Below are 54,290 nucleotides of genomic sequence, written 5' to 3'. Positions count from 1 at the left end.
TGAGATTGACGTCGAGCACCTTTATGAAGGTCTCGATCTCGAATTCCTTGTCGCGCGCGAGAATACCGGCGCAGTTGATCAGCGCGTCGACGCGCTTGTGTTTCCGGGCGAAGGACGTGACGGCCTCGTCATCGGTGACATCGAGCGTCGCGAGCGTGAGACCCGCGCGCGGTTTGAGGAGGGTGCGGGCAAGATCGGCCTCGTTCGCACCCGTTGCTGTCACTGTCGCACCCAGATCGCAGAATTGATTGCTGATGGCGGCGCCAATGTCACCGGCGCCGCCGATCACGACGGCATGAAAGCCGGGGGCGAGAGAAAAATTCGGATTCATCGGGAATGTCTCACTTCAGGGATTTCGGAGGCGCAGCCGTCGACTCGCGGACGACCAGCGAGAAGTCGATCTCGCGATGCATGATGGTCTGCTCGCCGGCGAGGCTGCGCACCAGATATTCGCCGGCGCGCTGCCAGGTTTCTCCGGTCGGTACGTGGATCGTGGTCAGGCTCGGCCGCAAATGCCGGCTCCAGTCGAGGTCGTCGAAGCCGACCACCGATAGGTCACGCGGCACCGAAAAACCGCTGCGCTCGGCTTCGAGCAGCACGCCATAGGCGATGACGTCGTTGCCGCAGACAACGGCTGTCGGACGGTCCTCGAGGCCCAGGAGATAGCGCGCCGCCTCGCGCGCGTCGTCCAGCGTATAGGGCACCTCGACATGCCATTGCGAAGGCAATTCGAGCCCGTTCTCCGTCAGCGCGCGGCGAAAACCGGCGACGCGCGCGCTGGCGCGGTCGTTGTTGCGCTGGAGCGCCGAGACGATCCCGATGCGGCGATGGCCGAGCTCGATGACATGCGCGGCGGCGCGATGGGCGGCGGCTTCGTTGTCGGTGCCGACGCAAGGATAGGGCCGGTCGGGCTGGTAGATGCCGACATTGATGAACGGTACGGCATTGTCCGCCAGCAGCTTGCGCAATCCGTCGTGATGGCAATCGCCGCGCAGCACGAGGCCGTCGACACCGCGGCTGATCAGATTGCGCGCCTGCTGCAATTCGACGTCGAGATCGTAGCCGCTCGTGGTGAGAAACAGCATGTATCCGACCGACGACAGATATTGCTGCAGCGAGGCGATGCCGCGCGCGAACATCGTGTTGTCGATCGTTGGAACGATTGCGCCAAGCGTGCGCGAGCGGCGTGACGACAGGATGCGCGCCGGCGCATGCGGGATGTAGCCGAGCGCGTCGATGGCCTGCTCGATACGCGCCCGCAAGGAAGGGCTCACCGCGTCGGGGTTGTTGAGGGCGCGCGAGACCGATGCCGTCGAGACGCCGGCGCGGGCCGCCACGGCGCGGATGCCCTGTTTCACAGACTTGGCGTTGGTCAGTCTCATGAATGTAACGTTACATCGGGCGTAGCGAACCGCATGGTAGCGGCAATGTCGCAAATCTGCCGCAGATTGTGCGGCTTGTCCATCGCTTGACACGGCGAATGCGAGGTCTATTTTGTAACCGTTTTCAAGCGCTGCTCAAACGTTTTCAAAATGGTCCGCCAGCTTAAGGCGGCCAGCCGGGAGGAGAGTTCGATGAAGGCCAGGATGCTCGCGACCCACGTCGCGTTGCCCGTTCTCGCGATTGCTGCGGCGACCGCGCAGGCGCACGCCGCCGATTTCGACTGGATGAAGTTCAAGGGCAAGACCGTCACCTTTCTCGCCAACAACAATCCGGTGTCGCAGGCGCTGCTGACCTACAAGGCCGATTTCGAGAAGCTGACCGGCATGACCCTCAAGGTCGACGGCTATCAGGAGCAGCAGATGCGCCAGCGTCTGGTGACCGTCATGAATGCGAACAGCGACGAGGTGGACGTGTTCATGACGCTGCCCTCGCGCGAGGGCGAGCAGTTCGCCGCCGCCGGCTGGTACGGCGATCTCACCGCGATGGCCAAGAACGAGGTGGCCAAGGAATACGACCCCAACGGATTGAGCCAGGCCCTGCTGAAGGCCGCGACCTTCGGCGGCAAGCTGACCAGCATGCCTATGAACATCGAAGGCCCGATCTTCTATTACCGCACCGACATCTTCAAAAAGTGCGGCCTCGAGGCGCCGAAGACGATCAAGGACGTCGAGGCCGCTGCCGAGAAGATCAAGAGCTGCGACAGCACGGTGACGCCGTTCGTCTCGCGCGGCCTCAAGCCCGCGATCGCCTATACCTTCAGCAACATGCTGCACAATGTCGGCGGCAGCTATGTCGCAAACGGCAAGTCGAACCTCTGCTCAGCCAAGGGCAAGGAAGCGCTCGACACCTATAGCCGGCTGCTGCGCGATTTCGGACCGCCTGGCGTCGTCAACTACAGCTTCCAGCAGATTTCGGCGCTCTACCGCGGCGGCCGCGCCGCGATGGCGTTTGAGTCGTCGAATGAATTGCGCACGGTGATGGAAGGCGGCGCGCGCCTGAAGGACACCGGCCTGCTGCCGTTCCCGGCGGGCGATGCCGGCCAGGTGCCGACCACGATCGGCTGGGGCATGGCAGTGTCCTCGCACAGCAAGCAGCCGGATGCGGCCTGGTACTTCGTGCAGTGGGCGACCAGCCCCGAGGTGCAGAAGAAGATGGCGCTTCAGGGCATTGCCCCGCCGCGTCCGTCGGTCGCCAAGGATCCTGAATATCGCAAGTGGATCGACGAGGAGCCGGTGCGGAAGGAATGGCAGGCCGCGCTCGACGTGCTCGCCACCAAGGGCTCCTCCGAGGTCGGCTATCCCATCGTCGCCAATCCGCAATCGCGCGAGTTCATCGGGCAGGCGGTGCAAGATCTGATCCTGAAGCAGAAGACCGTCGATCAGGCTTGCGCGGATGCCGACAAGGCCCTGGATGCGCTAATCGCGCTGAACTAACGGCCTCATGCCGGCAGGCTTGCTGCCTGCCGGCACCCAACTCGATCGAGGATACGAACGCATGTCTGATACGGCTGCGACACTCACGCAGGACCGGCAGAAGCTGGAGATGGCGGCCCTATCGGCGCCGGCCGTGGTCTTCACGGTCGCGATGATCGCGTTTCCGGTCGTCTATACGATCTGGCTCGGCTTCCAGACCTTCTCCTCGACCGGCAAGCAGTCCTTCGCTGGCCTCGCCAATTATTCGAAGCTGATCTCCGATTACGAATTCTGGCACGGGCTGTGGATCACCATTGCGCTATTCGTGCTGTCCTTGGTGCTGCAGCTCGTCTTCGGCGTCTGGTTGGCGCTGGTGCTGTTCCACGCCAAGCGGCTGCCGGGGATCGTGCGCTCGTTGTTCATTTCGCCCTTCATGATGCCGCCGGTGGTGGCGGGCATGATGTGGCTGGTGATCCTCGATCCGTCGCTCGGTGCTGCCAACTATATCCTCCAGTCGTTCGGCCTGCCGCCGTCGGACTGGCTGGCCTCGCCGACCTGGGTCATTCCTACCGTGGCTCTGATCGACAGCTGGCAGTGGACGCCTTATGTCGCCCTGATCGTGCTGGGCGGCCTGCAATCCCTGCCGCCGAGCGTCTACGAGGCGGCGCAGATCGACGGCGCGTCTCCATTCAGGACTTTCCAGCGCATCACGCTGCCGCTGCTGCTGCCGACCATCGTCACCGCGGCGATCCTGCGCAGCGTCGATCTGCTGCGCTTCTTCGACATCATCTACATCACGACCCAGGGCGGCCCGGGCAACGCCTCGAACACGCTCAACATCTACGGCTTCCGGGTCGGCTTCGAATTCTTCAACATCGGCTATGCCAGTGCCCTGATGCTGACGCTGACGGCGATCGTGTTCGGCGCCGTGCTCGCCTTCAATCGCCTCCGCGGCGCGGTGGCCTGGTGATGTCATGAACGATGCCGCCAACACCGACCGCTGGATCCGCTGGCTCAACACGGTGCAGCTCCTGCTCGCCGGCGTGCTCATCATGGCGCCGACGGTCTGGATGGTGCTGTCCTCGTTCAAGCCGTCGTTCGAGGTCACCGCGTATCCGCCGACGCTGAGCTTCTCGCCGACGCTGGAAAACTATGTCGAGCTGACCAGGACCACGCCGTTCCTCAGCTACGCGCTCAACAGTCTCATCGTCACCGTTGGCTCGACCGCGCTCGGTCTGCTGTTTGGAATTCCTGCTGCCTTCGCCGTCTCCTGGACGCGGATTTCGTGGCCGGCCATCCTGACGCTCGCCGCGCGCATGGCGCCCGGCACGTTGTTCCTGCTGCCGTGGTACGTGATGTTCCGGCAGGTCGGCATGATCGGCTCCTACACCGCGCTGATCCTCAGCCACGCCGTCATCACGCTGCCGATCGTGATCTGGGTTTTGCTGCCGTCCTTCGACGGCATTCCGCGCAGCGTGTTCGAGGCGGCGCAGGTGGATGGGTGCAGCGCCACGCGCATCCTCTGGCGCATCGCGCTGCCGCTGGTGGCATCAGGCGTCGCCGTCTCGGCGATCCTGGCCTTCGTGTTTTCGTGGAACTACTTCCTGTTTGCGCTGGTGCTCTCCAACGGCGACACCAAGACGCTGATCGCGGCGGCCTTCAACTTCATCGGCGAAGGCTCGACGCAATGGGGCGCCCTCATGGCGGCTGCAACGCTGATCGCGTTGCCGCCGCTGGTGCTGGCGGCCCTGGTTCAGCGCTGGCTGGTGTCCGGACTGACGCTCGGTGCGGTGAAAGGCTAGGTATCGAAATGAACGTGTCGCCCCGTCCGAATTCGATCATGCAGGCCGCGGTCTTCCACGGCAATGACCGTATCACCATCGAGCGCGTCGCGATGCCCGATGTCGGCCCAGGTGAAGTGCTCGTCCGCGTCTCGCGCACTGCGCTGTGCGGCTCCGACTTCAAGCTCTGGCACAAGGGCGCCGAGTTCACCGCCGGCCACGAGATCTTTGGCGTGGTCGAGCAGCCCGGTCATCGCCTGCACGGCCGCCGCTGCGCCGTCTATATCCCTTTGCACTGCGGTCACTGCGCCGCTTGCAAGCGCGGCGACACCCAGATGTGCCTGGACGTCTCCAGTCTGATCGGCTGGAACAGGCCGGGCGGCTATGCCGAATATGTGCCGGTGCCGGAAAACTGCCTGCTGCCGGTGCCCGATGATATCGAGGACAGCCTTGCGCCGCTGCTGCTCGACACCATCGGCACGTCAGGCCACGCCGTGCGCTTCGTCAGCCGCGTCGTGCCGCCGAATGAGGCGGGGCCGGTCCTCGTGATGGGTGCGGGGCCCGTCGGCCTTGGCGTCGTGCTGGCGCTCCGCGCGCTCGGCTACGACGACATCTACGTCGCCGATCCCAACGCCACACGCCTGAAGATCGCCCAATCCTTCGGCGCGAAGGCGCATCCCGTCGGCGACACTTCGAAGCGCTTTGCCCTCATCATGGAATGCTCCGGCGCCCATGCGGCGCGCAACCTCGGCATCGAGCTGGTCCTGCCGCGCGGTGCGCTGGTGCTGGTCGGCGAGAACGCCGCGCCCTGGACCATCGAGGAAGGCAAGGTCTTCCGCCGCAAGGATTTTTACATGATCCGGACCTTCTACTTCCCGGTCTCGGATTTCGAGCCGAATGTCGAACTGCTGCGCAAGTACAAGGACGAATACCGCGTCCTGGTCGATGGCGAGTTCGGCCTGTCGGCTCTGCCAGAGAATTTCGCCCGCTTCGCCAAGGGCGAGCTGATCAAGCCCGTGCTGGCGCTGGACTGAGCGATCATGGCCTCGATCTCTATCCGCAACCTCACCAAGCGCTACGGCAACTTTACCGTGATCCCCGATCTCAATCTGGAGATCGCGGACCACGAATTCGTCGTCTTCGTCGGCCCGTCCGGCTGCGGCAAGTCGACCTTGTTGCGCATCATCGCCGGCCTCGAGCCGATTTCGTCCGGCGATCTCTACATCGGCGACAGGCGCGTCAACGGCGTCCAGGCTGCGCAACGCGATATCGCGATGGTGTTCCAGGATTACGCGCTCTACCCGCACATGCGGGTCTACGACAACATGTCGTTTGCGCTGGAGCTGCGAGGCACGCCGAAGGCCGAGATCGACGCCCGCGTGAAGCGTGCAGCCGCACTGCTGCACATCGAGCCTTATCTGGATCGCAAGCCGAAGGAGTTGTCCGGCGGCCAGCGCCAGCGCGTCGCCATGGGCCGCGCCATCGTGCGCAATCCCAAGGCCTTTTTGTTCGACGAGCCGCTCTCCAATCTCGATGCGAAGCTGCGCGGGCAGGTGCGGGCGGAGATCAAGGCGCTGTCGCAGGAGCTGAAGACCACCATGGTCTTCGTGACGCATGACCAGATCGAGGCCATGACCATGGCCGACCGGATCGTCGTGCTCCAGAGCGGCACGATCCAGCAATACGATACACCGGAGACGGTTTACGAGCGGCCCGCCAACCAGTTCGTCGCCGGCTTCATCGGCTCGCCCGCGATGAATTTCTTCCCGGTCGAATGGCGTCAGGAGCGCGCGATCCTGTCGCAAGGCGGAACGGTGGTGCCGCTGGACGGCGAGACCGCTGGCTGCCTGAGCAAAGCCGGCAACGCCGTGCTGGGCATTCGCCCCGAACACTTTGCCATCGCCACTGATGCCGCCGATGGCATCGCCATCAACGTCAAGCTGGTCGAGCCGCTCGGCTCGGACACGCTGATCCATTTCGATCTCGCCGGCGGCTCCGCCATCGCGCGGGTCGATCCGGCGCTGCGGCCGAAGGTTGGTGATCGCATCAATCTGCGCCCACAGTCGGGCAAGACGCATTTGTTTGCTGCATCCAACGGACAGGTCCTGCGGTGAGCGCGCCGGCCAATATAGTGGATCTCGCGGACGTTGCGTCCGGCACGAAGCCCGTGCACGTGATCTGCCTCGGGCTATCCGCGCTCGACCAGGTCTGGCGCGTCGATCGGCCATTCGCGGGTGGAAGCGAGAAGATCAAGGCCGTCGAGTACGGTACGCTTGGCGGCGGCATGGCCGCCAATGCGAGCGTCGCGGTAGCGAAGCTCGGCGCGTCCGTCGCGTTCTGGGGACGGGCAGGGAATGACGCCGCCGGCCACGAGATGAAATCGGCCTTCACCGCTGAAGGCGTCGATGTCGAGAATTTCCGGCTGTTCCCCGATGGCCGCTCGTCCGTGTCCGGGGTCATCGTCGACAACTCCGGCGAGCGGCAGATCGTGAATTTCCGTGGCCTTTACCCGGAGACCGCAGACTGGCTTTCGCTCGAAGCTGTCGCGCGCGCATCCTCCGTGCTGGCCGATCCGCGCTGGGTCGAGGGTGCCGCGACGCTGTTTCGGGAAGCGCGATCGCGCAACATCCCGACGGTGCTCGACGGCGACATGGCCGATGCCGAGGTATTCGAGCGGCTGCTGCCCTTGACCGATCACGCCATCTTCTCCGAGCCTGCACTCGCCGCCTTTGCCGGCTCGGCCGAAGATAAATCTCTCGCAGCCCTTGCGCGCTTCGGCTGCCGCGTCGTCGCCGTCACGCGCGGCGAGGGCGGCGTGAGCTGGCACGAGAACGGCCAACTGCACCGGCAGGCCGCCTACGCCGTCGACGTCGTCGACACCACGGGCGCGGGCGACGTCTTCCACGGCGCCTATGCGCTCGCAATCGGCGCCGGCCTCGACGTGCGCGCCGCCATGGCGTTTTCGGCGGCGACGGCCGCCATGAAATGCCGCCACGCCGGCGGCCGTAACGGAATCCCCGAGATCAACGAGTGTCTTGTATTCATGAGGACGAAGCCATGAGAACGATTGGAAAGAACCGCGGCCTGGCACGGCTTGCTGACGCGGATGGCCATTTTCGCATGGTCGCGCTGGATCAGCGGCCGCCATTGTTCGACGCCATTGCAAAGGCGAAGGGGATCACGCGGGATCAGGTCGAATATTCCGACGTCACGGCGGCCAAGCGTCTCCTGGTCGAGAACCTCGCACCGCATTGCAGTTCGATGCTGTTCGACCCGAACTTCGCAGTGCCTGCCGCTATCGACCTGCTGCCGCCGCGCTGCGGCCTGATCATGACGCTGGAAGAGCACCGCGTTGAGGAAACCGCGGGCGGCCGCAAGTCGCGCGCGATCACCAATTGGAGCGTGGAGAAGATCCGCGCGATGGGCGGCGACGCCGTCAAGGTGCTGGCCTGGTACCGGCCGGACGCCGATGCCGCGGTGAACGAGCACCAGAAGCGCTTCGTGCGCGAAATCGGCGAAGACTGCGCCCGTCACGATATCCCTTACGTGCTCGAGTTGCTGGTCTACCCGTTCCTCGGCAGCGCCAATCACACGGCCGATTACGTGGAATCGCCCGGCAAGCTCCCGGGCCTCGTCATCGACAGCGTGCGCGAATTTGCCAAGCCCGAATATGGCGTCGATCTCCTCAAGCTGGAGAGCCCGCTTGCAGCCAACAGCCTGCCGGCGCGTGACGGCAGCGCGGAAGCAAAGGCGTCGCAGAAGGAGTTCGATGCGATCGGCGAAATCTGCCGCGAACGCAGCATCCCCTGGGTGTTGCTGTCGGGCGGCGCTGCGCCTGAAAAGTTCGAGCGCGTGCTCGACTACTCCTATGCCGCAGGCGCAAGCGGTTTCCTGGCGGGCCGCACCATCTGGCTGGATGCCGTCCTGAAGAACTTTCCGGATCGCGCAGCGGTGTCGGCCAGCCTGCGCAAGGATGGCCTTGGGGTGCTGGAACGGCTCAATCAGCTGACCACGGCCAAGGGCACGGCGTGGAAGGCGCGCTTCCCGGTGTTCGCTGATATCAAGCAGGAAGGTGACTTCGCGCGCGCCTACTGAGATGGTAACGGTCCCGCGTGGTCTCACCTCGGTCGCAGGACCTGCAATATGACGACTGACAGCTTCACGATCCGCTCGATCGAGGCGTTCTGCTATCGCTATCCCTTGGCGACGCCGGTGGTGACGTCGTTCGGCAAGATGCTCAACCGACCGGCCGTCTTCGTTCGCGCAGTCGACGAGGACGGTGTCGAGGGATGGGGCGAAGCCTGGTCCAACTTTCCTGCACCGGGCGCCGAGCACCGTGCCCGGCTTGTCAACGAAGTGCTGGCTCCGGGCCTTGTCGGGCGCAGGTTCTACGGCCCCGCCCAGGCTTTCGAGGTCCTGACGAAGGGTACCGAAGTGCTGGCGCTTCAATGCGGCGAGCCCGGTCCGTTCGCGCAGGCGATTTCGGGCATCGATCTCGCGCTGTGGGATCTCTCCGCGCGCCGGCAGCGCTTGCCGCTGTGGCGGCTTCTCGGTGGGCAGTCGCGCAGGATCAAGGTCTATGCCAGCGGCATCAATCCGGGCGGCGCCGCGCAGGCGGCCGAAGCCGCGCTCGCGCGTGGCCATCGCGCGTTGAAGCTGAAGGTCGGCTTCGGTGCCGAGACCGACCTCGCCAATCTGGCCGCGCTGCGCGCGATCGTCGGTGCGGGCATGCTCGCTGCCGATGCCAATCAGGGCTGGTCGGTCGATCAGGCGCTGGAGATGGTGCCGCGGTTGGCCGCGTTCGATCTGCGATGGCTGGAGGAGCCCATCCGCGCCGACCGGCCGCGCGAGGAATGGCGCAGGCTGCGGGCAGCCGCGAAAATGCCGATTGCCGCGGGCGAGAACATTTCGAGCGTCGAGGGATTCAAGGACGTCCTGGCCGAAGACGTGCTCGGCGTCGTTCAGCCCGACATCGCGAAATGGGGCGGGCTGAGCGCATGCGCTGGCGTCGCGCGCGACATTCTGAAGGCGGGCAAGACGTTCTGCCCGCATTATCTCGGCGGCGGCATCGGACTGCTTGCCTCGGCGCATCTGCTTGCGGGCATCGGCGGCGACGGCTGGCTCGAGGTCGACGCCAACGATAATCCGCTGCGCGACCGGTTCTGCGGTGCCGTTGCCAATGTCACTGATGGTACGATCGTCCTCGGCGAGGAACCGGGGCTCGGATTCACGCCAGACCTGTCGGGAATCGCGAACTATCGCAGCCTGTAGACGGCTGCGACACCTGCGTCGTCAGGCGCCGCGCAGGCCAGTTTCCCCTTGCGTTCTATTCCTCGTCGCGGAAAGCTGCCGGCGAGACGGGCAGCCGCCTTCACATTTCATAACGATGGCCGGAGCCATGTCTCGCCGAGCTTGAAAATCAAAGTTCGTTCTGCTCATTAGGGATCTGCAATTGCGCTGCAACATGCGCAAAAAGCCCATCGACTAAAGTCGATAGCCAGCGAGGAAACGAAAAAATGCGCAAGCTCACTTTGGCCATTGCCGTGATCGCCCCGATGCTCGGTCATGCCGCGTCGGCTGAGGACACCCTCAAGATCGGCTACATCGATCCGCTCTCCGGCGGTGGTGCCAGCGTCGGCGAGGGTGGTCTGAAGACATTCCAGTATCTGGCCGACGAGCTCAACGCCAAGGGCGGCATTCTCGGCCACAAGATCGAGATCGTGCCGCTCGACAACAAGACCAATCCGCAGGAAAGCCTGGTGCAGGCCCAGAAGGCGATCGACGCCGGGGTCCACTACATCACGCAAGGCAACGGCTCGTCCGTCGGCGCGGCGCTGTCGGATTTCGTCACCAAGAACAACACGCGCAATCCCGGCAAGGAAGTGCTGTACTTCAACTACGCCGCCGTCGATCCCAGCCTGACCAACGAGAAGTGCAGCTACTGGCATTTCCGCTGGGATGCGAGCTCCGACATCAAGATGGAGGCGCTCACCAACTACATGAAGGACACCGCCTCGATCAAAAAGGTGTACCTGATCAACCAGGACTATTCGTTCGGTCAGTCCGTCCGCTCCGACGCGCGCAAGATGCTCGGCGCCAAGCGGCCCGACATCCAGATCGTCGGCGACGAGCTGCATCCGCTGCTGAAGGTCACCGATTTCTCGCCCTATATCGCCAAGATCAAGGCGTCCGGCGCCGACAGCGTCGTCACCGGCAATTGGGGCCAGGACTTCGCGCTGCTGCTCAAGGCTGCCGCTGACGCCGGCCTGAAGGTCAACTGGTACACCTATTATGCCGGCGGCGCCGGCGGCCCCACTGCCGTCAAGCAGACCGGTCTCGATCATCAGGTCTTCCAGATCACCGAAGGCTTTGCGAATTCCGGCAACAAGACCGCGATGGATTACGAGAAGGCGTTCCGCGCCAAGGTCAATCTGTCGCTCTGGTACCCGCGTGCGGTCAACGAGATGCGCATGTTCAAGGCGGCTGCTGAGAAGGCCAACTCGATCGATCCCGTGAAGGTGGCGGCGGCGCTCGAGGACCTGAAGTTCGAGGTCCTGGACGGCGGCAACGGCATCATGCGCAAGGACGACCACCAGTTCCTTCAGCCGATCTACATTTCCTCCTTCGGCAAGCTGACCGAGAATGAGCCCTTCGACGAGGAAAACACCGGCTGGGGCTGGCACCTCGTCTCCAAGGTCGACACGGCGCAGGCCATGGTCCCCACGACCTGCAAGATGGCGCGGCCGTAATCACGACATCCGTCGTTTTCCCGCGGCCGACATCGGTCGCGGGAAGGCGGTGGCCGGACTATTCTTGATTGGGCGATGTTCACCGGGGCCATCAGGCCCCGGACAGAGACGAGTGCGCTGTGCTTGAACTCATTGTCATTTCGACCCTGAACGGCGTGCTGTTCGGCATGCTGCTCTTCCTGCTGTCGAGCGGGCTGACCGTCATCTTCAGCATGATGGGCGTGCTCAATTTCGCGCATGCCAGCTTCTACATGCTCGGCGCCTTCTTCGGCTTCCAGCTCACCAAGTGGATCGGCTTCTGGCCGGCGCTGGTGCTGGCGCCGCTGCTGGTCGGCGCCATCGGCATGGCGGTGGAGCGCTACGGCCTGCGCAACACCCACAAGCACGGCCATGTCGCGGAACTGCTGCTGACCTTCGGTCTGGCTTTTGCGATCGAAGAGATCGTGTCGATGATCTGGGGCAAGAGCCCGGTCGACTACCGCGTGCCGTCGTTGCTCGACTTCCCGGCCTTCACGATCTTCTCGACCAACTATCCCGCCTACAAGATCTTCATGCTGGCCGTGTCGGTCGTGATCTTCGTGGCGCTGCTGGTCGTGCTCAAGCGCACCCGCGTCGGCCTGATCGTGCAGGCGGCGCTGACGCATCCGCACATGGTCGGGCATCTCGGCCACAATGTCGGGCGGGTGTTCATGGTGGTGTTCGGCGTCGGCAGCGCGCTCGCCGGCATTGCCGGCGTCATCGCCGGTCCGGCCCTGGTCACGCAGTCGGACATGGCCGCGGCGCTCGGGCCCATCCTGTTCGTCGTCATCGTGTTCGGTGGCCTCGGCTCCTTGCCCGGTGCTTTCATCGCCTCGCTCGTCATCGGACTGGTGCAGACCTTTGCGGTGGCGCTGAACGGCTCGCTGGCGAGTGCGTTCGGACCGCTCGATCCGTCGACGGGACCGTCGGTCCTCACCGACATCTGGAACGTCACAATCGCGCAGGTCGCGCCGATCGTTCCCTATATGCTGCTGGTGCTCATTCTGATCGTTCGCCCCATGGGCCTGATGGGGACGCGCGAGTCATGACCGCCAAACCGATTTCGACATCGAAGCCCGCCGGCGACGGCCTGCGCTTCTACGGCGTCTGGCTGATCGGCATTGCCGCGCTGATCGTCCTGCCGCTGATCTTCTCCTCCGGCGGCTCGCTGACGTCCTTCAGCCTGATCGGCATCGCGATCGTCTTCGCGCTCTCCTACAACATCCTGCTCGGCCAGACCGGACTGCTGTCGTTCGGTCACGCCGTTCACTATGGTCTTGGCGGTTTCGCGGCCTGCCACATGATGAATGCGGTGGTGTCGCACGGCTGGCCGATCCCGCTGCCGTTCATTCCGCTGTTCGGCGGGATCGGCGGTCTCGTCTTCGCGATCATCATCGGCTGGGTCATGACCAAGCGCGCCGGCACCGTGTTCGCGATGATCTCACTCGGCATCGGCGAATTGGTGGCGTCGTCCTCGCTGATCCTGCGTTCGGTGTTCGGCGGCGAAGCCGGCATCACCACGGATCGCACGGCGCTGCCCAAGATGTTCGGCTGGTCGTTCGGGCCGCAGGTTCAGGTCTATTACCTCATCGCGTTCTGGCTGGTGCTGTCGGCGATTGCGATGTACGCGCTGACGCGGACGCCGCTGGGGCGGATCAGCAACGCGGTCCGCGACAATCCCGAGCGCGTCCAGTTCATCGGCTACGATCCTCACGTCGTCCGCTATCTCGCCTATTGCTTTGCCGGGTTCTTCGCGGGCGTCGCCGGCGGCCTGACCGCGATCAATTTCGAGATCGCGAACTCCGCGCTGCTCGGTGCGATCCAGTCTGGCCTCGTGCTGTTCTCCACCTTCATCGGCGGCATCGCCTATTTCTTCGGGCCGATCCTCGGCGCGATCCTGGTGACCTATCTCCAGCTCGGGCTGACAGGCCTCACCAGCGTCTGGCAGCTCTATTTCGGCATCATCTTCATCGGCATCGTGATGTTCGCGCCGGGCGGCATCGCCGGCCTGTTGATGATGCACCGGCCGCTGGTTCGCGCCGGAACGCTGTGGACGGTGATCCCGTCCTATCTCGTCGCTGTCGTGCCGACCCTGGCGCTCGCCTGCGGCGTCATCCTCACCATCGAGACGGTCGCGCGCTATTCCGGCGGCGACCCGATCAACCTGTTTGGCATTCCGTTCAATGCGAAATCCCCGGTGACGTGGATTTCCGCAGCAGTTCTCGTCGTCGGCGGTGCGTTCGTCGCGCGGCTGAGCTGGCGGAGGATCGCGGACGCGTGGGACAGGGCTGCGACGGTCGCCCGTGACCGGGGGTATCTGGCATGAGCGGAGCGGTACCCGGAAAAAGCGCAGCCATCGAAGTCCGCGCCGTCGAAAAACGCTTCGGCAATGTCGGCATCATCCGCGACCTTAACCTCAGCGTCGCGAAAGGCGAGCGTCACGCCGTCATCGGTCCGAACGGCGCCGGAAAATCCACGACGTTCAATCTGATCAGCGGCCACATCAAGCCGACCTCGGGCGAGGTGAAGCTGAACGGCGATGTGATCTCCGGCCTGCGGCCGTTCGAGATCAACCGGCGCGGCCTGTCGCGCTCGTTCCAGGTCACCAACGTGTTCGCCCGCATGTCGGTCTGGGAGAACGTCCGCTGTGCCGTGCTGTGGGCGACGGGGCATCGCTACGCCTTCTGGAAGAACGTCGACAGCCTGCCGGAAGTGCGCGAGCGCACGGCCCAGATCCTGGACGACATCCATCTCACGCACCGGCGCGATGTTCCGGCGGGACTTCTGACCTACGCCGAGCAGCGCGAGCTCGAGATCGGCATCACCATCGCGAGCGGGGCCACGGTCGTCATGCTCGACGAGCCGACCGCCGGCATGAGCCACGCCGAAACCGACCGCGCGGTGTCGCTGATCCGGCGGCTGACCGAGGGCAAGACCCTGGTCATCGTCGAGCACGACATGAGCGTCGTGTTCGGCCTTGCCGACCGCATCTCCGTGCTGGTCTACGGCCACATCATCGCCTCGGGCACGCCGGAAGAGATCCGGCGCGATCCGAAGGTCAAGGAAGCCTATCTCGGCGAGGAAGCGCATTGATGCTCGAGGTCAGGGATCTCCACGCCTATTACGGCAAGAGCCACATCCTCCAGGGCGTCGACCTCGATGTCGCCGCAGGCGAGGTCGTGAGCCTGCTCGGCCGCAACGGTGTCGGCCGCTCCACCACGGTCAAGGCGATCATGGGCGAGGTCGCGCCGCAAGGCACGATCCGCTTCAAGGGCAAGGACATCGCCGGCCTTCCCAGCTACAAGATCGCGCACCTCGGCCTCGGTTATGTCCCTGAACATCGCGATATCTTCCCGAGCCTGACGGTTCGCCAGAACCTGCTGCTCGGCGTCAAGGACACGCGCCGCCCCGGCAAATGGCGGCTTGAGGACATGCTCGAGATGTTCCCCAATCTCGCCGCGCGTGCCGATACGGCCGCGGGCGTGCTGTCCGGCGGCGAGAAGCAGATGCTCACGACCTGCCGGACGCTGATGGGCGATCCGGACCTCATTATGATCGACGAGCCGACCGAAGGTCTGGCACCGCTGATCGTGCAGCAGGTCGGCGATCTCATCGCGCGCATCGCGCAGGCCGGTGTCGCCATCCTGCTCGTCGAGCAGAAGCTGTCAATCGCGATGCGGATCTCGAAGCGCGTCTACATCATGGGCCACGGCCGCGTCGTGTTCGAGGGGACGCCGGACGAGCTCAAGGCCAATGCCGCCGTGCGCCAGGAATGGCTTGAGGTCTGACGCTCACATTGTCGTGTGACGCGCGCGTAAAATAGAACGGCTGCAAGCCGCGCATACGCATCTGAATTCTTCGCTACATCTCACGCTTCATAATCAAGGTATCGTCGCACTCGCCGGCATCGCAATCGATGCGGACGATGATAACCAAGAAGAAAGTGGAGGGCGCCGGCGGCAGCTGTGAGCTCGCGCGTCGATGCGTCTTGCCTGGGAAGGAGATGCCGAGCATGCCGGGAAGACAACTGGTCCGCGGAGTCGTTGCTCTGCTTGCGGCGCTGGGCGCCACTTCGGCCGCGATGGCCGGAAACTACGACACCGGCGCGACCGACACGTCGATCAAGCTCGGGCAGACCATGCCCTACTCGGGACCGGCCTCCGCGTATTCCGCGATTGGCCGCGCCGAGATCGCCTATTTCAAGATGCTCAACGACAAGGGCGGCATCAACGGCCGCAAGGTCGAGCTGCTCAGCATGGACGACGGTTATTCCCCGTCGAAGACGGTCGAGCAGGTTCGCCGCCTCGCCGAGGGCGACGAGGTGCTGGCGATGTTCTCAATGCTCGGCACCGGTCCCAACATCGCCGCGCAGAAATACCTCAACGCCAAGAAGATCCCGCAGCTGTTCCCGTCGAGCGGCGCCAGCCGCTGGAACGATCCGCAGCATTTTCCCTGGACCACCGGTTCGCAGCCGACCTACCGGACCGAAGGCCGCATCTATGCCAAGTGGATTCTTGCGAACAAGCCGAATGCCAAAATCGCCGTCATCACGCCGAACGAAGATCCCGGGCGCGACTATCTCGCCGGCTTCAAAGAAGGGTTAGGGGAGCACGTCAACCAGATCGTGTCCGAGGCCACCTACGAGACATCGGATCCGACCGTCGACTCCCAGATCGTCAAGTTCAAGGCCGCCGGCGCCGACGTTGTTTTCAACGAGTGCACGCCGAAATTCGCGGCGCAAGCGATCAAGAAGATCGCCGAGCTCGGCTGGAAGCCGCAGATCATCCTTCCCGCCGTTTCCAACTCCGTCGGCTCCGTGCTGGTGCCGGCCGGGCTCGACAATTCCGTCGGCATCGTCACCGGTGCTTTCCAGAAGGATCCCGGTGATCCGCGCTGGGAGAATGATTCCGGCATGAAAGCCTGGCGCGAGTGGATGAAGACGTACAATTCGAGCGCCGATCCGGCCGACGTCTTCAACGTCACCGGCTACACCATGGCGCAGATCATGGAGCTGGTGCTGCAGCGCGCCGGCAACGACCTCACCCGCGCCAATTTGATGAAGCAGACGCAGTCGTTCAGGGATGTCGAATTGCCGATGCTGCTGCCGGGCATCAAGCTCAACACCTCGGCCGAGCAGGTGACGCCGATCCGGCAGTTGCAGATGGCGCGCTTCAACGGAAAATCCTGGGAGCTGTTCGGCGACGTGATCGGCGAATAGGATCGACGCAATGTGACGGGCGGGCTGGTACCAGCCCGCCCGTCTTGTCCCACAATTGCTTCCTCCAACGACAGTGAAACGACGATGACACCGACCGGCCCCCTCAGCGGTATCCGCGTTCTCGATCTGACGAGCGTGCTGTTCGGCCCCTACGCCGCGCAGATGCTCGGCGACTGGGGCGCCGATGTCATCAAGGTCGAGCCGCCCGCGGGCGACACCTGGCGCTACACCGGCGTGTTCCGGAACCGCGGCATGAGCGGCCAGTTCATGGCCGTCAACCGCAACAAGCGCAGCCTCGCGCTCGACCTGAAGCATCCGGACGGCAAGGCGGCGCTGGCAAAACTGATCCCGACGGTCGATGCGCTCGTCACCAATGTGCGACCCGCGGCGATGGCGCGGCTCGGCTTCGGTTACGCGGCCTGCGCAAAGCTCAATCCGCGGCTGATCTATGCCGCGGCGACCGGCTTCGGCCAGGACGGGCCGTGGGCGGCGCGCCCCGCATTCGACGAGATCATCCAGGCGGCTTCAGGCCTTGCGTCATCGATCGGATCGGACGAGGAGCCGGAATTCGTTCCGAGCCTGATCGGCGACAAGATCTGCGCGATGGCGATGGTCGGCGCGGTGTCCGCGGCCTTGTTCCGGCGCGAGCGCAGCGGGCAGGGCCAGATGGTCGAAGTCCCCATGCTGGAAACCATCGCCGGCTTCAACAGTATCGAGATGCTGGGCGGGCACGCGTTCGATCCGCCGATCGGCCCGACCGGCTACAAGCGGATGAAGAACCGGCGCCCGGTGCAGACCAAGGATGGCTGGCTGACGATGCTGCCTTACTCCGGAGACAATTGGTGCGCGTTCTTCGAGGCTGTCGGCCGCCCCGAGCTGATCGAGGAGCTCGGGGTGCGCGATCCCGTGCTTCGTTCCCAGAACATCGACAAGGTCTATGACCGCATGAGCGAGATCGGGCCGACCCGCACCACGGCGGAATGGGAGGAGCTATTGCTGCGGCTGGACGTGCCGCACACCGCCTTCGCCCGGCTCACCGAGATCGGCGAGCAGCCGCATCTCGCCGCCGTCGCACTGTTTGCGGATATCGATCATCCGACCGAAGGCCGGATCCGGCAGGCGCGGCCCGCGACGAAATTCTCGGAAAGCCCGGCCGGCATCCATCGCATGGCGCCGCGCCTCGGCGAGCATTCGCGCGAGGTGTTGCGCGAGGCGGGCCTGAGCGATGCGGAAATCCAGGCCGCGGTCGACAGCAAGGCGGTCGGGGTCGCGTCTTGAGCCGCGGCGTTCGGGAACCGCATCTCTGTGATGACGGTCACATCCTGCTGTCGCGGGCGGGTCTAGCGTAGGCCTGTTCATCTTCGCCCCGGATGCGGTCATGACCACCAGCGACTTTGCCTTCGTTCTGCGCAGGCTGGGCCTTGCTGCCGCCCTCATCTGCGTCCTCCTGAGCCTTACCGTGTTCGCGGTCCTGCTAATCGTGGAGCACGAACCGGTCGGGCAGGCTGCCGCGCACGCTCTGCCGCTCATGGTGTATGCGCTGTTCGGCCTGTTCGGCGCTGCAATGACCCGGCTGATCGGGCGCCGTACCCACTAACCGGACATTGTGCCGCAGCGATTCGTGACCAGCCCCGGGCCAGCTCCGGCCCCAGCCCACCTTCCGCCCGCGCGAGCCCTCGTATATGAGAGATTTGCCGCCTGATAGGTCCGAATATTGCCGGATACGGAACGCAAGGTGGCTGCGAATTCTTAATTCAAAGATCGCAATCTGATGTGATCGACGTAAGGCGCGGACTGGTACTGGACCGGGGAATGGCATGAAAGACCTGATGACGACGGCGCAATCCACCACGGCGATGCGGCGTTGGCGGCCCCCCGGACTTGTTGCGCTCGCAACGGCCGTTGCCCTGACGGCGCTGAGCGGAAGCGCCGAGGCGGCCAAGCAGGCCCGCCAGCCGGCCGAGGCGGTGGCGCCGCGCGAGGCCGGCGAGCCGATCATGGCGATCGTGTCGATCAAGAGCCAGCAGGTCACTTTCTACGATTCCGACGGCTGGATTCTGCGCGCGCCGGTGTCCACCGGCACCACCGGGCGAGAGACGCCGGCCGGCGTCTTCGCCATCGTCGAGAAGGACAAGGACCACCGTTCGACCATGTATGACGATGCCTGGATGCCCAACATGCAGCGCATCACCTGGAACGGCATCGCGCTGCATGGCGGGCCGCTGCCCGGCTATGCCGCTTCGCACGGCTGCGTGCGCATGCCCTTCAACTTCGCCGAGGGCCTGTTCGACAAGACCAACATCGGCATGCGCGTGATCATCTCGCCGAACGACGCGGCCCCGATCGATTTCACTCATCCCTCGCTGTTCGTGCCGAAGCGCGAGGCCATCGCGGCCGTGCCGAACCGGGCCGACAAGCTCTCCGCTGAAGCCGAGGAGGCGATCCAGGCTGCCGCCGAGGCCAAGAAGGCTGCGGCCGCGGCCGCGAAGGAGGCCGCGTCGCTTCCCGCGTCGCTGCGCAAGCTGGAACAGCAGAAGTCCAAGGCCGACGCCGAGCTCGCCTTCGCCGACAAGAAGATCGCGGCTGCCAAGACCGATCAGGCGCGGGCGCAGGCCGAGGAGCTGAAGCAGAAGGTTGCGACCAAGGCCGCCGACGCTGCGTCGGCGCTCGAGGCCGCCAAGGCCGCCGCGCAGCCGAAGCGCGACGCCGTTGCCGCCACCAAGGAGGCGGCAAAGGTCGCGGCAACCAGGAAGGCCGATGCGGTGACGGCTGCGACCGACGCCAAGCTCGCGCTTGAGCCGGTGTCCGTTTACATCAGCCGCGCGACGCAGAAGCTCTACGTGCGGCGGAACACGCACAAGCCGGCGCCGGACGGCGGCGGCGAGGTGTTCGACACCAGCATCGAGGTGCCCGTCACCATCCGCAATCCCGACCAGCCGCTCGGCACGCATATCTTCACCGCGATGGCGAAGGCCGATACCGGCCTGCGCTGGAGCGTGGTCACGATCGAGAACGGCGACGACGCCAAGGACGCGCTCGATCGCATCACCATTCCGCAGGACGTCTGGGATCGCATCGGGCCGACGGCATTGCCGCGTTCGTCGATCGTGATTTCGGACGAGCCGCTGAGCGCCGAGACCAATTACCGCACCGAGTTCGTCGCGGTGCTGAGCAATCATCCGCAGGGCGGCTTCATCACCCGCAAGCCGACCGCGCCGCCGCCGATGGAAATGGCAAGCGATGACAGCTGGGGCAATGGCGGCAACGGCTTCGGCTTCTTCTTCCAGCAGCAGCCGAACCCGCAGCCCGTCAATCCGCGCCGCCGCGGCCAGTATCAGTATTATCAGCCGGCGCAGCCGATGCAGCGGGGCTTCTGGTAGGACGGCGCGCCGCGCTGGGCCGCGTCATCGCCTGAGCTGAAGATATCTGTCGTCGGCGACCGCAGCGGCGCCGACGACGGGCATACCGGCTGTCTACTGTGGACCCGTCGACATGCCCTGCAACTGCCGAAGCGGATTGAGCGGGCCAAGCGGGATCAGCTCGAAGCTCATGAGATGAGCCTGCCCCAGGGGCAGCTTTTCGAGCATGTCATGAGCGGCCGCGATATCCGTGACGTTCAGGATGAACGCGACGCCGACACGATTTTGCAGCGAGTACCACTGGTCGATTTTGCCATCGAGATAGAGCTTCACCGTCTCGCGCACTTCCATCGGCAGGATGGCGCGCGCAGCGGCGACATCGGCGCCGGGGTTTACGGTGCCGATCGCGAGAATTCGGGTGGTCGGTGTCGGTGGCGTGGGTGACTGCGCGCGTCCGGGGACGGCGGAGGTCAGGCACAGGGCGAATGCCAGGAGACCGGCAGCGAGTGTAAGCTTCATTTGAAATCCTCCATGTTCCGAGGTTTACGCTCTTCATTTAGTCATGCTTCGCCGGCAGCGATTGCCGCACGTTGCATCGCCGCCGTGGAACGGCGGCGATGCGGGCCGGTTCGGAAGGTTGGTGGAAGCGTCGCGTGTCGGTCCGACGCGCGGTCACTTGCCCTGGATGAGCATGCCCAGCGGCGCGAGCGGACCGACTTGCATCAGCTCGTAAGTGGCGAAGCCGTCGGTGACGAGCGGCAGTGCTTCCACGGTCGCCTTGGCCTGTTCGAGGGATTCGACGTTCATCAGGAAGACCACGCCTGGCTTGTCCTGGCGAAACCAGAACTGCTCGATCTTCCCGTCGAGATACAGCTTGAGCGTGGCCGGCACTTCCCTCGGCATGATCTGCTGCCGCTGCTCGGGTGTCGGTGCCTTGCCGATGTTACCGATGGCGATGACTTTCATGTGGGCTCCTTTGGATTGCTGCTTGTCAGTGGACGGCATCGGATCGACCTCCTGCAATGTTGGCAGAAGCGCCATTTTTAGATGCGTTCACGCCATCGATTCCTCGAGCGAACATCTGGAATAGCGTTGTTGGTTCAGATGATTGCCCTTATCTATCGATCGCGATGAAGGCCTTTGTTCCGGTTGCCGTTGCATCGCAAGCTAGGCTTGCTTCCGTCCGAACGGTATTGTCGTAAACGACAACTTTGAGAGCGTTTCCGCCATGCGCATTCAATTGCTCGCCCTAGAGGGATTTTGGGACACCGGGCTGACCGTGACGCTCGATGCGTTCACGATCGCCAACAATTTCGCGGCCGCTCAAACGGGCGGAGCGCCCCATTTCGATGTCTCAATTGTCGGCGTGCGGAAGAAGGTCCGATCCGGGCAGGGCTTTGCGATCCCCGTCAAATCGGTAACATCCGATCTGAAGCCGGACTGGGTCATCGTGCCGGCGTTGAATACGAGCCGGCCGGAACAGCTGATTCCGGCGCTCGACCGGCGCGATGTCAGAGAGGCAGTGAAACAGCTCCAGTCCTGGTACGCCGAGGGCGCGCGCATCGCCGCGTCCTGCATCGGTACCTTCGTGCTGGCGGAGGCGGGGCTGCTCGATAGACGAGACGCGACCACCACGTGGTGGCTGTCACCCTTGTTTCGCCAACGCTACCCCAATGTTCGTCTCGATGAGACACGCATGCTGGTGACGTCAGACCGCGTCGTCACGGCGGGCGCTGCGATGGGGCATCTCGATCTTGCGCTGTGGTTCATACGCCAGGCGAGCCCCGAGCTCGCGGCCGTCGTGTCGCGCTATCTGCTCGCCGACCTGCGCTCCCTGCAGGCGCCCTTCATCATTCCCAATCACCTCGCGCAGGCCGATCCGCTCATCCAGCGTTTCGAGCACTGGGCGCGCGAACATCTCAAGCAAGGGTTTTCGCTGCAGGAGGCCGCCAGTGCGCTCGCGACGAGCGCACGCACCTTGCAGCGCCGGTGCGAGTCGGTGCTGGGTAAGTCTCCGCTCTCCTACTTTCAGGATCTGCGAGTCGAGCGCGCGCAGTCGCTGCTGCATGGCAGCGGTCTCGACGTCGATGCGATCGCCGCCGAGGTCGGCTATGAGGACGGCGCGACGCTCCGGACGCTCTTGCGGGAACGGCTCGGACGCGGCGTGCGCGAGCTTCGCGCAAACCTGCGCTGAGGGTCCGCACCTACGGCCGCGCCTCGATCACGATCGCCTGAATCTTGCCTTCGACCGCTCCGGACCCATGGCGCGATCGGAGCGCCTCGGCGACGAGGTCGGTCGCAGCCTGAAGCTTGCTGGCATCCCTGGCCTCGATCTCGCTGCGCAGCGGCGTGCCCTGGCAGAGCGCGATCGCAACATACTCGGCCGACGGCGCGCGGCTCACCGCAGCAAGCGTTTCGATCGAGATGTGGCGGAAGCCCGCTTGTTCCAGGTCGGCTCTGATAATGGCCTTGTCGTGATAGCCATGCGGCGTCCGCACCATGAAACGGGGCGGATCATCGGGAAACATTTTTCCGAGCGCCGCGGTGGCGTCATCGGCGAACACGTTTTCCTCGATGCGGTCCCAGACGTTGAATACGAACGTGCCTTCCGGCCGCAACACCCGCTTTGCCTCGGCGTAGCCTTTGACGCGGTCGGGAAAGAACATGACGCCGAACTGGCAGCAGACCGCGTCGAACGCGGCTTCGTCAAAGGGCAGGGCGGTGGCATCCGCCTGACGCCATGTCATGCGCGGGTCCTCACCCTGGCGCTGCGCCGCGATCTCGAGCATCGGCTCGTTGAGATCGGTTGCGACGTAACGGATGCCGGGAGGCAGCGCCGCGGTCACGGCCCGCGTAACGGCGCCGGTACCTGCCGCGGTTTCCAGTATCGTCGACGGGGAAAGAGCCGCGATACGCTTCGCGATGTCGGCGGCGTAGTGGGCAAAGATCAGCGGGACGAGATACTCGTCGTAGATTTTCGGAATCGAGCCGGCGAAAACCTTGTCAGTGTTGGACATGCTTGCCTCGCTGAAGGTTCGGACACGAGGTTCATGCTACCATGGATCGCAGTCGTACCGCATCTGCGGCCTCTTCCGGTCGCAATCCGGCGGTCGGATTTTAAGGTTTCGCTCCGCCGACTTCGCGGATCGGCCGCGTCCCGTCCCAGGTCATCGCCGCCTGCTGGACCTTCTCGAAGAACGGCCCCTTGGTGCCGCTGATGTCGGAGATTTCGATGATGGTTCCTGGATGGGCCTGCGTGTCGAAATAGGCAAAGCGTCCCTTGTCTCCGCCGATCTGGCCTTCATGGCCTATCCTGTAGCCGAGCCCGAGTGCCTTGTCGTAGAGCGCCTGATAGTCGTGGCTCCAGTAGGACATGTGCTGGAGGCCCTCGTGGCCGGCGTCGAGGAATTCCTTGTACAGCGAGGGCGCATCGTTGCGCTGCTGGATCAGCTCGATCTGGAGATCGCCGGAATTGGCCAGCGCAATGCTCATCTCGACCGCGGAGTCCTGGCCGCGATGGCGGAACCAGTCGGTCTTGACGCGGTCCATGTAGTACCAGGGGCCGACGCCCATCACCTCGATCCAGTGCTTGATCGCGGCGTGGATGTCCCGCACGACGTATCCGTTCTGGCGCACCGCGCCGAAAATGCGGCTCATGCCCGCGCTCCCTTCTGATCGCTTGCGATCGTCACTTGACCTCGATGCCTGCGTCCCTGGCAACCTGCTTCCAGGCTGCGATGTCGCGGGCGTTGATGTCGCGCTGCTCGTCGCCCGGCACGTATTGCGGCGTGATGCCGAGCCCCAAAAGCTTCTCCTTCACCTCGGCATCGCCCAGCGCGTCCTTCAACGCCGCCGACAATTTCTGTGCGATCGGGGGAGCGAGGCCGGCGGGACCATACATCGCCCAGGACAGGCTGCGGTCGAACGGCACGCCCTGTTCCTTGTAGGTTGCGACGTCAGGCAGGCTCGGCGAGCGCTCGCCGCAGGCGGCCAGCGCCTTGATAGAGCCGTCCTTCACCAGTGGCGTTGCGGTTGCCATGTCCAGCGTTGCAAGCGAGATGTGGCCGCCAAGCAGGTCGCCCGCGAGTTTGGCGATGCCGTTGAACGGCACGTGATCCATCTTGATGCCGGTCTGCTGCATCAGGATTTCCGCGCAGAATTGTCCGGTCGAGCCGACGCCCCAGCTTCCGTACTGGATCGGCTCGCCCTTCTTGGAAAGCGCGATCAGGCCCTTGATGTCATTGGCGGGAAAATCCCTGGTCGCCACCAGCATGATCGAGGACGTCCCGATGCGTCCGATCGTCGTAAAATCCTTGATCGAATCGTAGGGCAGTTTTGGATAGATCGCCGGCGCCAGCACATGCGTGGTCATGCCGCCGACGGTGATGGTGTAGCCGTCGTTCGGCGACGCCGCGACCATCTGCGTGCCGAGTGTGCCGGCAGCACCCGTGTGGTTCTCGATATAGACGCTCTGTCCAAGCGTTTTGCCCATCTTGTCGGCGAGCAAGCGGCCGATCACGTCGCCGCCGCCGCCGGCCGCATAGGGCAGAAGCATTTTGATCTTGTGGGTGGGGTAGGTGGCAGGATCCTCGGCGTGTGCCGGCAGTGCCGCCGACAGCAATGCGAGCAATGACAGGGTGACAGTGCGCAGCTTCATGATAGTTCCCCCTAATCCTCGAAACGAAATCTGTAGGCCTCGCCATGCCGGATCACGTGGCCCGCAGTCGGCGCCGGAAAATGGCCGGTGAGCAGATAGCTCGGCGTGTCCGCAAGTTCTTCCAGCAGCGCCATCCGTGTTGCGACCGCGGCGGCCGGATCGACGTCGGCGGCGTTCGACAGCCACGGCGCCGCGCACTGGATGGGATGGTGGATGACGTCGCCGGACATCACCGCGTGATCGTGGCCGCCATTGAGGTGGATCTGCATGTTGCCGGCGGTATGGCCCGGTGCCGGCGCGAAGCGTAAGCCTGCGTCGCGATCGTTGAACACGCGATGATCGGTCTCGACCAGCTCGGCGAGGCCGGCTGCGACGACCGGCAGCACGGAGTCCTCGAAAGAGCCGTGGTTGACCGGGCGTTTCGGCGCGGCATTGTGCGCGGCCTCGAAGTGGCGGTACTCCTCGCGTCCCATCAGATAACGCGCGTTGGGGAAGGTCGGCACCCAGCGGCCGTCCACGAGGCGCGTGTTCCAGCCGACGTGGTCGACATGCAGATGCGTGCACATCACGAAGTCGACCTCTTCAGGGGCAACGCCCAGCGCCTGCATGTTGTCGAGATAAGGTCGGTTGAGGTTGTCCCACATCGGCACGCGCGGCCGCGGCTTGTGGTTGCCGCAGCAGGTGTCGACGATGGCGGTCCAGCGCGGCGTGCGCACCAGATAGGAGTGGTGGCTGAGGATGAAGCGACCGGTCTCCGGCTCGATATAGCGATGATCGAGCCAGCTCCGGTTCTCCGCGATCACCGCGTCGGTGACGTTGGCGAACAGCCAGGTCTTTTCGAAGGCAAGCGAAGGGATCTCGCTGACGAGATCGATCCGCATGCTGCCGATCCTGACCTGCCGCATGGGCTCAGTTCTTCAGGAGGTCGCCGAACGGCACCCAGCGCGTGCCGTCGAAGCGGATGAGCTGGAGGCTCGTCATCGGCGTGTAGTGCTCGGGCGAATTGTTCACCGCGGTGCCGTTGATCAGCATCGGCAGCTTTACGTCCTTGAGCGTCGTGGCCTGCTTCAGCACATTGGCACGGGTGAGGTCGTTTCCGGACGCCTTCAGCACCGTCACCAGCGTCTGCGCGATGGTGTAGCCGTAGACATTGAGCCAGTCGCTCTTGTTGGCGTCCGGCAGGTACTTGTCCATGAACGCCAGCCATTCCTTATAGCCGGCGTCGTCCCTCGAGGCCGGGTCGGTCGCGTCCTTCAAATACTGGCTGGAGATGACGCCGGTGGAATTGTCCTTGCCGGCCGGCTCCAGCACGCCGCTGATCGAGGCCGAGACATTGGAGATGATGGTGACAGGCTTCCACCCGATCTCGCCGATCTTGCGGATCGCCTGCGCCGCGAATTTTGGCGTTGCCGCCACCAGCACGATTTCTGCGCCTGCGGTCTTGAGCTGCAGGATTTGCGTATCGACCGTCGGCGCCGAGGTCTCGTAAGCCGCGCGCGCAACGATCGCCTCGCCGCTGCCGAGCCCTTCCTCCAACGCCTTCAGATAGTCCTTGCCGAGGTCGTCGTTCTGGTAGAGCACGCCGATCTTCGCATTGGCGTGGCTCGCCTTGATGTACTTCGCGTAGGTGATCGCCTCGTCGCGATAGGTCGGCTGCCAGCCAACGGTCCACGGAAAGTTCTTGGGATCGTCCCACTTCGCGGCGCCAGAGCCGAGGAAGAGCTGCGGCACCTTGCGGTCGTTGAGATATTTGTGCACGGCGCTGTTGGTCGGCGTGCCGACGCCGCCGAAGATCAGCAGCACCTCCTCGCTCTCGACCAGCCGCCGCGTCTGCTCCACCGTCTTGGGCGGGCTGTAGGCATCATCGGCGATGATCATCTGGATGCGCCGGCCGTTGACGCCGCCGTCGTCGTTCACCTTGCGGAAATAGGCCTCCGCCGATTTGGCGATCTGCGCGAAGGCGGACACTGGCCCGCTCAGCGGCGCGGTGGTGCCGATCTTGATGGTCTTGTCGTCGGCGCCGGGATCGTATTTCGCGCTTTGGGCCTGAACGGCACTGGCTGCGAGCAGCGGCAACAGGATGCAGGCCGCACGAAGGCGAAGGCGGGCAAAGCGCGCCATGAGGTCGTCTCCCCAAAATTGCTCTCCGCCTCTCATTGGAGCGGAGTTGAAACGCGAGAACAGCGCCCGAAGCGGACTTGCGGGCCGCGACCGCTGCCGCCAGACTGGCGAAACGAACGATCGTTCGTACGGTTGACTAGCGAACGTTCGTTCGTTAGTCAAGCCACATGGCTGTCCACACCTCCAGCGCGGCGGAAGCGGCTGCGCCCACGACCCGCGAGCGCATCCTCAGCGAAGCGCTCAATCTGTTCGCGCAGAGCGGCTATGGCGGCGCCTCGATGCGCGAGCTTGCGCGCCGCGTCGGCATCCGCGAGAGCAGCCTCTACAACCATTTCTCCGGCAAGGCCGCGATCCTAGAAGCGATCGTGGCCGAGCACGGCCCCGCCAGTTCGGCGAGCCGGTTGGAAGAGCCGCGCTACAAGCAGCTGGCGCGCCAGCCGGCCGCGTTCTGCCGTCAGTTCGCGCTTGATCTCGTCGAGCAATGGTCCGACCCGCGCGAGCACCAATTCCAGAAAGTAATCACCGCCGAACGTAACCGCGTGCCCGGCATCCGCGCCAAATTCGCCGACCATTTTTATGCGCGCGAGCAGAGCATGATGACGGATTACTTTCGCGGTTTTGCGCTCGCCGGCCTGGTCTCGACACCCGATCCGCGCGAGGCCGCGCGGCTGTTCGCGGCCGGCCTGATCTACATCCGCCTCGAGCATTACGTGATGGGCGCGGCACCTTCGCCGCGGCCGAAGGTGATCGAGGCGATCGACCGCTATCTCGCCTTTTTCCTGTCGCTGATCGCGGCAGGCAATGGCGAAGACAACAAGAAACGAAAACCCAAGGGAGAAACGCGTGGCAAGGCTGCCCCTGATTGATCCGGAGACGACGAGCGGCGATATCCGCGCCTCGTTCGACCGCATGCCGGTCAAGCTCAACATCTTCCGCATGATGGCCCATGCCGAGGCCAACATGATCCCGGCGATGCGGCTCGGCAATTCGATCCTGCACAAGCAGAAGCTCTCAGCCGTCAACCGCGAGCTTTTGATCTTGCAGGCCGCCCAGCTCGAGGGCGGCGCCTATGAATGGCGCCAGCACGTGCCGATCGCGATCGGGGTCAGCTGCACGCAAGGACAGATCGATGCGGTGGAGCGGGCTGACTACGATGCCGCCAGCTTCAGCGATGCTGAGCGCGCGTTGCTGAAGTTCGGCCGCGAGGTGGTCGAGAATGTTCGCGTGCCCGAGGCGACCTTCGCTGCCGCGCGAAAACACTTCAGCGATCAGGAGATCGTCGAAGCCATCGTCGCGCTCGGCTTCTATATGATGATGGCGCGCCTGACCGAGGCAACCGAAACCGATCTCGATCCCGCGGCCGGCATGAAGGTCTATGACGGCGGCAAGAAGTAGGGCGGCTGAGATGGCGGAAATCGATAGCAAACCGGAGCGTTACGTCCGTCCACCAAGCGCGGAGTCATTGGGCGAAGCGCCGGGCAGGGGACGCCTGAAGGGACGTCGTATCCTGATCGTCGGCGGCGGCCAGCGCGTGTTCGACGCTGCCACCGATCCGATCGGCAACGGCCGCGCCATGAGCATTTTGTGCGCACGCGAGGGCGCGAAGGTCGCGGTGGCAGATCTCAACCGGACGTCCGCACAGCAGACCGTCAAGCACATCACCGACGAAGGCGGCGAGGGTTTTGCCATCACTGCCGACGTCACGTCGGAGCCTGACGTCCAGCGCATGATCGAGGAGGCGCATCGCGCGATGGGCGGCCTTGACGGCATGGTGCTGAACATCGGCACCTTCGGCAAGACCGGCCTCGATGCCGTCAGCCCCGAGGAATGGAACAGGATCTACGACGTCAACGTCCGCGGTCCCATGCTGTGCTGCCGCGCCGCGATGCCGAAATTGGACAATGGCGGCGCCATCGTCTTCATCTCCTCGATCGCCGCGCTGAAAGCGGGATCGCAGATGGCGGTGTATGACTCGTCGAAAGCCGCGCTCGGCGGCCTGATGCGCAACATCGCCCATCTCGGATCACGCCGCGGCATCCGCGCCAATCTCGTCTATCCCGGCCTCGTCGACACCCCCAACGGCCGCGAAGCCGGCGCCGGCCGCCCCAGCCGCGGCAAGGGCCACGTCCCCTTCGGCCGGCAGGCCACCGCCTGGGAGATCGCCTATGCCGTGCTGTTCTTTCTGTCGGATGAGAGCGTCTACGTCACCGCACAGTCGCTCGCGGTGGATAGCGGCCTGAGCGGAATGTAAGACGCCAGCACAATCCGGCGGCGCGGAATTCGATGCCCCGGCGAGCAGAGTCTCTCTTCATTGCGGCGAGGACGTCGTCGGAGTTTGCGATTCGCTCATCTGCTCAAGTGCTTCCAATACGGCTTCGCAGGCCTTCTCGGCTTCGGCGAAGGTACTGAAGGGGGAGCCGCCAAGCTTGATCGCGGACTTGTTTTCTTCGACCGGTCGCCATGAGGCAACCAGGCCGGGCTTTCCGTGAAGGCCAGGACCGGTGCGGCTTTCGTTACTGATCACGAACGAAAATCCGCCGCTGCACGCCATCCAGATTTCAAGTTCATGCACCGGAGTCTCGACGCGCGTAAAGTGCAGGGTCATGTCTCTCTCCAGAGTTTGCTCCGCAGAATGGGCCACGGGCACAAGCCGTCAGTTGTGCGAATCCCGGATAGCCGCAAGGTCCGAGGTCTCTGATCCCTCGGCTTTCCATGCCGTCAAATCGCCCGGGAGCAGAATGGGATCGCTCTCAACCCGCCTGTTGCGGCTGACCCCTAAGCCAATGAGCCCGCCCAATACCAACGCGGAGCCTGCAATGATCAACCAGTACGGCAAGTCCAACACGGGCATTGCAATTCTCCCACTGAGAGGAGCGCGTTACGCAATTGCCTGGCCGAAGCGCGAGCGGATTACCTTTGGATAAGTGTCTGTATTATGCGGCGCTTCAAGCTTCGTGCAAGGTACCCAAAAGGGGTAGATTTCTGACCTAAATTGCCGCCGGCGGGGGCAAGGGAAGCGATCCGTCCCCCCAAATCTCGTCAAATCCGTCACCGAGAAGATCGGCAAGTTCGACAGCAAGGCTTTTGGTGCGGCCATGAAGGCTGACGGCCAACAATGCTCCCGACAAAGAGTGGAGGGCGCGCAGCCTGATGAAGCGAAGCGTCATCCGGGAGCACAGCCTCATCGCGCGAGTTGCCCCGGCACTGCGTTGCGCTTCATCCGGGCTACGAACTCAGGCGCAAGCTCCGCACAATCGCGCGACGGGATGAAACTGCCGGGCAATTTTTGCAGCGTCGTGCGAATTCCACGCGCTACGGCAAGGAAAGCCGGTAGGAATCAACGGCGCTGTCGCTGGCACATATCTTGCTGAACATTCTCCGCGCTTTGGAATGCACACAGGAATGCGCGTCGTGACCAACGTCAGCTACACCGTCCCGCCGAACTGGACCGCAGGCTCCGACAAGACAGGCGCGAGCAAGAACAGGAATCCGAACGATCCGAACATGCTGACGACGGGCGCCTATGGCAACGCGTTCGAACTGTTGCTCGACAATCGAACCAACAGTGACGGCACCACCACGGAGACGCTGACCTACAAGAGCTACAGCGGCAAGACCAACGGCAGCTTCTCGGCGACGGCCGAGACGGGGACGGGAGCCGATCTCGGCAGTGCCTACCAGGCCTTGCTCGCCACGCTTCAGGCCAATGGCGAGATGGACGACAAGACCGCCGCGCAGCTCAACGACGCCATGGGCAAGCTCGATACCCAATCCGAGAGCGGTGCCAAGGATGCCGAAATGTCCGGCGGCGGCCTGCTGGTGCAGTCCGGCGGCCCGGTCTATTTCAACGGCATCTCGGCCTATCAGAACCAGTTCGTGGATTCGCTCGTCAACGAGCTGAGCACCAGGCTGAACCTCGACGCCAAAGCGTGACGGCAGTTCATCGCCGGTGAAACCGGTTGGCAAAGCCGGCCCAACCCGCGCATGATGCGCGGACGATCTCGGCCACATGCCTTCCCGGATAAATTCAAGACATGAAAACCACGCTGCTGAAGTCCGAAGACTACACCCGCTCGCCCTGGAAGAACGGTGGCGGCATCTTCACCGATATCGCGGATGCCCATCGCGCCGACGCGCCGGCGAAGGATTGGGACAGCCTGCTCTGGCGCTTTGCCTCGACGCCGATCGTGGCGCCCGGGCCCTTCTCCTACATGCCCGGCATCGACCGCCTGCAAATGGTCGTCGGTGGGCGCGGGCTGGTGCTGAAGTCGCCCAGCCAGGACTTCGACGAGCGCGAACCTTTTACGGCGGTGCGCTTCACCGGCGAGATGGAGGTCGTGACCGCGCTCGAGGCGGGTCCCGTCGAGGTCGTCAACCTGATGGCCCGGCGCGGCGCGGCGGAGATCGAGCTGCTGGCACTCAGGGAACCCGGCGAGCGGCCCTTGTCCGCCGGCACGCACCTGGTTTACGCGGTTTCCGGCGATTGCAGCATTCGTCTCAATGGCGAGGATATTGTCATCCCCGACGGCAGCACGCTGAAGGTCGAGCAGACCCAGGCGTCCAGATTGGGACTCGTCTCAGGGCTGGCGGTACTGGGCTCGATTCAGCTCGTCGGCTAGATGGCAATCGCCCGGCGGATGCGCACAATCCATGCACATGGCTAGGTTGACGCCGCGGCGCCGGAACACGATATCTGCCGTGATCATGCGGACCGCCGCGCAAGCCACGATATGAACGGGCAGGATATGACCGCGCCAGACCAAAATCGCCCCACCACGCTATCCGACGGCGTCGTCGACTGGCTGACCAACGGCACGAGCGGCGAGCGCTTCGTCGACAACATCTTTGCCGAGATGTGCATCCGCCTCCAGCAGGCGGGCATTCCGCTCAAGCGGTCGACGATGCACGTCCGGATCCAGCATCCGCAATGGCTCGGCGCCGCCTTCATGTGGTTGGATGGCATGCGCGAGGCGAAGATCTCGCGGGTCGACTTCGATGTGCTCGAGCGATCCGAGTTCATCGGCAGCCCTGTCAGCGAAATGCTGGACGGTGCGAGCGAACTCCGCGAGAACCTCGAAGGCGATCCGTCGCTCGGCCGCAGGCACGCGGTCTATGACGAGATGCGCGCGAAAGGTCTGACCGACTACGTCGCCTGGCCGCTCCACCACACACTCGGCAAGCGCCATCTCGTCACCTTCGCGACCGATCGCCCCGGCGGCTTCGACGACGCGCATCTGGTTGCGCTCAAGAACGTGCTGCCGGTGCTGGCGCTGGTCAGCGAGATCCGCGTCAAGAACCGCCTGGCGCGAACGCTGCTCGAGACCTATGTCGGCTCCCATGCCGGCGAGCTCATCCTGGCCGGGGCCACGCGGCGCGGCACCGGCACGACGGTGCGTGCCGCGATCATGATCTGCGACCTCCGTGACTTCACGAAGATCTCGGACAACTGGCCGCGCGACGACGTCATCGATCTCCTCAACGACTATTTCGACGCGATGTCGGAGCCGATCGCGCGGCACGGCGGCGAAATCCTGAAATTCATCGGCGACGGCCTGCTCGCCATTTTCCCGCTCAGCGGGCCCGGCGCCTGCGCAAACCTGTTGCGCGCCGTGACTGAAGCCCGGCAGGCTATGGCCGCGCTGAACGAACGGAACAACGGGACCGGCCGCGCGCCGCTGAATTACGGCATCGGCGTCCACGTCGGCGACGTCATGTACGGCAATATCGGATCGTCCAGCCGGCTCGACTTCACCGTCATCGGTCCCGCCGTCAACATGGCCTCCCGTCTCGAAGCCCTGACCAAGCAGCTGGGACGACCGGTGCTGCTCTCGCGCGCCTTCGCCGAGCTGGTCGAGCGGGAGTTCGAGCTCGAGCATGTCGGCAAATACGAGGTGCGCGGCTTCAGCGATCCGATCGAGCTGTTTGCGTTTCACGGCTGAGGCGTGATGCTCGCCGCAGCCGTCCGGTTGAAATCTCGCTGACGCAAGATTGCCGATGACCCGCGCGCCGCCGATTGCGCGGCATGGCGGAGAAATCCAGCTCCTCATCGGCAACGCCAGCTTGCCATCGTCCTGCACACCCCGGCATCTCCGAACGACGGTCGCCATCTCCGCTCGTCATGGCCTCGACGCGCTGTGATTGACGGTGCATGCGTGCGTCGCCGTGACGTCGACCCAGTTCCGGAATCGGGCGATCGCGCAAACGCGCAGTTGTCGGGGGTACGTCCCCTGCGCGCGACGGAAGTCGTGCTTATGGGCAATATCGGACGCGTTGTTGAAAGATATGTTCGCGCAGGACGCCTAGGTTGGCTTCACTGGCGGCGTTGCGATTGGTGCCGCAAGATTTGGTCGAGGACAGTCGGTGCGGCTGCCTCGATGCAACAGAAAAGGTGATCGACACATCGGACGCGACCACAAGAGGAGACGACAATGCCAAACTGTTCCCAAGTTTCTGGAAGTCGAACCGCTCGCTGTGCCGCGTGCGACGGCAAGTTTGGCCTGGTCCGCTACTACTCTTGGCGAAAGCCCCTTTGCTCGAAAAAGTGCGTCGAACGTTTGGCGACGCGCCGGCAGGGTGAGCGCGACTGGTTCGGTCGATTTCCGTCGGTTGTCGACATGTTTTCAGAAAACCGCGCGAGGCGCCTATGACCATGCAGATGTCACGACGAGGAAAGGAATATCTCGAGACGGCGCAGAGCCTGCTGCGCGCGGCCCGGACCATGACGGACATCGTGGTCGCGACCCGTCTCGAGATGCTGGCCAATGACTATCAGCGGCGCGCCGAAAAGGCATCAAGCGTCGATGCGGCGAGGTCATCGGCGCGTTCGGCCGGCACGCGATACGAATCGTACCCGTGATTGCGGGTTGCGCGGTGAGCCGGTCGCCCAATCAGGGCCGTCTGGTCAGTTTCCTCTCTTGCCACCCCGTGGAGCCGATATGGGCGAAGTTGTTCGACTGGTCACAAGAGCTGAGCGCGAGCGTGCGCGGCTGATCCGCGAAGCGCGCGCTAACTATGACGCCGTGTTTCCGCGGGCAGATCCCGACGGCGAGCGGCCCGTCGAGCCGCGGTCGACCCCTCGGGCGGCGACGCAGAGCCCGAGTACGTCGAAGGAGCTCTCGTGACATGATCAAGATCATTGCCGTGCTCTGCAGCCTCTCGTCGCCGACAGATTGCCACGAGCAGATCGTCACGACCTCGGATTTCGCTGACGTGACGATGCAGTCCTGTCTGATGGGAGCGCCGCAGCTCGCCGAATGGATGGCGCAGCATCCAGCCGAACGTCTCGCGGCGTGGCGCTGCTCGATCGGCAAGCAGGAGGCTCGCAGGGGAGCATAGGGTGCGAGGAGCCCTGTTGCCAATGCAGGCATGTGCGAATACGTTGGTCCGAGGTCCGCCCACGTTCCTTCGACTGGCCGCGCGTTCATGCCAAAATTCCTTCGCATCGGAGTCCATCAGTCGAACGTATCGGGATACACGTCGAAGGCGTGGTGTGTCAGGCGCGTCGGCTCGGCGGTTTTCCTGAAGTGGGGCGGCGTCGAGGTCCAAGGCACCGGCGCCGGGCGCAAGGTCTACTGGACGCGCTCGCCGCAGGAGAAGACAGTTCGGTGCGGCACGGCGCAGCGTGCCCAGGATTACGCAAAGGCCGCGATCGCGCGGCGCCGTAGCCATCGCTATGAGCCGCTGGTCGGAGCTATCGCGCTCCGGCGCCGCCCCGCCGAGCGCGGCACCGATCTCAAGCGGGCGCTCGCCACCATCCTGATCGTCGATATCGTCGGCTCCACCGCCAAGGCGGCGAAGCTCGGCGATGCGCGCTGGACCAAGGTGATGGGCCATTATTACGCAGCCGTCCGCAAGGAGCTGAAGAGCTCGCGCGGAAAGGAAGTCGTGACGACGGGCGACGGCGTGCTGGCGACGTTCAAGGCGCCGGCGGCCGGGATCAGTTGCGCGACCGCGATCCAGAAGGCGGTGCGCACGCTGGGGCTAGAGATCAGGGTCGGCCTGCATGCGGGCGAGTATACGATCAGCGGCGACGAAATGGTCGGTCTCGCCTTCCACATCGGCACCCGCGTCGCCGCGAAAGCGCGGGCCGGCGAAGTCTTGGTCTCGAGCGCGGTCAAGGATTTGCTGAAGGCACAATCAACCATCAGCTTCAGGGATCACGGCATGCACCAGCTCAAGGGTGTGCCGGAGCGGTGGAGGCTGTATCGGGTGGAGGCGTGAGGCGTCCGGCAAGGGTGGACACCGGACCGCCGTCGCGCCGCGCCGGCACGGCTTCAATGATGCGGCAGAATTTCGCCGAGGAATTTTTTGGTGCGCTCGTGCTGCGGGGCCCTGAAGAAGAGTTCCGGCTCCGCCTCCTCGACGATCCGTCCCTCCGCCATGAAGATCACGCGGTCGGCGACCTGCCGGGCGAAGCCCATTTCATGGGTGACGCAGATCATGGTCATGCCGTCGGTCGCAAGCCCGATCATGGTGTCGAGCACCTCCTTGACCATTTCCGGGTCGAGCGCCGAGGTCGGCTCGTCGAACAGCATCACCTTGGGCTCCATGCACAGCGCCCGCGCGATCGCCGCGCGCTGCTGCTGACCGCCGGACAATTGCGCCGGGTATTTGTCCGCCTGGTTGAGGATTTTGACACGGTCGAGCAGCCGCCGCGCGGTCTCTTCGGCCGCCGGGCGCGGAATGCCGCGAGAGCGGATCGGCGCCAGCGTGCAGTTCTCCAGCACCGTCATGTGCGGGAACAGGTTGAATTGCTGGAACACCATGCCGACCTCGCGGCGCACCGCGTCGATGGCCTTGCCTTGGCTGCCGAGATGGACGCCGTCGACGACGATCTCGCCCTTCTGGTAGTTCTCCAGCGCATTGATGCAGCGGATCAGGGTGGATTTGCCCGATCCGGACGGCCCGCACAGGACGATCTTCTCGCTCGCACGGACCGCCAGGTTGATGTCGGTGAGCACCTGGTAGGTGCCGTACCATTTGTTGACACCGCGCATCGCGATCATCGTGTCCGCCGTGGCTGCGACCGACATGGCTGTGACCGACATGGCACTCTCCCTCAGCTGACGGTGAAGGGGATGCCGGGAATGCTGTCGGGGAAAGCCGGCAGCGGGTTGTTCATCCACTTCGGATAGATCCTGGCCCATTCGCCGCTGGCGATGATCTTGTCGATGAAGCCGTTGACGAAGGCGTTGATCTCCTTCTCGCCGAGCCGCGTGCAGGCGCCGTTATAGAGTTTGGTGAATTCGAGCTTGTTCTCGTAAGTGCCGGGTTTGGATTCGTTGAGGCGCGGAACGTAGAAGATGTTGCCGCCCACCGCCTGCACCTGCCCGGACAGCAGCGCCTGCATGGTCGGCGCATCGCCGTCGAAGCGGCGGATGGTGGTGCCGGGAGGCGCCGCCTTGGTCACGTCGGTGTCCTGCACACTGCCGCGCGCGACACCGATGACATATTTGCCCATGTCGGCCGGCGATTTGATCTCCATCTCCTTCGGCGCGATGAAGGTGATGATGTTGGCACCATAGGGCTTTGAGAATTGCACCGCCTTGGCGCGCTCCGGCAGCATCGCCATGGTCGCGAACAGGATGTCGACGCGTCCCGACGTCAGTGCCGGGATGCGATTGGCGACGGCCAGCGGCGTGAATTCGGCGGCTACGCCGAGCTCTTTTGCAAACAGCTCGGAGAGATCGGCATCGAGGCCCTCCTGCTTGCCCGTGGAATTGACGAACCCCCAGGGCGGATTGTCGCCCTGGATCCCGATCGACACCTTGCCGCGCGCCTTGATCTCCGAAGGCGTCACCGCGTAGGCGGCGCGCGACAGCACGAACGGCGAGGCATCGCGCCGGCGCCGAGCGCCAGCATGTGGCGGCGATTGAACCGGATTGTCTTTTTGGTCATCATTCCCTCCTCTGTGTTGAATTCATCATCGTGCGGCGGTGACGAGCCGCCGCTCCAGCCAGGCGCCATAGAGCGAAAGCGGCCAGCACAGCGCGAAATAGAGCGCGCAGACCAGGCCGAGCACGAGCAGCGGCTTGAAGTTCTGGTTGGACACGATGGTCCCGGCGCGCATCAGCTCGGTGAAGCCGATGATGGCGGCAAGCGAGGTGCCTTTGATCAGCTGCACCAGGAACCCGATCGTCGCGGGCAGCGAGATGCGGATCGCCTGCGGCAGCACGACATCCTTCATCCGGTCGAGATAGCCGAGGCTGAGCGCCTTGGCGGCCTCGACCTGGCCGCGCGGCACGGCTTCGATCGAGCCGCGCCAGATTTCGCCGAGGAAGGCGCCGGCATGCAGGGTGAAGCCGATCGAGACGGAGACCCAGGGATCGAGCTTCAGCCCGGCGAGCGCGAGGCCGTAATAGACGACGAACAGCTGCATCAGCAGCGGCGTGCCCTGGAACAGCGCGATGTAGGCGGCCGCGCCGCGTTCGAGCCAGCGCCGGCCCGAGGTGCGCGCCAGCGCGACGCCGAGGCCGGCGACCGAGCCGAGCGCGAAGCCGATCGCGGACAGCGCCAGCGTCCATTTCAGGCCGCCGAGCAGGAACAGGAACTGGTTCTTGTCCATGCGCCGTCCTCACTTCACGGGATAGAGCAGGAAGCGCGCGTTGATCCGCGCGAACATCTGCATCAGCATCCACGACATCGCGAGATAGAGCAGCGTGACGACGCCATAGACCTCGAAGCTGCGGAACGTATTGGTCTCGATCGCCTGTCCGACCGAGGTCAGCTCATAGGCCGAGATCGCCGATGCGATGCTCGTCGTCAGCGTCAGCATGATGAACTGGCTGGTCAGCGACGGGAAAATCGCGCGCAGCGCCGGCTTCAGCACGATCAGGCGGAAGATCAGGGTCCGGCTCAGGCCGAGCGCCAGTCCGGCCTCGACCTGCCCCTTGTTGATCGACTGCACGCCGCCGCGGATAATCTCGATCGCATAGGCGCCGCCGTTGACGCCGAGCGCGATGATCGCGGTCAGCGTGGGATCGAGGCGGATGCCCACCATCGGCAACGCGAAGAAGACGAAGTAGATCTGGCCGAGAAATGGCGTGTTGCGGATCGTCTCGACGAACGCGATGACGAGCCAGCGCAGCGGCGCGAGCCGGGAATCGCGCAGCAGCACGCCGCCGATCCCGATGATCAGCGCCAGCACCATGCCCGACAGCGCCAGGCCGAGCGTGCCGGCACAGCCCCAGAGCAGCTCCGGCAGGCCCTCGATCACGGGTCCGAAATCGAACTTGTAGTTCACCTCGCTCCTCCCTCCGGGCCGCTCTCTTGGCGTGGCCGGGCCGCCCCCTTGGCGTGGCTTGGCCCGTTCGCGTCTGTCCGACGGCGGTGAAAGCCGTGCTCTAGGTCGTTGCCTGCTCACCTTGCCCGAGCGCCGCGTAGCGCTCGCGCAGGTCGATGCGCCGTCGCGCCGTCGCGGCCTCTGCGATCGCGAGCGTCACCAGCAGGCTTCGCGCGCCGTCCTCGACCGGTTGCAGCGACGGCGTCACACCCCGGACCACGTCGCGGAAATGATCGAGCTGGGCGACGTAAGGATCGATCGACGCCGCATGATTGGCCTGCGCCTGGATCGGCCTGTTCCAGTCCTGCGCGCCGCCTTCCTGCGTCCATTGATCGAGACTTGGAAATTCGATCGCGCCGCGGCGGCCCATCAGGCGGTAGCTGCTCTGGCCGCTGAACGGAAACTCCGGCGCCTCGCCGAGACCCTGTTCCATCGTCCAGGGCGTCACCGCGCAGTCGCTGAGGAAGAACGTGCCGAGCGCGCCGTTCTCGAACTCGAGCAGCGCGGCGGCGGTATCCTCGACCGCGAAGCCGCGCTGCCGGTTCGCGGCGATGGCCTCCACGGCGACGATCTCGCCGACCGCAAAGCGCAGGAAGTCGATCTCGTGGATCAGATTGATCAGGATCGGCCCGCCACCGGCCTGCGACCGCCAGGGCGCCGCCTTGAAATAGTCGGCCGGCTTGTGCGTGGCCCAGATCGCCGAAACGCCGACGACATCGCCGATGCGGCCCTCGCCAAGCAGCGCCTTGAGCGCCTTCACCTGCCTATGATGGCGGCGGTGATGCCCGACCAGCGACCGGATGCCCGCCTTGCGGACCTCCGCGATCAGGCCGGCGGCGGTCTCGAGCGTATCGGTGACCGGCTTTTCGATCAGGATATGGATGCCGGCCCGCGCGCATGCGATGCCGTTCTCGGCGTGGAGCTGATTGGGCGATGCGATGATCACGGCCTCGGGCCGCGCCTCGTCGAGCAGCCTCCGGTAATCCGCGAAGACGCGTGCGCCGGGCTGCTCGGCCGCGACCTGCTCGGCGTTGACGTCGGCGATGCCGGCGAGCTCGTAGTCGCCGTGCTCGGCCAGCTTGCGCAGATGCTTGCGCCCGATCAATCCTGCGCCGATCACGCCAATCCTGATTTTTGTCATCTCGTGCATTCCGTTGGGTTTAGGCCCAGCCGTGGCAGTCGCGGCGTCTGGCGCCGCGGGCCTGGCCTTCGAGCAAGTTCCTGGTCGCGTTGAACGCCGTGGCGATCCGCTCTCTCGCGTCGAGCGCCGGCAACGGCATCTCGACGCTGAGGGCGGTGTCAGCGGGCAGGGCCTCCAGCAGTGCGCCGAGGGGCAGAGCGCCGTCGCCGGGCGGCAGCCGTCCCGCGCGCGCCTCGGCAATGATGGCCGCGTCCGTTGCTGGCGCTTCGGCGACGGCATCACAGAGTTGCGCGGCGCGAAGCCAATGATCGGGAAGCGGGATCAGGTCGCCGGCCCGGCCGCCGGAGCGCGCCAGGTGCAACGCGTCGACCAGGATGGAGCCGTTGGTCTGGCCTGCGTCGCGGATGACCGCCGCGGCCTGCGCCAAATTGCCGATCGCGCGCCAGCGCATGAATTCGAGGTCGACGCGCAGTCCGAACGACGCGGCGAGTTGGCAGAGCTCGGCGAAACGCGCGGTGAGCCGGGACCGATCCGGATCGTCGCCCGAAGCGATGATCGCGGTGGCGCCGAGATCGGCGCCGGCTTCGAGACAGCCTGCGAGCGAGGAGATGTCGATGGCGGGCTTGAGCTGGACCAGCTCGATGTCGCTGACCCGCACGCCCTCGCCGTCAAGCACGCGCTTCAGCGCTCGGTGGGCCTCGGTGCCGACCTGCGTCGGATAGGCCGGCCCGTCGCTGGTTGCCGGGATGAAGCGTAGCGCGACGGCTGCAAACCCGGCTCGCGCCGCCTCGGCAACCAGCGCCGTGGGCGCAAGCTCCAACGCTGTGAGATGGGCGAGGCCGAGCGCGATCATGGCCTGCTCGCCTGCACAGGCAATCCCGGCAGTCGCAGTGGTCGGGAGCTGGCGCGGCGGTGGCCGATCAGGCGCATGTGTCTCCTCCCTCTTAATTAATCTATAGGTTAATTACTAATTACCCAATGGGATAATTGATGTCAAGGGCCCGCGATTGCGCTATGGAGGGAGGGCGATGCCGCGACCGGCCGCCGTGAAGGACCGAAGGGCCAGATGCCAGGTGTGACGAAGCAGCCCCTGCGGGCGGCGAAGCCGGTGCCGATCAAGCGGCGCGACCGCGAGCGGACGCGGCAGGAGATCCTCGACATCGCCTTCGAGGAGTTCGCCGAGAACGGCTTGTCCGGCGGCAACACCGACGCCATCGCCGCCCGCGCCAACATCACCAAGCGGCTGATCTTTTACTACTTCAACTCCAAGGAAGAGCTGTTCACCGCGGTGCTGGAGATGGCCTATGCGGAGATGCGCGCCGCCGAGGAGGATCTTCATCTCGAGGCGCTGGAGCCGGAGGCCGCGATCCGCCGGCTTGCCGAATTCACCTTCGATTTCCACCAGGCCCATCCGCAATTCGTCCGCCTCGTCAGCATCGAGAACATCCATCGCGGACGGCACATGGCCATCAGCCGCAGGCTCAAGGAGATGACGCAGCCGAGCATCAGCCAGATTGCCAAGGTGCTGGAGCGCGGCGCGGCCTGCGGCGCGATCCGGCCCGGCATCGATCCGGTCGAACTGCATATGACGCTGAATGCGCTGAGCTTCTTCGCGGTCGCCAACCGTCACACGTTCGAGGCGCAATTCGCCTTCGACATGTCCTCGTCAAAGGCGAGGGCGCAGCGCCGCGCCGAGATCGCCGATCTGCTGTGGCGTTGTGTGCGGGGGGATTGAACGGCGGCGGTGTGAAGACCTCGCGCGGCCGGAGCGGGCAGGGCCGCCCGGCGCGCCTTCAAAGCTCCCGTCCAATCAAGCCGTCCGCCGAAAATCGCCCGCCGCCCCGAAACGACATGTGCAGGGCAACGAGGCCCATCAGGAACGGGTACTCCATGCCGCGATCGATCCAGGCCCATTTGGGATAATGGATCAGGCAGATCATCGCCATCTGCACGGCGACCATCGGCGCGACGAGGCGGGTGAACAGCCCTGCGGCGAGCATGATGGCCCCGATGGTTTCCAGCAGCATCACGAAATAGCCGAACGCCACCGGGGCCGGAAAATGCAATGAATTGGTGATGAAATTGATGGAGCTCGCGAACGGATTGGCCATGGCGCCGTGGGACTCGCCGAGCAATTTCGGCAAGCCGTGCGTGAACAGGATCAATCCGAAGGCAACGCGCAGAAACGCATAGGAAACGGGATTGGCGATCTCGTAGAAATTTCGCAAGCCAGGCAACAGCAGGGACGCGGGGCTGTGCCGTGGGGCCCCGCCCGTGATCGCATCGCTCATGGTCATGATCTCCAGACGATGCGGCTTCAGATGATGCCGCCATTGGCGCGCAGGATCTGGCCGTTGATCCAGCCGCCGTCGGGCCCGACCAGGAACGAGATCGCGCGCGCGATGTCGTCGGGTTCGCCGAGTCGATGGAGCGGCGTCCGGTCGATGATCGGCGAGATGTCGTGCTGGTTGGCGTTGTGGAACAGCTCGGTGTTGACTGGGCCCGGCGCGATCGCGTTGACCGTGATCCGCCTCACGCCCAGCTCCTTCGAGAGGATGTGGGTGATCGCCTCGATGCCGGCCTTGGTCGCGGCGTAAGCCGCATAGGTCGGCTGATAAAGCCCGACCACGCTGGTCGAGAAATTGACGATCCGGCCGCCCTCGCGCAGCCGCTTCGCCGCTTCACGCAGCGCATAGAAGGTGCCGGTGAGGTTGATCGCGATGGTCTGGTCCCACACCTCGTCGGTGGTCTGGGCCAATGGGGCGACCTTCATGATCCCGGCATTGTTGACGAGCACGTCGATGCCGCCGAACGCCGTCTCGGCCGCGTCGAACAGCGCGCGGACGTCGGCCAACTTGCTGATGTCGGCCTTGACCGCAATCGCCGCTCCGCCGGCGGCCTTGATCTTCGCCACCAGCGCCTCGGCCGGCGCAGCGCCGCTCGCATAGTTGACGACGACGGCGAGGCCGTCCCGCGCCAGCCGCTCGGCGACCGCCGCGCCAATGCCCTTCGAGCTGCCGGTGACGATGGCTGTGCGTGGGTGCTGGGTGGTCATGGTGGGGTCTCCCTGTTTGATGGGGAGATAATAGGCGGGGAGGTTGGCTGGATAATCCCGCTGGAATTGGCTTCACTGTTCGGGTGGGACGAACAGTGAATGGTGCGGTATCCGCCGCTGTCAGCGTCACGCATCCTGTGGCGCGACTGCACTGGCGGTCCGTCGCCGTGCCGGCAGGGAAAGCCCCGCAATCGCGCCGGCCAACGACAGCATTGCGGCGAGGCGCATCGCCGCAGCAAATCCGCTCTCGAAATGCGCGGCCGAGTCGGCCCCGCCGTTGGCCGAGAAGCTCGCCACCAGCGCAGCGATGCCGAACATGCCGCCCAGGAAGCGGCCCATGTTGAAGACGCCGGACGCCTTGCCCATTTCGGCCACCGCGACTGAACTCAGGATCGCGTTCTGCGCCGCTGGCATCGCCATCGAGACGCCGACGCCGGCCAGCACCAGCGGCGCGACCAGAGCGGAGTAGGCAATCGCGGGGCTCACGATCGCCGCGATCCAGCCAAGGCCGATCGCCTGCATCAGCAATCCCGTCACCACCAGCGGCCGCTCGCCGAACCTGTTGACGACCGCGCCGGCGATCGGGGCGGTGACGAACAGCGTCGCGGTCCAGGGCAGCAGGCGAAGTCCGGCGCCGAAGGCGTCGAAGCCCAGCGCGGTCTGCAGGAACTGCGGCAGCAGGAACAAGACGCCATACATCGCGGCGTAGAACAGGACGCTTGCGGACATGCCGGAGGCGAGGGCGCGTGATGCAAACAGCCGCATCGGCACCATCGGCGCGGCCGCGCGCAATTCCCAGAGCACGAAGCCGGCTGTGAACACCAGGCCTGACATCAGCGTGCCCATGACCTCAGCGCTCGCCCATCCCACTGCGTTGCCGCGTAACAGGCTCCAGACCAGCGCGAGCGCCGCGAGGGCGACGAGCGACAGTCCGGGGATGTCCAATGCGGCAGCCGGTCCGAAGCTTTCGCGCAAGCGTGCCAGCACCAGGGTGATCACGATCAGGCCGATCGGCAGGTTGATCCAGAACACCCAGCGCCAGCCGAAATGTTCGGTGATGAAGCCGCCGATGGCCGGGCCGATGATCAGCGCGCAGCCGGTGATGCTGGCGAAAATGCCGAGCGCGCGGGCGCGTTCCTCGCGGCCGAACGTGCCGCTCAGGATCGCCATCGCCAGCGGCATCACCAATGCGGCGCCGGCGCCCTGTAGCGCGCGGGCGGCGATCAGCGCGGTGGCATTGCCTGCGAGCGCACAGGCCGCCGACGCAACGACGAACAGGGCGATCCCGGTCGCGAACATGCGGCGGCGACCGAAGCGGTCGCCGAGCGCGGCGCCGGTCAGGAGCAGCACGGCGAAGGTCAGGTTGAAGGCGTTGACGGTCCATTGCAGCGTCTCGACCGGGCTGCCGAATTCGGCGCGGATGGTCGCGAATGCCGTCGTAATGATCATGGCGTCCAGCGCCATCATGAAGGATGCCAGCGCGGTGACGCCAAGCACCCAGTTCTTCTCGGCGCGATTGGTCGGGGTCTGCATCGCCCTCTCTCCGTGTGTTGCGCCACCCTGTCGCGGCGCGTTCTGCTGGCTAGACGAGGTCGGAGGGGCAAAGGATGCGCCCGGAAATAATTTTTTCCCGGCCGCATCCTTCGCCGGCCGCCAAACGTCCTTGGGGATGACGCGGCCATTGACGCGAGCTTGATCCGGAAAGCGGGGCACCGGTTTTCCGGGAAGGTCATGCCGAAATGGAAAGATGGCGCGCGATGGGCGAGCCAGGTCGCGAGATGAGCAAGGAGAGCGCGATGAAAAGGACGTTGATCAGGTACAAGGCCAAGCCCGAGCTGGCCGACAGGAACGCCGAGCTGGTTTCGGCCGTATTTGCCGAATTGAAGGCGGCCGGGCCGGACGGCGTGCGCTATCTGACGCTGCGGCTGGAGGACGACACCTTCATCCATCTGGTCGAGGCCGCGGCCGAGGACGGCTCGAGCCCGATCCCGAAACTCAGGGCGTTTCAGGCGTTCCAGGACGGCATCCGCGACCGCTGCGCCGAGCCGCCGCTGGTTCGTGATGTGAGGATCGTCGGCAACTACCGTATGCTGGACGAGTCCTGACGAGGCGAGGCGGAGGAGCAATGGCGCCGGAGCCACTGGCCACCATCGATATCGAGGCGCTGCTGGCGCGGTTGCGGCCGAAGCTGCATCGCTACTGCGCGCGCATGGTCGGCTCGGTCATCGACGGTGAGGACGTGCTGCAGGATGCGCTGATCAAGGCAATGGGAGCGCTGCAATCGGTCACGCCCGTCGTCAATACGGAGGGCTGGCTGTTCCGCATCGCGCACAACACCGCGCTGGATTTCCTGCGTCGCCGCAACCGGCAGGAGGCGCTGCATTCGGCTGAGGAGGTGGAGATGATTGCCGACCAGCTCGATGATGTGGAAAGCCGCCAGATCGCTGCGACCAGCTTGCGCACCTTCATGCGGCTGCCGGTGGCGCAGCGGTCCAGCGTGATCCTGATGGACGTGCTCGGCTGCTCGCTTGCCGAGGTCTGCGACATCATGGATTTCAGCCTGCCGGCGGTGAAGGCCGCGCTGCATCGTGGGCGCACGCAGCTGCGCGAGTTTGCCGGGGAGCCTGACGATGTGCCGCAGCCGGGCCTGTCGGAGGCCGACCGCACGCGGCTCAACGCCTATGTCGGCCATTTCAATGCCCGCGACTTCGACGCGATCCGCGCCATGATCGCCGATGACGTCAGGCTCGAGCTCGTCAACCGCACCAGGCTGAACGGCAAGGCCGAGGTGTCGCGCTATTTCGGCAATTATTCGAAGATCAGCGACTGGCACCTGGTGACGGGGCAGGTCGACGGACGTCCCGCGATCCTGGTGTTCGATCCGAACGAGCCGAGCGGGCGGGCGAAATATTTCATGCTGTTGAACTGGTCCGCCGACAAGCTCGCCACCATCAGGGATTTTCGTCACGCAGCCTACGTTATCGATGGTGCGGAGTGCGTGGTGGATGGAGGGTGAGTGTACGTAGCGACCCCTCCGCCGCACCTGAACGAAACAAGGTTGAGCGCCATTCACCCTCCCGGCTATTGCCGGTGGACTTTAATGCACAAGCCTTCGAGCCCATGAAAGCGGCCGGAGGCATCGAGTGCACTGTCACTGTAATTCGCTTGGCACCTATTCGCGTGGCCGGCAGCGTGGTCTGAGCTTCAGTTTCAATGACCGCTGAGCGGGAAGGGGGCACCGACCTGCCTAGTGGCCTCGCCGCTTGTTGGAGAGCCCCACGGGTGCTATTTGTCTCCACCACCTCTTCGCTTCCATTCAGTCCGGGCGGAACATCTATGGCGCGCGTTGCTCGAGTGGATTTACCGCAACGTTCGGTGCTCAAGCCGCTCTACGCCAAGGCGGGCTTCGCTGACGCATTCGCCATCGATCTGCCGAGCCATGCGACGGGCGACGCCGAGCGCCTCGCCACCCATATGCTTATGGGTCAGGCGCGGTGGGTTGGCTGGCTGGTGGCTCTAAGGGACACCTTGGTTGCGGGGTTTGGTCTTAAGACATCGTCTGACTTGCGCGATGACGTTGCGACCGACAGGATCGATTTCTTTCGGGTCTACGATCGGCGTCGTCATGAGATTATTCTTGGCGAGGACGATCGCCATCTCGACTTCCGTTTGTCCGTTTTGGTTGAAGAGTCCGCTTTGTGCCGCCGACTTGTCGCCACAACGGTCGTGACCTTCAATCATTTGGGAGGGCGGGCCTATATCGCGGGAATCGCGCCCTTCCATCGCCTGATCGTAAAGTCGTCTTTGCGTCGAGCCGAGCGATCGGGCTGGCCAGCTGAACTGTAAGGTCGCGCGCCGACGGCTGGACCAAATTCGGTACGTGCTGGGTCGGCGACAAGCCCGCCACCATCAGGGATTTTCGTCACGCACCCTACGTTATCGATGGTGCGGAGTGCGTGGTGGAGCGGAGCACGGGCGTGCCGCCCCTGTGGCACATAACAGCGATTTAATCTCTCCACCTGCAAAGTATTCGAGATCTGAAACGTTAGCTCACGAGAGTTCTCGCATCCAGCGAGCGCTACACAGGAGTTCCCTCATGCATCGTCATCTCGCTATCGCCGTCCTTGCGGCGGTTTCCACCCTGACCGTCGCGGCATCCTCTACCGCCGCGTCCGCAACCGAGGTGCAGGACACTTATTGCCTGCAGGGCCGCCAATCGGGCTACCCCGGCAATTGCGAGTTTTCCACCTATGAGCAGTGCCGCGCCACCGCGAGCGGCACCAACGAGAGCTGCGGTATCAACCCGATGCGGGCCTACGCGCCGCAGCAGCAACGGCACGTGCTGCATCGCAGCCGGGATTGAGCGGCAAGCGATGAAGGGCGCCGGCGACGGCGCCCCTGTTCGATGTGGCTGCTCCACCGAACAAGCAGCAATGCGTCGGGACGCACGGCCGGCCCGTCGATGGCATACAATCCAGCGCTGTCGTCGTCATCTCCCGAATCGCGAAAGACCTGATGCGGTCCTCGATGGCAGACATCGGGACGGCGCAATCGCGGCGACCGGAATATTCGAGTATCTTCACGATCGGAGAGGCAAGCGCGATCATGTCCAGGTTCCTGCAATGGTTCTTTCGGAATCGCGAAACCGGTGACATCACGATCGCCCAGGTCCCCAACCTCGTTCTCTGGGTCGTCATTGTGGCCGGTGTCCTGCGCTGGGTCTGGCAGCCGCCGGGCACTGCCGCTATTGCCCTGGACATCGTGTTCAAAGGCGGCCTCATCGTTTGGGCCCTCGACGAGATTTTCCGCGGGGTGAACCCATGGCGGCGCTGTCTTGGCGGAGCCGTGCTGGCTTATGAGCTCACGACCTTTCTGTGATGGATCGCCCAGAATACTGCACGAAGCTTGATGTTGCCGGCCGGAATACCAGTGGCTTCATGGTGCGGGCTATTACAGTGACAGTGCTTGACTGCACCCCGTAAGATATTTGACCTTGTGAAAGATAAAGCTGGTCAGGATAGCCGACCGAGAACGAGAGCCATCCAACGATGACGACCTACGTGGCCCTGCTTTACAGTGTGGTTCTCCCGCTCGGCCGGCGATTGGCGATGGCCGAGCTGCGTGCCATGGCGCAAGGCCTCGGCCTCCACGACCCTAGAACCATCGGCGCGACGGGAAATCTGACGTTTGACAGCGACAAGGCGTCGATTTCCGAGTTGGAAGAAAATCTCGAAGCGGCCTTCAACGTGCGGTTCGGCAAGCATGTCGCAATCATCGTTCGCAACGCTGACGCGTGGCGACGCCTGCTACGCGCAAACCCGTTTCGTGCCGAAGCGACCGCTGATCCGCAAAGGGTCGCTGTTCGCGTGATGCGCAGTCCAATCCCGAAAGGCAGCGAAAACGCCCTGGCACGCTATATCAGCGATGAACGAATTGCCGTCGCCGGTGGCGATCTCTGGATCCATTTTACGGGAGATCCAGCGCGATCGCGTTTGCTTTCGGCGTTAGGCGCGGGGCGCCTGAAGGGCGTCGGCACGTTGCGCAACACGAATACGCTAAGGCGAATCGGTGACGCCGTGACTTCGGCCCGATCCAGCCGGGCTGATCAAAAATAAAATCGATTGCTGGGAAGTGCACTGTCATCGCAATCCCCCGGGAATAGAGCGGTCATCAACTCAACATCACCGCACCCCCGTGCCCTTGCAGCGCTGGCACTTCACCACCTTCTCGCCCTTCTTGAGCAAGCCTTTGCCCTCGCAATTTTTGCATTTCTGCTTCTTTTTGATGTTCGGGCCTTTTTCACTGACCATAAAATTCTCCTGCCGCGTGAGAGCGGTCGATTGGCGCCTTGTTTTGGTTGGGCTCGCCCAGCAGAACAGCCGAGTGGCGTGGGGTAAGCCCTGCACTATGCCGGTTTCGGCACGACCAGCACCGGCACGCTTCCGTACACCAGGACCTCGGATGTCTGGCTGCCCAGAAACAGCTTCCTGAGGCCGCGACGCCCGTGAGAGGCCATGACGATCAAGTCGCAGCCTCTCGACTCTGCTGTTGCAATGATCGCTGTCGCCGGGTGCGCATTCGGAACGTGCAGGAGTTCCGCAGGCGTGCCGATCTGCTCCGACATGGCGCGCGCTTCATCGAGCACTTTGCCTGCACGGGCTTTGCAGGCTGCGTCATAGCTGTCAACCTCCTCCTGCGTCGGAATCCATCCCGAGGCGTGTCCGCTCCCATAGTCGACCGGCAGCGCTTCCGTCACCGTGATGATCGTCAGCCTGGCGTTCAACGCCTTCGCCAGGGCAATGCCATGCTCAACGCCTTTTCGCGCAACGTCCGATCCGTCCGTGCTCAAGAGAATGTTGGCGTACATTCGATCAATCCTCTGCTCTTCGAACAAAGTGATGCCTGGGTAATATGATCTTATACGCGCCGTGGGTCCATGTGCGTTTTCGGTCTCGCCGTTACAGCCTCGAAAAGCTCGCCGCGCGCCGCGTGGACACGTCCGGTTCTCGGCTGACTAAACTTTTATTCACGTTCGATGCAGGCAACCGAATCCGGCGTAGAGCTCTGTCTCGTGTCCGAGAAGATTGTACGCGCCTCGGAAACTACTTTGTGACTTGGGAATAAGCGCGCGACAACGCACGTCTAAGGGTGGTGGACCGGATCTCTTGCCTCGCGGGAGATCCCCCAAACGAAAGGAACCACCACGATGACACCATTCAAAAATCCCATTGCGTCAGTCCTGTCCAAGGCCCTGTTGACCGGACTGGTCGTCACCGCAATCTTCAGCACGCCGCTCCAGGCGCGTGAGCACCGCACCGGCGATCGGCGCACCGAGCAGGGCGTGGGGGCGAGCTCTCGCTTCGAGGGCGAGCGATCGATCGCTACGCCGGCCTACCACGCATTTGCGCCAGTACCCTCGGATCAACCGGGTGGAGTTTGCGACCACGGGGATAACCCGATGATATGCTGAGCATCCGACCTTGCCGGCGTTCGCAAGGATTGGCGCGCGGTGCGAAGCTCAAAGTAGCTTGGCCATTTTCATCGCAACTTGCCGCACAGTTTAACGCCATTTCGGCCGACTGAGCGGCAGATTGCAGACCTGGCCGCCATGCGTGTCGAGGCGGATCGGGTCAATGGCGTGCACTGTCGGGCCGCGAAGGCAGAGAGGTCATTGCTTCCAGTTGCGCTGTTCGCGTCGCCAACATGGCGAGCAAGCTCTTGTGCAGCCGATCCGCGGGTTCGAAATTTTGCGCGAGCCTTCGGACGGTCTCGACAAATCGCATGCGATACGTCGCCGCCCTGTCGACGTCGCCGTACTTCGCGAAGATCTCGGCGGCCGTGCGGTACACCCGCCAGGAAGCAATCGGGAAGTCGGCACTGTCGACGATCTCCAGCGCGCGAGACAGCTGTAACTGGGCCTCCGCTGAATTGCCCATGGCAAGCGCAGTACGGGCGAGCAGTCCGTGGGCCTGGGCCAGGTGATTGAGATCCGGAGCCGTGGCCACATAGTCGTGGAGCTGGCGCGCACAGCTCTGGGCCTGCGTAAAGTCGTCAACCTGCAAGTAATATTCGCCGAGACAATGATACACCTGCGTCGCGGCGGTAAATTCGATGTCGATGCCTTCTTCATGCCTGCGGCGCTCGATGTCATCAAATTGCCTGCGAGCTCCCGACGGGTCGTTCAGCCCGACATAGGCCTTGGCAAGGACGGCCCGCTTGTGGAAGTACGTCGACTGATCTCCGACCAGCAGACTATCGTCGACGCTTTCGCAGAGCTCACGGGCTCCATCAAAGTCCATCGCTTCGACGTGCAACCACGCAAGCGTCAGCCGGCACAATGCGCTGCTGGGGCCGTTCGCGTTCCTGACGGCCAGTTCGAGGCCGGCCGTGATTTCAAGTCGCAATTCGCGCCACTCGCCCAGATGAATAAGCGCGATCGACTCAAGAACGTTGAACAGAACAAAAGTGTAGACGTCGCCGGCCAGACGGGCCAACCGCTTGCCTTCCGTGCCGGCGCGGCGGCACTCCTGGTACCGCGACCTCCAGCAATCGACGATACCCGATATTCCATTGCGCCTGATCAGGATGCCATAATTCGTGGCATTCGCGCTCAGCTCGATCGCCCTGTCGCAGAGCGTGGCGTCCTGTTTGCGCCAGCCGTTGAGGAACAGGTTGACGCTCGCGCTGCTGCCCTGGACCAGAGCCTTGAATGTGTCGTCCGCCAGCGCCTGGCTTCGCGACAGCACATCTTCAGCGGCCTCAAGGCAGGCGTGGCGATCCACGCGCAAGCAGAGGCTGCTCACCGCCGTGAGGCCGTTGAGCTGTTGCTTGATCTCGCCCGCTTGTTCGGCGCAGGCAATCATGTCTCGCAGATCGCGGATGGAGCCGGCGAGGTCGCCGCACGAACGAAGAGCCCAGCTTCGCTCCCGCAAAAGAGCGACGCGGGTTGAGAATTTGTCGGCAGCATCGAAACGATCGAGTATGCCAAGCGCGCGGGTGAGATAGCTTGCGGCCTCCGCATGGCCGAGGCGTTTCGTCGAGTTCTTTGCCGCTTCCCGGAGGTAACGCAACGCGCTCGGAAAGTCGCGACCCTGCTCAAAGTGAAGTGCGAGCGCGGGCGCTATTTCAGGGGTGCGGCCGGCATAGGCCTCCTCCAGCCTCTTGCCCAGGCGCTTGTGCGTTTGTGCGCGGCGCCCGGGCGGCAGATTCTGGTAAATGATGTTCTGATAGAGAATGTGACGGAAAGCGTAGCAGCCCGAGTATGTGCCGTCGGGCCACTCGGCAACCCCCGAACGAACGAGGATCTGATCCTTCCGGATCGACGCTTCGATGTCCCTTTCAACGTCGATCGCATCGCCGCTCAGGCCGGCCGCAACGAGGGCCGCAGAAAATTCTTCGCCGGCAACGCTGGCGACGTCGAGCAGACGCCGCTCGTTGTCGGTGAGGCGATCGAGCTCGTGGCCGATCATGTTCACGAGGCTGTCTGGAATGCGATCTTGCGCAAATGCCGCTTGTGAGGACAAGCGCCATCCGTCGTCCATTTCGATGATCGACTCCTGGTCGATCAAGTGTTTGAGCAGCGTGGCAACAAACAGGGGATGTCCCAGCGTTCGCTCGAATACCGGCTTTGACAGGCCGGAGGCAAGCTGCTCGTCGCCGAAGCGCAATGCCAGGTAACGCTCGACCTCCGGACGCGACAACCGATCGAGGCGCAATTCGCTGCAATATCCGTGAATCTCGAGATCGCGGTGCAGGCGAGGGATGGGATGCCCGCCGACGGAACTGTCGGCCGGACGATAGGAGCAGAGGACCAGCACGCGTGCTTTGCCGTTCCCGCGCGCGAAGCGAGACAGTACGTCGAGTGTCGCGAAGTCGCTCCAGTGCAGATCTTCGAGAACAAGAACCCAGGGGCGGTCGATGCTCAGCGCTTCCAGAAGATCGCAGAATTCGCGCAGCATCCGCTCGCGCGTCGCGCCGAACACTTCGTCCTGGAAAGCCGCGCGTTCCGATGCGTCGATGACGCCTGGCAATTGCAGGATCCAGGTGGGGGCGTGGGCGCGAACGGCCGAAATCAATTCCGGACCGTTTGCGCGATAACGGCTCACCAGCGCATCGATGAGTGGAAGAAAGACTTCGTCTGTTCCGAACCGTTCGGTGCAGCGCCCATAGAGCTGATCGAAGCCCTGTTCCGTCAGCTGCTCGAGCGCCTTGGCGATGAAGGCCGTCTTGCCGATCCCGGCTTCTCCGGTGACAAAAGCCATCTGCCGTTTGCCAGACAGGACGTGCCGCGTCATCTGGTCGATCGTCTCGAAGGACGGGGTCCGGCCGACCACCAGAGCGGAGATTTCGGTTTTCAGAGGTACGACCGCGTTCTCGACCTCCCTGGCCGCTTCCCGAACCGTGCCGATAAAGCGGACGCCTTTGCGCGGCAAAGTCTTGATCAGCCGCTGCGCCTCGCCGGAATCGCCTATTCCGGTACGGGCCGCGTTGATGCGGGTGGTGAGCGCTGACTCCGAGACGATGCGCCCGCCCCAAATTGCACCGATCAGATCGTCCTTGGTCACCACCCGGGTGCGGTAGCGGATCAGATATTCGAGGATGTCAAAAACCTGGGGCTGCAACGGGATCGTACGTCCGTCACGGCGCAATTCCCGCCGGTCGGTGTCGAGGACAAACTCGTCAAATAGGTACAGCAAAACAATGCCTTCGGAGGTGTGCGCAAGGCGGATATTCAACCGGTACGCGGGCCCGAAAGCAAGCACACCCTTCAGAATCAAGGAAACGATAAGAACAAATTAAGCTCGCCTTAAAGCGTGGCCCCGCGTCCCGCTCGATACTTCCAGCCGTATCCGGTCACTCACACAAGGTGTTCGTGTCATGCGCTTGGAAGATAAGGCACGGCGTCTCACCCGCGTGTTCTATGGGTTGTTGCTTCACAAGATGTTTCAGTCGCTCGTGGCATCCTCCGTACCATTGTTTAACGGCAGAGCTTCACCCAGAGGCGATGCGTCAATTTCAGCGAGTTCGTTTGTCGCCTCCACGGGGTCTTCCCGAAAGGAAGGCTGGTTTGGGCGCCTCCTTCAAGCGCTCCACCATTCGCGACGGCTGCAGGCAGAGCGCACCCTTCGACAGAATCGTCACCTGACCGACAATGGGTGGCCCCAGTTTGCCTCTCGGTCAGATGTTGGAGGGCGAGACAATGCCGGTCAGTGAAAAGTCCCCCGAACGCAAGCTTCGGATTTCGGCGCCGGGCGAGAATACGCTGCTCGCAACGATCGCCATCTGCGTTATCATTTTTCACATCCTTGCAGCCACGACGTTGACGTCGACCCGCCAGAGCGATGCCGGGGCACCGCCCGAGCCGCCCGGACTGTCGTCCGGGGACTGATCGCCAGCTCGCTATTCCAGGATTTGACAGACAAGAAGGGTTAGCTCATGGGCGACGTGGCGTCGTTTTGCCTGCTCAGCATCGCCGTGTTTTGCGGCGCTTTCGTCTCGGGCCTCGCGGGCTTTGCCTTTTCGGCGGTGGCCGGCGCGATTCTCCTTCACGTTCTCCCACCACGGGAGGCGGTCCCGCTGATGATGGCCTGCAGCATCACCGTGCAAGCCGCGGGTCTTTGGGCCTTGAGAAAAAGCATTCGCTGGAAGCAGAGCTCGGGACTGGTCGTCGGCGGATTGCTCGGCGTTCCGATCGCCGTGTGGTTGCTGCAAGCTGCAGACGCCCGGATCTTCAGGGAGAGCTTTGGTCTCGCCGTCGCCTGCTACGCGGCCTACACGTTATTCCGGCCGGTGCTCTCTCATCGCTTGCAGATGAATGCGGGACGTAATGCATTGATCGGCTTCGGTGGAGGCTTTGTCGGCGGGTTGACGGCAATGCCGGGTGCAATACCGACCATATGGTGTGACATCCACGGCGTGCCAAAAACCGAACAGCGCGGAATGGTTCAACCCTTCATCGCCGCCATGCAGATATTCGCACTTGTTCTCATGCTGATCCGAGGAGATCTGTCGACAAAGGTCCTGGTTGACTTCGCCGTCGGCATCCCGGCGCTCGTTGCAGGAACGGCGCTCGGGATTTTTGTCTTTCGCTGCGTCGATGACGCGCTGTTCCGGCGAATTATCCTCAGCATCTTGCTGGTTTCGGGACTGTTGCTGGTATTGTAGTTACGCCGGTCGCGCCTCCAGTTACAATGGCAGCCATTCGAGTACGGCGCGCAGTAGCGCTGTCGCCGTAATCCCTTAAGCGTGAGCCGAACCATTCGGTGGGCCGTGCTGCTGCCCCGGTCGAGGGTCATCCTTCGCTTGCCAGAGGCTGCTGCTGGTCAAAACGCGCGACCTCGCGGGTGCAGCTCCGTTGGGCGGGTTGTCGACGGCGTCCGCCTCCTCCAAGTCAGGCAATACCTAAAATTCGATCGATCTGATTAGGCCGACCTTATGCCCGTTCGGAGGCGGCGGGAATGATTTTACCGCGTGTTCAGGTCTGGGTGGTGTCATCGCCCATTGCTTTGAAATCCCGCTTTTGTCGTTCGATCATTTTCAAACTGCGAGCGCATCA

59 protein-coding genes (1 of these 59 cut by a window edge) are annotated in these 54,290 nt (G+C 64.0%); 37 read left to right on the top strand and 22 right to left on the bottom strand.

Features of this window, described 5'->3' with window-relative positions; translation table 11 throughout:
* Both AB7531_RS36290 and AB7531_RS36285 read right to left on the bottom strand, forming a co-directional pair.
* On the bottom strand, window positions 1-331 hold the 5' end (the start) of the coding sequence (locus tag AB7531_RS36290; protein WP_063985366.1) for an SDR family NAD(P)-dependent oxidoreductase. Its footprint begins 404 nt before the window's first position; the window shows 331 of its 735 coding nt (coding positions 1-331); the start codon lies at window positions 329-331; its stop codon lies beyond the left edge, outside the window.
* A 10-nt stretch (window positions 332-341) separates the two neighbouring features.
* Entirely contained in the window at window positions 342-1,382 is a 1,041-nt protein-coding gene (locus AB7531_RS36285; RefSeq protein ID WP_063985365.1) for a LacI family DNA-binding transcriptional regulator, read from the bottom strand.
* A gap of 192 nt (window positions 1,383-1,574) precedes the next feature.
* Between AB7531_RS36285 and AB7531_RS36280 the strand changes: the two genes are divergently transcribed.
* The 17 genes from AB7531_RS36280 (at window position 1,575) to AB7531_RS36200 (ending at window position 20,001) form a co-directional block, all read left to right on the top strand.
* On the top strand, window positions 1,575-2,876 hold the full coding sequence (locus AB7531_RS36280; RefSeq protein ID WP_063986669.1) for an ABC transporter substrate-binding protein: 1,302 nt from the start codon (window positions 1,575-1,577) through the stop codon (window positions 2,874-2,876).
* Window positions 2,877-2,937: 61 nt separating this feature from the next.
* Window positions 2,938-3,825: a carbohydrate ABC transporter permease gene (locus tag AB7531_RS36275; protein WP_063986668.1), complete on the top strand. Its 888-nt coding sequence runs from the start codon at window positions 2,938-2,940 to the stop codon at window positions 3,823-3,825.
* Window positions 3,826-3,829: 4 nt separating this feature from the next.
* Complete coding sequence (locus AB7531_RS36270) at window positions 3,830-4,657, top strand: carbohydrate ABC transporter permease (RefSeq protein WP_063985364.1); 828 nt, start codon at window positions 3,830-3,832, stop codon at window positions 4,655-4,657.
* An 8-nt stretch (window positions 4,658-4,665) separates the two neighbouring features.
* Complete coding sequence (locus AB7531_RS36265; RefSeq protein WP_063985363.1) at window positions 4,666-5,670, top strand: zinc-dependent alcohol dehydrogenase family protein; 1,005 nt, start codon at window positions 4,666-4,668, stop codon at window positions 5,668-5,670.
* Between the two features lie 6 nt (window positions 5,671-5,676).
* Window positions 5,677-6,750, top strand: a complete 1,074-nt coding sequence (locus tag AB7531_RS36260) for an ABC transporter ATP-binding protein (protein ID WP_063985362.1) — start codon at window positions 5,677-5,679, stop codon at window positions 6,748-6,750.
* 17 nt (window positions 6,751-6,767) lie between these two features.
* Window positions 6,768-7,697, top strand: coding sequence for a sugar kinase (locus tag AB7531_RS36255; protein ID WP_245328487.1), 930 nt, complete (start codon window positions 6,768-6,770; stop codon window positions 7,695-7,697).
* On the top strand, window positions 7,694-8,731 hold the full coding sequence (locus tag AB7531_RS36250) for a tagatose 1,6-diphosphate aldolase (protein WP_063985360.1): 1,038 nt from the start codon (window positions 7,694-7,696) through the stop codon (window positions 8,729-8,731). The genes AB7531_RS36255 and AB7531_RS36250 overlap by 4 nt, the downstream gene beginning before the upstream one ends.
* 48 nt (window positions 8,732-8,779) lie before the next feature.
* Window positions 8,780-9,907, top strand: a complete 1,128-nt coding sequence (locus AB7531_RS36245; RefSeq protein WP_063985359.1) for a mandelate racemase/muconate lactonizing enzyme family protein — start codon at window positions 8,780-8,782, stop codon at window positions 9,905-9,907.
* Window positions 9,908-10,152: 245 nt separating this feature from the next.
* A complete protein-coding gene (locus tag AB7531_RS36240) occupies window positions 10,153-11,385 on the top strand; it encodes a branched-chain amino acid ABC transporter substrate-binding protein (protein WP_063985358.1) in 1,233 nt (410 codons plus the stop codon).
* Between the two features lie 119 nt (window positions 11,386-11,504).
* Window positions 11,505-12,452: a branched-chain amino acid ABC transporter permease gene (locus AB7531_RS36235; RefSeq protein ID WP_028158956.1), complete on the top strand. Its 948-nt coding sequence runs from the start codon at window positions 11,505-11,507 to the stop codon at window positions 12,450-12,452.
* Window positions 12,449-13,729, top strand: coding sequence for a branched-chain amino acid ABC transporter permease (locus AB7531_RS36230; protein ID WP_063985357.1), 1,281 nt, complete (start codon window positions 12,449-12,451; stop codon window positions 13,727-13,729). Before AB7531_RS36235 ends, AB7531_RS36230 begins: the two co-directional genes overlap by 4 nt.
* Entirely contained in the window at window positions 13,726-14,496 is a 771-nt protein-coding gene (locus AB7531_RS36225) for an ABC transporter ATP-binding protein (protein WP_063985356.1), read from the top strand. Before AB7531_RS36230 ends, AB7531_RS36225 begins: the two co-directional genes overlap by 4 nt.
* Window positions 14,496-15,191 (top strand): ABC transporter ATP-binding protein, encoded by a 696-nt coding sequence (locus AB7531_RS36220; protein ID WP_063985355.1) that lies wholly within the window; start codon window positions 14,496-14,498, stop codon window positions 15,189-15,191. The genes AB7531_RS36225 and AB7531_RS36220 overlap by 1 nt, the downstream gene beginning before the upstream one ends.
* Window positions 15,192-15,406: 215 nt before the next feature.
* Window positions 15,407-16,621, top strand: a complete 1,215-nt coding sequence (locus tag AB7531_RS36215) for an ABC transporter substrate-binding protein (protein WP_371496415.1) — start codon at window positions 15,407-15,409, stop codon at window positions 16,619-16,621.
* A gap of 84 nt (window positions 16,622-16,705) precedes the next feature.
* Entirely contained in the window at window positions 16,706-17,899 is a 1,194-nt protein-coding gene (locus AB7531_RS36210; RefSeq protein ID WP_063985353.1) for a CaiB/BaiF CoA transferase family protein, read from the top strand.
* A gap of 100 nt (window positions 17,900-17,999) precedes the next feature.
* Window positions 18,000-18,218, top strand: coding sequence for a hypothetical protein (locus AB7531_RS36205; RefSeq protein WP_063985352.1), 219 nt, complete (start codon window positions 18,000-18,002; stop codon window positions 18,216-18,218).
* Between the two features lie 220 nt (window positions 18,219-18,438).
* The gene (locus AB7531_RS36200) at window positions 18,439-20,001 is read left to right on the top strand and encodes a L,D-transpeptidase (protein WP_063985351.1); all 1,563 of its coding nucleotides are present in this window, start codon (window positions 18,439-18,441) and stop codon (window positions 19,999-20,001) included.
* 93 nt (window positions 20,002-20,094) lie between these two features.
* On the opposite strand, the gene AB7531_RS36195 is transcribed toward AB7531_RS36200, so the two are convergent.
* A complete protein-coding gene (locus AB7531_RS36195; protein WP_063985350.1) occupies window positions 20,095-20,499 on the bottom strand; it encodes a hypothetical protein in 405 nt (134 codons plus the stop codon).
* A gap of 153 nt (window positions 20,500-20,652) precedes the next feature.
* Complete coding sequence (locus AB7531_RS36190; protein WP_245328486.1) at window positions 20,653-21,021, bottom strand: hypothetical protein; 369 nt, start codon at window positions 21,019-21,021, stop codon at window positions 20,653-20,655.
* 187 nt (window positions 21,022-21,208) lie between these two features.
* Here AB7531_RS36190 and AB7531_RS36185 point away from each other — a divergent pair, with 187 nt between their 5' ends.
* The gene (locus tag AB7531_RS36185) at window positions 21,209-22,174 is read left to right on the top strand and encodes a GlxA family transcriptional regulator (RefSeq protein ID WP_063985349.1); all 966 of its coding nucleotides are present in this window, start codon (window positions 21,209-21,211) and stop codon (window positions 22,172-22,174) included.
* Between the two features lie 10 nt (window positions 22,175-22,184).
* Here AB7531_RS36185 and AB7531_RS36180 read toward each other — a convergent pair whose 3' ends face one another.
* The 5 genes from AB7531_RS36180 to AB7531_RS36160 form a co-directional block, all read right to left on the bottom strand.
* Window positions 22,185-22,997: a class I SAM-dependent methyltransferase gene (locus AB7531_RS36180; RefSeq protein ID WP_063985348.1), complete on the bottom strand. Its 813-nt coding sequence runs from the start codon at window positions 22,995-22,997 to the stop codon at window positions 22,185-22,187.
* 100 nt (window positions 22,998-23,097) lie between these two features.
* Window positions 23,098-23,637, bottom strand: a complete 540-nt coding sequence (locus tag AB7531_RS36175) for a VOC family protein (RefSeq protein WP_063985347.1) — start codon at window positions 23,635-23,637, stop codon at window positions 23,098-23,100.
* Window positions 23,638-23,668: 31 nt separating this feature from the next.
* Window positions 23,669-24,637, bottom strand: coding sequence for a Bug family tripartite tricarboxylate transporter substrate binding protein (locus tag AB7531_RS36170; protein ID WP_063985346.1), 969 nt, complete (start codon window positions 24,635-24,637; stop codon window positions 23,669-23,671).
* Window positions 24,638-24,648: 11 nt separating this feature from the next.
* A complete protein-coding gene (locus AB7531_RS36165) occupies window positions 24,649-25,542 on the bottom strand; it encodes an MBL fold metallo-hydrolase (RefSeq protein ID WP_063985345.1) in 894 nt (297 codons plus the stop codon).
* Between the two features lie 4 nt (window positions 25,543-25,546).
* Complete coding sequence (locus AB7531_RS36160; protein WP_063985344.1) at window positions 25,547-26,758, bottom strand: ABC transporter substrate-binding protein; 1,212 nt, start codon at window positions 26,756-26,758, stop codon at window positions 25,547-25,549.
* Between the two features lie 167 nt (window positions 26,759-26,925).
* On the opposite strand from AB7531_RS36160, the gene AB7531_RS36155 reads away from it, so the two are divergent.
* From AB7531_RS36155 to AB7531_RS36145, 3 genes are read left to right on the top strand one after another with little or no spacing between them, the layout of a single operon-like run.
* A complete protein-coding gene (locus AB7531_RS36155) occupies window positions 26,926-27,624 on the top strand; it encodes a TetR/AcrR family transcriptional regulator (RefSeq protein WP_063985343.1) in 699 nt (232 codons plus the stop codon).
* Window positions 27,602-28,153: a carboxymuconolactone decarboxylase family protein gene (locus AB7531_RS36150; protein ID WP_063985342.1), complete on the top strand. Its 552-nt coding sequence runs from the start codon at window positions 27,602-27,604 to the stop codon at window positions 28,151-28,153. The genes AB7531_RS36155 and AB7531_RS36150 overlap by 23 nt, the downstream gene beginning before the upstream one ends.
* Before the next feature lie 10 nt (window positions 28,154-28,163).
* On the top strand, window positions 28,164-29,009 hold the full coding sequence (locus AB7531_RS36145) for an SDR family NAD(P)-dependent oxidoreductase (RefSeq protein ID WP_063985341.1): 846 nt from the start codon (window positions 28,164-28,166) through the stop codon (window positions 29,007-29,009).
* A gap of 57 nt (window positions 29,010-29,066) precedes the next feature.
* Here the strand turns inward: AB7531_RS36145 and AB7531_RS36140 are convergent, their stop codons facing one another.
* On the bottom strand, window positions 29,067-29,363 hold the full coding sequence (locus tag AB7531_RS36140) for a hypothetical protein (protein ID WP_028153826.1): 297 nt from the start codon (window positions 29,361-29,363) through the stop codon (window positions 29,067-29,069).
* Between the two features lie 797 nt (window positions 29,364-30,160).
* Here AB7531_RS36140 and AB7531_RS36135 point away from each other — a divergent pair.
* The 6 genes from AB7531_RS36135 (at window position 30,161) to AB7531_RS36110 (ending at window position 34,978) form a co-directional block, all read left to right on the top strand.
* On the top strand, window positions 30,161-30,691 hold the full coding sequence (locus AB7531_RS36135; protein WP_063985339.1) for a hypothetical protein: 531 nt from the start codon (window positions 30,161-30,163) through the stop codon (window positions 30,689-30,691).
* Between the two features lie 101 nt (window positions 30,692-30,792).
* The gene (locus AB7531_RS36130; RefSeq protein WP_063985338.1) at window positions 30,793-31,377 is read left to right on the top strand and encodes a HutD/Ves family protein; all 585 of its coding nucleotides are present in this window, start codon (window positions 30,793-30,795) and stop codon (window positions 31,375-31,377) included.
* Window positions 31,378-31,503: 126 nt separating this feature from the next.
* The gene (locus AB7531_RS36125; RefSeq protein ID WP_063986667.1) at window positions 31,504-32,697 is read left to right on the top strand and encodes an adenylate/guanylate cyclase domain-containing protein; all 1,194 of its coding nucleotides are present in this window, start codon (window positions 31,504-31,506) and stop codon (window positions 32,695-32,697) included.
* Between the two features lie 704 nt (window positions 32,698-33,401).
* On the top strand, window positions 33,402-33,614 hold the full coding sequence (locus AB7531_RS36120; protein WP_063985337.1) for a hypothetical protein: 213 nt from the start codon (window positions 33,402-33,404) through the stop codon (window positions 33,612-33,614).
* Window positions 33,615-33,880: 266 nt separating this feature from the next.
* On the top strand, window positions 33,881-34,093 hold the full coding sequence (locus tag AB7531_RS36115; RefSeq protein WP_014497603.1) for a hypothetical protein: 213 nt from the start codon (window positions 33,881-33,883) through the stop codon (window positions 34,091-34,093).
* A gap of 87 nt (window positions 34,094-34,180) precedes the next feature.
* Window positions 34,181-34,978 carry an adenylate/guanylate cyclase domain-containing protein gene (locus AB7531_RS36110; protein ID WP_063985336.1) on the top strand — a complete coding sequence of 266 codons (798 nt, stop codon included), beginning with the start codon at window positions 34,181-34,183 and terminating at the stop codon, window positions 34,976-34,978.
* Window positions 34,979-35,031: 53 nt separating this feature from the next.
* Here the strand turns inward: AB7531_RS36110 and AB7531_RS36105 are convergent, their stop codons facing one another.
* From AB7531_RS36105 to AB7531_RS36080, 6 genes are all read right to left on the bottom strand, one after another.
* On the bottom strand, window positions 35,032-35,790 hold the full coding sequence (locus AB7531_RS36105) for an amino acid ABC transporter ATP-binding protein (RefSeq protein ID WP_063986666.1): 759 nt from the start codon (window positions 35,788-35,790) through the stop codon (window positions 35,032-35,034).
* A 26-nt stretch (window positions 35,791-35,816) separates the two neighbouring features.
* Window positions 35,817-36,581: a transporter substrate-binding domain-containing protein gene (locus AB7531_RS36100; RefSeq protein ID WP_084795296.1), complete on the bottom strand. Its 765-nt coding sequence runs from the start codon at window positions 36,579-36,581 to the stop codon at window positions 35,817-35,819.
* Window positions 36,582-36,680: 99 nt separating this feature from the next.
* A complete protein-coding gene (locus AB7531_RS36095) occupies window positions 36,681-37,322 on the bottom strand; it encodes an amino acid ABC transporter permease (RefSeq protein ID WP_063985335.1) in 642 nt (213 codons plus the stop codon).
* A 9-nt stretch (window positions 37,323-37,331) separates the two neighbouring features.
* On the bottom strand, window positions 37,332-38,000 hold the full coding sequence (locus AB7531_RS36090) for an amino acid ABC transporter permease (protein WP_063985334.1): 669 nt from the start codon (window positions 37,998-38,000) through the stop codon (window positions 37,332-37,334).
* Between the two features lie 100 nt (window positions 38,001-38,100).
* The gene (locus AB7531_RS36085; RefSeq protein WP_063986665.1) at window positions 38,101-39,180 is read right to left on the bottom strand and encodes a Gfo/Idh/MocA family protein; all 1,080 of its coding nucleotides are present in this window, start codon (window positions 39,178-39,180) and stop codon (window positions 38,101-38,103) included.
* Between the two features lie 19 nt (window positions 39,181-39,199).
* Window positions 39,200-40,033: a sugar phosphate isomerase/epimerase family protein gene (locus AB7531_RS36080; RefSeq protein WP_063985333.1), complete on the bottom strand. Its 834-nt coding sequence runs from the start codon at window positions 40,031-40,033 to the stop codon at window positions 39,200-39,202.
* A 213-nt stretch (window positions 40,034-40,246) separates the two neighbouring features.
* Between AB7531_RS36080 and AB7531_RS36075 the strand changes: the two genes are divergently transcribed.
* The gene (locus AB7531_RS36075) at window positions 40,247-40,915 is read left to right on the top strand and encodes a TetR/AcrR family transcriptional regulator (RefSeq protein ID WP_063985332.1); all 669 of its coding nucleotides are present in this window, start codon (window positions 40,247-40,249) and stop codon (window positions 40,913-40,915) included.
* 58 nt (window positions 40,916-40,973) lie between these two features.
* On the opposite strand, the gene AB7531_RS36070 is transcribed toward AB7531_RS36075, so the two are convergent.
* The 3 genes from AB7531_RS36070 to AB7531_RS36060 form a co-directional block, all read right to left on the bottom strand.
* Window positions 40,974-41,471, bottom strand: a complete 498-nt coding sequence (locus AB7531_RS36070; RefSeq protein ID WP_063986664.1) for a DoxX family protein — start codon at window positions 41,469-41,471, stop codon at window positions 40,974-40,976.
* A 26-nt stretch (window positions 41,472-41,497) separates the two neighbouring features.
* The gene (locus AB7531_RS36065) at window positions 41,498-42,235 is read right to left on the bottom strand and encodes an SDR family oxidoreductase (RefSeq protein ID WP_063985331.1); all 738 of its coding nucleotides are present in this window, start codon (window positions 42,233-42,235) and stop codon (window positions 41,498-41,500) included.
* 126 nt (window positions 42,236-42,361) lie between these two features.
* Window positions 42,362-43,768, bottom strand: a complete 1,407-nt coding sequence (locus AB7531_RS36060) for a DHA2 family efflux MFS transporter permease subunit (RefSeq protein ID WP_063985330.1) — start codon at window positions 43,766-43,768, stop codon at window positions 42,362-42,364.
* Between the two features lie 263 nt (window positions 43,769-44,031).
* Between AB7531_RS36060 and AB7531_RS36055 the strand changes: the two genes are divergently transcribed.
* From AB7531_RS36055 to AB7531_RS36030, 6 genes are all read left to right on the top strand, one after another.
* The gene (locus tag AB7531_RS36055; protein ID WP_063986663.1) at window positions 44,032-44,340 is read left to right on the top strand and encodes a hypothetical protein; all 309 of its coding nucleotides are present in this window, start codon (window positions 44,032-44,034) and stop codon (window positions 44,338-44,340) included.
* Between the two features lie 20 nt (window positions 44,341-44,360).
* Entirely contained in the window at window positions 44,361-45,251 is an 891-nt protein-coding gene (locus AB7531_RS36050) for a sigma-70 family RNA polymerase sigma factor (RefSeq protein ID WP_063985329.1), read from the top strand.
* A 320-nt stretch (window positions 45,252-45,571) separates the two neighbouring features.
* On the top strand, window positions 45,572-46,081 hold the full coding sequence (locus AB7531_RS36045; protein ID WP_063985328.1) for a DUF2867 domain-containing protein: 510 nt from the start codon (window positions 45,572-45,574) through the stop codon (window positions 46,079-46,081).
* 250 nt (window positions 46,082-46,331) lie between these two features.
* Window positions 46,332-46,598 carry a DUF3551 domain-containing protein gene (locus tag AB7531_RS36040; RefSeq protein WP_063985327.1) on the top strand — a complete coding sequence of 89 codons (267 nt, stop codon included), beginning with the start codon at window positions 46,332-46,334 and terminating at the stop codon, window positions 46,596-46,598.
* Between the two features lie 242 nt (window positions 46,599-46,840).
* Window positions 46,841-47,113, top strand: coding sequence for a hypothetical protein (locus AB7531_RS36035; protein ID WP_063986662.1), 273 nt, complete (start codon window positions 46,841-46,843; stop codon window positions 47,111-47,113).
* Between the two features lie 170 nt (window positions 47,114-47,283).
* Entirely contained in the window at window positions 47,284-47,850 is a 567-nt protein-coding gene (locus tag AB7531_RS36030; protein ID WP_063985326.1) for a DUF1697 domain-containing protein, read from the top strand.
* Between the two features lie 66 nt (window positions 47,851-47,916).
* Here the strand turns inward: AB7531_RS36030 and AB7531_RS36025 are convergent, their stop codons facing one another.
* Window positions 47,917-48,045 carry a hypothetical protein gene (locus tag AB7531_RS36025; RefSeq protein WP_256376431.1) on the bottom strand — a complete coding sequence of 43 codons (129 nt, stop codon included), beginning with the start codon at window positions 48,043-48,045 and terminating at the stop codon, window positions 47,917-47,919.
* A 95-nt stretch (window positions 48,046-48,140) separates the two neighbouring features.
* The gene (locus AB7531_RS36020; protein WP_063985325.1) at window positions 48,141-48,602 is read right to left on the bottom strand and encodes a universal stress protein; all 462 of its coding nucleotides are present in this window, start codon (window positions 48,600-48,602) and stop codon (window positions 48,141-48,143) included.
* A 339-nt stretch (window positions 48,603-48,941) separates the two neighbouring features.
* Between AB7531_RS36020 and AB7531_RS36015 the strand changes: the two genes are divergently transcribed.
* Complete coding sequence (locus tag AB7531_RS36015; protein WP_063985324.1) at window positions 48,942-49,205, top strand: hypothetical protein; 264 nt, start codon at window positions 48,942-48,944, stop codon at window positions 49,203-49,205.
* 160 nt (window positions 49,206-49,365) lie between these two features.
* On the opposite strand, the gene AB7531_RS36010 is transcribed toward AB7531_RS36015, so the two are convergent.
* Window positions 49,366-52,470, bottom strand: coding sequence for an ATP-binding protein (locus AB7531_RS36010; protein ID WP_063985323.1), 3,105 nt, complete (start codon window positions 52,468-52,470; stop codon window positions 49,366-49,368).
* A 464-nt stretch (window positions 52,471-52,934) separates the two neighbouring features.
* Here AB7531_RS36010 and AB7531_RS36005 point away from each other — a divergent pair, with 464 nt between their 5' ends.
* Window positions 52,935-53,123 (top strand): hypothetical protein, encoded by a 189-nt coding sequence (locus AB7531_RS36005; RefSeq protein ID WP_187387810.1) that lies wholly within the window; start codon window positions 52,935-52,937, stop codon window positions 53,121-53,123.
* Between the two features lie 47 nt (window positions 53,124-53,170).
* Window positions 53,171-53,899, top strand: a complete 729-nt coding sequence (locus AB7531_RS36000; protein ID WP_063985321.1) for a sulfite exporter TauE/SafE family protein — start codon at window positions 53,171-53,173, stop codon at window positions 53,897-53,899.
* Window positions 53,900-54,290: the final 391 nt, after the last annotated feature.

Origin of the sequence: Bradyrhizobium sp. 63_E2_N1_3, from assembly GCF_052076005.1 — a bacterium.
GTDB lineage: Bacteria > Pseudomonadota > Alphaproteobacteria > Rhizobiales > Xanthobacteraceae > Bradyrhizobium > Bradyrhizobium barranii.
The sequence above is the reverse complement of the archived record's forward strand: the minus strand, read 5'-3'. Positions and strand labels throughout refer to the sequence as shown.

What these genes read in the sequence shown, in the direction of transcription:
- AB7531_RS36285 (WP_063985365.1), bottom strand. Translation starts at nt 1,382, where the DNA reads ATGAGACTGACCAACGCCAAGTCTGTGAAACAGGGCATCCGCGCCGTG.
- AB7531_RS36280 (WP_063986669.1), top strand. Translation starts at nt 1,575, where the DNA reads ATGAAGGCCAGGATGCTCGCGACCCACGTCGCGTTGCCCGTTCTCGCG.
- AB7531_RS36275 (WP_063986668.1), top strand. Translation starts at nt 2,938, where the DNA reads ATGTCTGATACGGCTGCGACACTCACGCAGGACCGGCAGAAGCTGGAG.
- AB7531_RS36270 (WP_063985364.1), top strand. Translation starts at nt 3,830, where the DNA reads ATGAACGATGCCGCCAACACCGACCGCTGGATCCGCTGGCTCAACACG.
- AB7531_RS36265 (WP_063985363.1), top strand. Translation starts at nt 4,666, where the DNA reads ATGAACGTGTCGCCCCGTCCGAATTCGATCATGCAGGCCGCGGTCTTC.
- AB7531_RS36260 (WP_063985362.1), top strand. Translation starts at nt 5,677, where the DNA reads ATGGCCTCGATCTCTATCCGCAACCTCACCAAGCGCTACGGCAACTTT.
- AB7531_RS36250 (WP_063985360.1), top strand. Translation starts at nt 7,694, where the DNA reads ATGAGAACGATTGGAAAGAACCGCGGCCTGGCACGGCTTGCTGACGCG.
- AB7531_RS36245 (WP_063985359.1), top strand. Translation starts at nt 8,780, where the DNA reads ATGACGACTGACAGCTTCACGATCCGCTCGATCGAGGCGTTCTGCTAT.
- AB7531_RS36240 (WP_063985358.1), top strand. Translation starts at nt 10,153, where the DNA reads ATGCGCAAGCTCACTTTGGCCATTGCCGTGATCGCCCCGATGCTCGGT.
- AB7531_RS36230 (WP_063985357.1), top strand. Translation starts at nt 12,449, where the DNA reads ATGACCGCCAAACCGATTTCGACATCGAAGCCCGCCGGCGACGGCCTG.
- AB7531_RS36225 (WP_063985356.1), top strand. Translation starts at nt 13,726, where the DNA reads ATGAGCGGAGCGGTACCCGGAAAAAGCGCAGCCATCGAAGTCCGCGCC.
- AB7531_RS36220 (WP_063985355.1), top strand. Translation starts at nt 14,496, where the DNA reads ATGCTCGAGGTCAGGGATCTCCACGCCTATTACGGCAAGAGCCACATC.
- AB7531_RS36215 (WP_371496415.1), top strand. Translation starts at nt 15,407, where the DNA reads ATGCCGAGCATGCCGGGAAGACAACTGGTCCGCGGAGTCGTTGCTCTG.
- AB7531_RS36210 (WP_063985353.1), top strand. Translation starts at nt 16,706, where the DNA reads ATGACACCGACCGGCCCCCTCAGCGGTATCCGCGTTCTCGATCTGACG.
- AB7531_RS36205 (WP_063985352.1), top strand. Translation starts at nt 18,000, where the DNA reads ATGACCACCAGCGACTTTGCCTTCGTTCTGCGCAGGCTGGGCCTTGCT.
- AB7531_RS36200 (WP_063985351.1), top strand. Translation starts at nt 18,439, where the DNA reads ATGAAAGACCTGATGACGACGGCGCAATCCACCACGGCGATGCGGCGT.
- AB7531_RS36195 (WP_063985350.1), bottom strand. Translation starts at nt 20,499, where the DNA reads ATGAAGCTTACACTCGCTGCCGGTCTCCTGGCATTCGCCCTGTGCCTG.
- AB7531_RS36190 (WP_245328486.1), bottom strand. Translation starts at nt 21,021, where the DNA reads ATGGCGCTTCTGCCAACATTGCAGGAGGTCGATCCGATGCCGTCCACT.
- AB7531_RS36185 (WP_063985349.1), top strand. Translation starts at nt 21,209, where the DNA reads ATGCGCATTCAATTGCTCGCCCTAGAGGGATTTTGGGACACCGGGCTG.
- AB7531_RS36180 (WP_063985348.1), bottom strand. Translation starts at nt 22,997, where the DNA reads ATGTCCAACACTGACAAGGTTTTCGCCGGCTCGATTCCGAAAATCTAC.
- AB7531_RS36175 (WP_063985347.1), bottom strand. Translation starts at nt 23,637, where the DNA reads ATGAGCCGCATTTTCGGCGCGGTGCGCCAGAACGGATACGTCGTGCGG.
- AB7531_RS36170 (WP_063985346.1), bottom strand. Translation starts at nt 24,637, where the DNA reads ATGAAGCTGCGCACTGTCACCCTGTCATTGCTCGCATTGCTGTCGGCG.
- AB7531_RS36165 (WP_063985345.1), bottom strand. Translation starts at nt 25,542, where the DNA reads ATGCGGCAGGTCAGGATCGGCAGCATGCGGATCGATCTCGTCAGCGAG.
- AB7531_RS36160 (WP_063985344.1), bottom strand. Translation starts at nt 26,758, where the DNA reads ATGGCGCGCTTTGCCCGCCTTCGCCTTCGTGCGGCCTGCATCCTGTTG.
- AB7531_RS36155 (WP_063985343.1), top strand. Translation starts at nt 26,926, where the DNA reads ATGGCTGTCCACACCTCCAGCGCGGCGGAAGCGGCTGCGCCCACGACC.
- AB7531_RS36145 (WP_063985341.1), top strand. Translation starts at nt 28,164, where the DNA reads ATGGCGGAAATCGATAGCAAACCGGAGCGTTACGTCCGTCCACCAAGC.
- AB7531_RS36140 (WP_028153826.1), bottom strand. Translation starts at nt 29,363, where the DNA reads ATGACCCTGCACTTTACGCGCGTCGAGACTCCGGTGCATGAACTTGAA.
- AB7531_RS36135 (WP_063985339.1), top strand. Translation starts at nt 30,161, where the DNA reads ATGCGCGTCGTGACCAACGTCAGCTACACCGTCCCGCCGAACTGGACC.
- AB7531_RS36130 (WP_063985338.1), top strand. Translation starts at nt 30,793, where the DNA reads ATGAAAACCACGCTGCTGAAGTCCGAAGACTACACCCGCTCGCCCTGG.
- AB7531_RS36125 (WP_063986667.1), top strand. Translation starts at nt 31,504, where the DNA reads ATGACCGCGCCAGACCAAAATCGCCCCACCACGCTATCCGACGGCGTC.
- AB7531_RS36120 (WP_063985337.1), top strand. Translation starts at nt 33,402, where the DNA reads ATGACCATGCAGATGTCACGACGAGGAAAGGAATATCTCGAGACGGCG.
- AB7531_RS36115 (WP_014497603.1), top strand. Translation starts at nt 33,881, where the DNA reads ATGATCAAGATCATTGCCGTGCTCTGCAGCCTCTCGTCGCCGACAGAT.
- AB7531_RS36110 (WP_063985336.1), top strand. Translation starts at nt 34,181, where the DNA reads ATGCCAAAATTCCTTCGCATCGGAGTCCATCAGTCGAACGTATCGGGA.
- AB7531_RS36105 (WP_063986666.1), bottom strand. Translation starts at nt 35,790, where the DNA reads ATGTCGGTCGCAGCCACGGCGGACACGATGATCGCGATGCGCGGTGTC.
- AB7531_RS36095 (WP_063985335.1), bottom strand. Translation starts at nt 37,322, where the DNA reads ATGGACAAGAACCAGTTCCTGTTCCTGCTCGGCGGCCTGAAATGGACG.
- AB7531_RS36085 (WP_063986665.1), bottom strand. Translation starts at nt 39,180, where the DNA reads ATGACAAAAATCAGGATTGGCGTGATCGGCGCAGGATTGATCGGGCGC.
- AB7531_RS36080 (WP_063985333.1), bottom strand. Translation starts at nt 40,033, where the DNA reads ATGATCGCGCTCGGCCTCGCCCATCTCACAGCGTTGGAGCTTGCGCCC.
- AB7531_RS36075 (WP_063985332.1), top strand. Translation starts at nt 40,247, where the DNA reads ATGCCAGGTGTGACGAAGCAGCCCCTGCGGGCGGCGAAGCCGGTGCCG.
- AB7531_RS36070 (WP_063986664.1), bottom strand. Translation starts at nt 41,471, where the DNA reads ATGAGCGATGCGATCACGGGCGGGGCCCCACGGCACAGCCCCGCGTCC.
- AB7531_RS36065 (WP_063985331.1), bottom strand. Translation starts at nt 42,235, where the DNA reads ATGACCACCCAGCACCCACGCACAGCCATCGTCACCGGCAGCTCGAAG.
- AB7531_RS36060 (WP_063985330.1), bottom strand. Translation starts at nt 43,768, where the DNA reads ATGCAGACCCCGACCAATCGCGCCGAGAAGAACTGGGTGCTTGGCGTC.
- AB7531_RS36055 (WP_063986663.1), top strand. Translation starts at nt 44,032, where the DNA reads ATGAAAAGGACGTTGATCAGGTACAAGGCCAAGCCCGAGCTGGCCGAC.
- AB7531_RS36050 (WP_063985329.1), top strand. Translation starts at nt 44,361, where the DNA reads ATGGCGCCGGAGCCACTGGCCACCATCGATATCGAGGCGCTGCTGGCG.
- AB7531_RS36045 (WP_063985328.1), top strand. Translation starts at nt 45,572, where the DNA reads ATGGCGCGCGTTGCTCGAGTGGATTTACCGCAACGTTCGGTGCTCAAG.
- AB7531_RS36040 (WP_063985327.1), top strand. Translation starts at nt 46,332, where the DNA reads ATGCATCGTCATCTCGCTATCGCCGTCCTTGCGGCGGTTTCCACCCTG.
- AB7531_RS36035 (WP_063986662.1), top strand. Translation starts at nt 46,841, where the DNA reads ATGTCCAGGTTCCTGCAATGGTTCTTTCGGAATCGCGAAACCGGTGAC.
- AB7531_RS36030 (WP_063985326.1), top strand. Translation starts at nt 47,284, where the DNA reads ATGACGACCTACGTGGCCCTGCTTTACAGTGTGGTTCTCCCGCTCGGC.
- AB7531_RS36025 (WP_256376431.1), bottom strand. Translation starts at nt 48,045, where the DNA reads ATGGTCAGTGAAAAAGGCCCGAACATCAAAAAGAAGCAGAAATGCAAA.
- AB7531_RS36020 (WP_063985325.1), bottom strand. Translation starts at nt 48,602, where the DNA reads ATGTACGCCAACATTCTCTTGAGCACGGACGGATCGGACGTTGCGCGA.
- AB7531_RS36015 (WP_063985324.1), top strand. Translation starts at nt 48,942, where the DNA reads ATGACACCATTCAAAAATCCCATTGCGTCAGTCCTGTCCAAGGCCCTG.
- AB7531_RS36005 (WP_187387810.1), top strand. Translation starts at nt 52,935, where the DNA reads ATGCCGGTCAGTGAAAAGTCCCCCGAACGCAAGCTTCGGATTTCGGCG.
- AB7531_RS36000 (WP_063985321.1), top strand. Translation starts at nt 53,171, where the DNA reads ATGGGCGACGTGGCGTCGTTTTGCCTGCTCAGCATCGCCGTGTTTTGC.